This window comes from Stenotrophomonas sp. Steno-Z10-BAI, from assembly GCF_056393115.1.
On sequence record NZ_JBWJOZ010000001.1, the window covers coordinates 791,721 to 849,391 of the forward strand.

Annotated in this window: 41 protein-coding genes and 1 riboswitch (1 of these 42 only partly in view); of the genes, 22 read left to right on the plus strand and 19 right to left on the minus strand. The window is 66.8% G+C overall.

Going from position 1 to position 57,671, the window contains the following annotated elements:
* Both AC06E9_RS03670 and AC06E9_RS03675 read right to left on the minus strand, forming a co-directional pair.
* A protein-coding gene (locus tag AC06E9_RS03670; protein ID WP_121039569.1) for a hypothetical protein crosses the window boundary here: on the minus strand, positions 1–200 show its start. 277 nt of this gene lie to the left of the window's left edge; 200 of the gene's 477 nt are visible here — the first part of the coding sequence; it begins with the start codon at positions 198–200; its stop codon lies off the left edge, out of view.
* 35 nt (positions 201–235) lie between these two features.
* Entirely contained in the window at positions 236–730 is a 495-nt protein-coding gene (locus AC06E9_RS03675) for a hypothetical protein (protein ID WP_147433868.1), read from the minus strand.
* A gap of 259 nt (positions 731–989) precedes the next feature.
* Here AC06E9_RS03675 and ppa point away from each other — a divergent pair, with 259 nt between their 5' ends.
* Positions 990–1,526 (plus strand): inorganic diphosphatase, encoded by a 537-nt coding sequence (ppa, locus tag AC06E9_RS03680; protein WP_019183821.1) that lies wholly within the window; start codon positions 990–992, stop codon positions 1,524–1,526.
* Positions 1,527–1,680: 154 nt separating this feature from the next.
* Positions 1,681–2,799, plus strand: a complete 1,119-nt coding sequence (locus AC06E9_RS03685) for an HDOD domain-containing protein (RefSeq protein WP_152152597.1) — start codon at positions 1,681–1,683, stop codon at positions 2,797–2,799.
* A gap of 56 nt (positions 2,800–2,855) precedes the next feature.
* Here the strand turns inward: AC06E9_RS03685 and AC06E9_RS03690 are convergent, their stop codons facing one another.
* The 6 genes from AC06E9_RS03690 to thiC form a co-directional block, all read right to left on the minus strand.
* Positions 2,856–3,062, minus strand: coding sequence for a hypothetical protein (locus AC06E9_RS03690; protein WP_121039578.1), 207 nt, complete (start codon positions 3,060–3,062; stop codon positions 2,856–2,858).
* Between the two features lie 170 nt (positions 3,063–3,232).
* Positions 3,233–6,091 carry a TonB-dependent receptor plug domain-containing protein gene (locus AC06E9_RS03695; RefSeq protein WP_183073698.1) on the minus strand — a complete coding sequence of 953 codons (2,859 nt, stop codon included), beginning with the start codon at positions 6,089–6,091 and terminating at the stop codon, positions 3,233–3,235.
* A gap of 69 nt (positions 6,092–6,160) precedes the next feature.
* On the minus strand, positions 6,161–7,042 hold the full coding sequence (locus AC06E9_RS03700; protein WP_121039584.1) for a helix-turn-helix transcriptional regulator: 882 nt from the start codon (positions 7,040–7,042) through the stop codon (positions 6,161–6,163).
* A 113-nt stretch (positions 7,043–7,155) separates the two neighbouring features.
* A complete protein-coding gene (locus AC06E9_RS03705; RefSeq protein ID WP_152152611.1) occupies positions 7,156–9,495 on the minus strand; it encodes a winged helix-turn-helix domain-containing protein in 2,340 nt (779 codons plus the stop codon).
* 251 nt (positions 9,496–9,746) lie between these two features.
* On the minus strand, positions 9,747–10,424 hold the full coding sequence (locus tag AC06E9_RS03710) for an ion channel (RefSeq protein WP_121039590.1): 678 nt from the start codon (positions 10,422–10,424) through the stop codon (positions 9,747–9,749).
* 97 nt (positions 10,425–10,521) lie between these two features.
* On the minus strand, positions 10,522–12,399 hold the full coding sequence (thiC, locus tag AC06E9_RS03715) for a phosphomethylpyrimidine synthase ThiC (protein ID WP_152152599.1): 1,878 nt from the start codon (positions 12,397–12,399) through the stop codon (positions 10,522–10,524).
* 141 nt (positions 12,400–12,540) lie between these two features.
* Positions 12,541–12,642, minus strand: a riboswitch (TPP riboswitch).
* A gap of 290 nt (positions 12,643–12,932) precedes the next feature.
* Between thiC and AC06E9_RS03720 the strand changes: the two genes are divergently transcribed.
* Complete coding sequence (locus AC06E9_RS03720; RefSeq protein WP_102788207.1) at positions 12,933–14,501, plus strand: BCCT family transporter; 1,569 nt, start codon at positions 12,933–12,935, stop codon at positions 14,499–14,501.
* A 617-nt stretch (positions 14,502–15,118) separates the two neighbouring features.
* On the opposite strand, the gene ggt is transcribed toward AC06E9_RS03720, so the two are convergent.
* Positions 15,119–16,837, minus strand: coding sequence for a gamma-glutamyltransferase (gene ggt / locus AC06E9_RS03725; protein ID WP_478055492.1), 1,719 nt, complete (start codon positions 16,835–16,837; stop codon positions 15,119–15,121).
* 656 nt (positions 16,838–17,493) lie between these two features.
* Between ggt and ilvC the strand changes: the two genes are divergently transcribed.
* From ilvC to gdhA, 9 genes are all read left to right on the plus strand, one after another.
* Entirely contained in the window at positions 17,494–18,468 is a 975-nt protein-coding gene (ilvC, locus tag AC06E9_RS03730; protein ID WP_070473592.1) for a ketol-acid reductoisomerase, read from the plus strand.
* Positions 18,469–18,507: 39 nt separating this feature from the next.
* Positions 18,508–20,241 (plus strand): acetolactate synthase 2 catalytic subunit, encoded by a 1,734-nt coding sequence (ilvG, locus tag AC06E9_RS03735; protein ID WP_478055493.1) that lies wholly within the window; start codon positions 18,508–18,510, stop codon positions 20,239–20,241.
* Positions 20,225–20,485, plus strand: coding sequence for an ACT domain-containing protein (locus AC06E9_RS03740; protein ID WP_070473596.1), 261 nt, complete (start codon positions 20,225–20,227; stop codon positions 20,483–20,485). Before ilvG ends, AC06E9_RS03740 begins: the two co-directional genes overlap by 17 nt.
* A 114-nt stretch (positions 20,486–20,599) precedes the next feature.
* Positions 20,600–21,697, plus strand: coding sequence for a threonine dehydratase (locus AC06E9_RS03745; RefSeq protein WP_478055584.1), 1,098 nt, complete (start codon positions 20,600–20,602; stop codon positions 21,695–21,697).
* Positions 21,698–21,699: 2 nt separating this feature from the next.
* Positions 21,700–23,247, plus strand: a complete 1,548-nt coding sequence (locus AC06E9_RS03750) for a 2-isopropylmalate synthase (protein ID WP_478055585.1) — start codon at positions 21,700–21,702, stop codon at positions 23,245–23,247.
* A 41-nt stretch (positions 23,248–23,288) separates the two neighbouring features.
* Positions 23,289–24,710: a 3-isopropylmalate dehydratase large subunit gene (leuC, locus tag AC06E9_RS03755; RefSeq protein ID WP_478055494.1), complete on the plus strand. Its 1,422-nt coding sequence runs from the start codon at positions 23,289–23,291 to the stop codon at positions 24,708–24,710.
* On the plus strand, positions 24,710–25,288 hold the full coding sequence (gene leuD, locus AC06E9_RS03760; RefSeq protein WP_152154259.1) for a 3-isopropylmalate dehydratase small subunit: 579 nt from the start codon (positions 24,710–24,712) through the stop codon (positions 25,286–25,288). Before leuC ends, leuD begins: the two co-directional genes overlap by 1 nt.
* The gene (gene leuB, locus AC06E9_RS03765) at positions 25,278–26,339 is read left to right on the plus strand and encodes a 3-isopropylmalate dehydrogenase (RefSeq protein ID WP_478055495.1); all 1,062 of its coding nucleotides are present in this window, start codon (positions 25,278–25,280) and stop codon (positions 26,337–26,339) included. The genes leuD and leuB overlap by 11 nt, the downstream gene beginning before the upstream one ends.
* Before the next feature lie 110 nt (positions 26,340–26,449).
* Positions 26,450–27,793, plus strand: coding sequence for an NADP-specific glutamate dehydrogenase (gdhA, locus tag AC06E9_RS03770; protein ID WP_282260466.1), 1,344 nt, complete (start codon positions 26,450–26,452; stop codon positions 27,791–27,793).
* Positions 27,794–27,861: 68 nt separating this feature from the next.
* On the opposite strand, the gene AC06E9_RS03775 is transcribed toward gdhA, so the two are convergent.
* From AC06E9_RS03775 to AC06E9_RS03785, 3 genes are all read right to left on the minus strand, one after another.
* Positions 27,862–28,902, minus strand: coding sequence for a hypothetical protein (locus AC06E9_RS03775; protein WP_478055496.1), 1,041 nt, complete (start codon positions 28,900–28,902; stop codon positions 27,862–27,864).
* Between the two features lie 116 nt (positions 28,903–29,018).
* Positions 29,019–32,189: an efflux RND transporter permease subunit gene (locus AC06E9_RS03780; RefSeq protein WP_123730252.1), complete on the minus strand. Its 3,171-nt coding sequence runs from the start codon at positions 32,187–32,189 to the stop codon at positions 29,019–29,021.
* A 4-nt stretch (positions 32,190–32,193) separates the two neighbouring features.
* Positions 32,194–33,330, minus strand: a complete 1,137-nt coding sequence (locus AC06E9_RS03785) for an efflux RND transporter periplasmic adaptor subunit (RefSeq protein WP_121039622.1) — start codon at positions 33,328–33,330, stop codon at positions 32,194–32,196.
* Positions 33,331–33,452: 122 nt separating this feature from the next.
* Here AC06E9_RS03785 and AC06E9_RS03790 point away from each other — a divergent pair, with 122 nt between their 5' ends.
* From AC06E9_RS03790 to mgtE, 5 genes are all read left to right on the plus strand, one after another.
* Positions 33,453–34,118, plus strand: a complete 666-nt coding sequence (locus AC06E9_RS03790) for a TetR/AcrR family transcriptional regulator (RefSeq protein ID WP_313219637.1) — start codon at positions 33,453–33,455, stop codon at positions 34,116–34,118.
* 131 nt (positions 34,119–34,249) lie between these two features.
* Positions 34,250–34,897: a protein-L-isoaspartate O-methyltransferase family protein gene (locus tag AC06E9_RS03795; RefSeq protein WP_152154248.1), complete on the plus strand. Its 648-nt coding sequence runs from the start codon at positions 34,250–34,252 to the stop codon at positions 34,895–34,897.
* Between the two features lie 16 nt (positions 34,898–34,913).
* Positions 34,914–36,278 (plus strand): TolC family outer membrane protein, encoded by a 1,365-nt coding sequence (locus tag AC06E9_RS03800; protein WP_121039628.1) that lies wholly within the window; start codon positions 34,914–34,916, stop codon positions 36,276–36,278.
* 458 nt (positions 36,279–36,736) lie between these two features.
* Positions 36,737–37,405: a hypothetical protein gene (locus tag AC06E9_RS03805; protein WP_121039631.1), complete on the plus strand. Its 669-nt coding sequence runs from the start codon at positions 36,737–36,739 to the stop codon at positions 37,403–37,405.
* Between the two features lie 169 nt (positions 37,406–37,574).
* Complete coding sequence (mgtE, locus tag AC06E9_RS03810; RefSeq protein ID WP_121039634.1) at positions 37,575–38,957, plus strand: magnesium transporter; 1,383 nt, start codon at positions 37,575–37,577, stop codon at positions 38,955–38,957.
* A 48-nt stretch (positions 38,958–39,005) separates the two neighbouring features.
* Here the strand turns inward: mgtE and waaA are convergent, their stop codons facing one another.
* Positions 39,006–40,304 carry a lipid IV(A) 3-deoxy-D-manno-octulosonic acid transferase gene (gene waaA / locus AC06E9_RS03815; protein WP_121041223.1) on the minus strand — a complete coding sequence of 433 codons (1,299 nt, stop codon included), beginning with the start codon at positions 40,302–40,304 and terminating at the stop codon, positions 39,006–39,008.
* Positions 40,305–40,399: 95 nt separating this feature from the next.
* Here waaA and AC06E9_RS03820 point away from each other — a divergent pair, with 95 nt between their 5' ends.
* On the plus strand, positions 40,400–41,320 hold the full coding sequence (locus tag AC06E9_RS03820; RefSeq protein WP_121039637.1) for an LpxL/LpxP family Kdo(2)-lipid IV(A) lauroyl/palmitoleoyl acyltransferase: 921 nt from the start codon (positions 40,400–40,402) through the stop codon (positions 41,318–41,320).
* 72 nt (positions 41,321–41,392) lie between these two features.
* On the opposite strand, the gene AC06E9_RS03825 is transcribed toward AC06E9_RS03820, so the two are convergent.
* From AC06E9_RS03825 to AC06E9_RS03835, 3 genes are read right to left on the minus strand one after another with little or no spacing between them, the layout of a single operon-like run.
* Positions 41,393–42,718, minus strand: a complete 1,326-nt coding sequence (locus AC06E9_RS03825) for an O-antigen ligase family protein (RefSeq protein WP_478055586.1) — start codon at positions 42,716–42,718, stop codon at positions 41,393–41,395.
* Positions 42,699–43,811 carry a glycosyltransferase gene (locus AC06E9_RS03830; protein ID WP_478055497.1) on the minus strand — a complete coding sequence of 371 codons (1,113 nt, stop codon included), beginning with the start codon at positions 43,809–43,811 and terminating at the stop codon, positions 42,699–42,701. The genes AC06E9_RS03825 and AC06E9_RS03830 overlap by 20 nt, the downstream gene beginning before the upstream one ends.
* A gap of 15 nt (positions 43,812–43,826) precedes the next feature.
* On the minus strand, positions 43,827–44,024 hold the full coding sequence (locus AC06E9_RS03835) for a zinc-finger domain-containing protein (protein ID WP_019183790.1): 198 nt from the start codon (positions 44,022–44,024) through the stop codon (positions 43,827–43,829).
* 384 nt (positions 44,025–44,408) lie between these two features.
* On the opposite strand from AC06E9_RS03835, the gene AC06E9_RS03840 reads away from it, so the two are divergent.
* Together AC06E9_RS03840 and AC06E9_RS03845 are read left to right on the plus strand one after the other, a co-directional pair.
* Positions 44,409–47,765: a GH92 family glycosyl hydrolase gene (locus AC06E9_RS03840; protein WP_478055498.1), complete on the plus strand. Its 3,357-nt coding sequence runs from the start codon at positions 44,409–44,411 to the stop codon at positions 47,763–47,765.
* The gene (locus tag AC06E9_RS03845; RefSeq protein WP_121039646.1) at positions 47,762–48,460 is read left to right on the plus strand and encodes a basic secretory protein-like protein; all 699 of its coding nucleotides are present in this window, start codon (positions 47,762–47,764) and stop codon (positions 48,458–48,460) included. The genes AC06E9_RS03840 and AC06E9_RS03845 overlap by 4 nt, the downstream gene beginning before the upstream one ends.
* Positions 48,461–48,900: 440 nt before the next feature.
* On the opposite strand, the gene AC06E9_RS03850 is transcribed toward AC06E9_RS03845, so the two are convergent.
* Positions 48,901–51,192, minus strand: a complete 2,292-nt coding sequence (locus AC06E9_RS03850) for an NADP-dependent malic enzyme (RefSeq protein ID WP_121039652.1) — start codon at positions 51,190–51,192, stop codon at positions 48,901–48,903.
* A gap of 199 nt (positions 51,193–51,391) precedes the next feature.
* Entirely contained in the window at positions 51,392–52,741 is a 1,350-nt protein-coding gene (locus tag AC06E9_RS03855; RefSeq protein ID WP_121039654.1) for a dicarboxylate/amino acid:cation symporter, read from the minus strand.
* A 261-nt stretch (positions 52,742–53,002) separates the two neighbouring features.
* Between AC06E9_RS03855 and AC06E9_RS03860 the strand changes: the two genes are divergently transcribed.
* Both AC06E9_RS03860 and AC06E9_RS03865 read left to right on the plus strand, forming a co-directional pair.
* Positions 53,003–54,169, plus strand: a complete 1,167-nt coding sequence (locus AC06E9_RS03860; RefSeq protein ID WP_152154237.1) for an OprO/OprP family phosphate-selective porin — start codon at positions 53,003–53,005, stop codon at positions 54,167–54,169.
* A 56-nt stretch (positions 54,170–54,225) separates the two neighbouring features.
* On the plus strand, positions 54,226–56,877 hold the full coding sequence (locus tag AC06E9_RS03865) for a hybrid sensor histidine kinase/response regulator (protein ID WP_478055499.1): 2,652 nt from the start codon (positions 54,226–54,228) through the stop codon (positions 56,875–56,877).
* Positions 56,878–56,887: 10 nt separating this feature from the next.
* Here the strand turns inward: AC06E9_RS03865 and AC06E9_RS03870 are convergent, their stop codons facing one another.
* Complete coding sequence (locus AC06E9_RS03870) at positions 56,888–57,538, minus strand: LuxR C-terminal-related transcriptional regulator (protein WP_461770253.1); 651 nt, start codon at positions 57,536–57,538, stop codon at positions 56,888–56,890.
* Between the last annotated feature and the right edge of the window lie 133 nt (positions 57,539–57,671).

The following is a 57,671-nucleotide window of genomic DNA, read 5'->3' on the forward strand; positions in this document are numbered from 1 at the left end:
TACTCGCCCTCGCAGAACGTGTCGCCGCAGACGTCGTTGAAGCCCCCGACCAAGCGGGCTTCCACCGCACGGAAGCGCTCCCAGCCCACGGCCTGGGTCGGGTAGGTCCGCGCGTCGACGAAGGTCTCCGCGGTACGGCCGTCCATCGGGAGGCTGCAGACCGCCAGTACCAGCAGAGCGCTCGGGAAGATCGGTTTCATGGGTGTCTCCTGTACGGCGTTGGGGAAGCGCATGCTCAGTTGAGGCACTCGAACAGCGCGTCGTGCATGGATCGGTGTGTGCCCGGGAGCGGCCGGGTCAACGCGTCAGGTCGCCCGAGTGCGGCATGCAGTGCTTCCACGGAGGTATCGGGCGCCAGCGGCGCCACGCACGCCCAAGTCCGGCTGTCCGGCACTACCTCTCCGGTGGTCGGCTCCACTTCCAGGTTGCCCGCCGCGATGACCAGCACGCAGGACGCGACGCGTCCACTGGGCGCGTTTACCGAGCAGCGGAACTGCAGGACGACGTGGTTGCTGAACTCACCCTCGCAGTACGTATCGCCACACAGGTCATGGAACTCCCGGGTCAGATGATCCTGGAGATCGTAGAAGCGGTCCCAGTTGGCTTCGGTGTAGGGGAAGTCGACCAGATCCACGTACGGACCACTGCGGGCGCGGGCCTCCCCGGCCACCGCCGCGAGGGACAGGACGAGCGCCATCGACAGGCAGGCCATCCGATTTGTCAGGGTCATCACCATCCTCCAAGCGGGTTCGTGGCCATGATCGACCGCTCGGCCAGGCGCAACCATCGGCCCTCTGCCCGGGGCAGGGTCGGGATTGACGGCACTGCCCTGTGGCGGTCTGCCCACCCTCCCCCGCGCGCAGGGTGACCTTCCTGGCCCACGCCCGCTGCGGATCGACCGATCGGCGGCACGGCCGCTGCACGCTGGCCGCCAATGGGCCTAAAATGGCGGACTTTGCGCCCTACCCCCTCTCAGCTGGAGCACGACCATGGGTCTGGAACTCGTTTCGCCGGGCAAGAACCCGCCGGAAGAAATCAACGTCATCATCGAAATCCCGAAGGATTCCGAGCCGGTGAAGTACGAAGTGGACAAGGAAACCGGCGCGATCTTCGTCGACCGCATCCTCTCCACCCCGATGCGCTACCCGTGCAACTACGGCTATGTGCCGAGCACCCTGTGCGGCGATGGCGATCCGGCCGACGTGCTGGTGGTGCTGCCGCTGCCGCTGGTCCCGGGCTCGGTGGTGCGTTGCCGTCCGGTCGGCGTGCTCAAGATGAGCGATGAAGCCGGCAGCGACGAGAAGATCCTGGCCGTGCCGATCTCCAAGGTGTTCAGTGGCTATGCCCATGTCGAGGACATCGAGCAGGTGTCCAGCCACTGGCTGGAGCGCATCGGCCACTTCTTCGAGCACTACAAGGATCTGGAAAAGGGCAAGTGGGTCAAGCTGGATGGCTGGGGCGGCGCCGCCGAAGCCAAGAAGATCCTGGTCGAAGCGCACCAGCGCTACCTCGGCAACATCGCCTGAGACTGACCTGCGTCGCTCCGGCACACCGCTGCCGGAGCGATGCGCATCACGTTTTTTCAATGCGGCACATCACTATTCGTGCCGGATTGGGTACATTGCGTCTCTTCACACCGTCCACGGTGCGTTTCACCGTGGTCAGCCAGGGGACCGTGTCGTGCGCATTCTGCTTGTTGGGGACGAAGCCAGCCTGTCGGCTGAGCTGTTGGAATTCATTGCCGATCTTGGGGAAGAGTGGCAACCGCTGACCGCGACCGATGGCCAGAGCGCCATGGGCATCGTTGCCGGCTCGCCGGTGGATGCGGTGATCGTGTGCCCGCAGTTGCCCGATCTCAACGCCACCACGCTGCTCGGCCAGATCCGTACGCTGCGCCCTGAGACCATCCGTATCGCGCTGGTGGATGCCGAGCATGGCAACCGCCCGCCGCCGGCGCGCCTGATCGGCGTGGCCCACCGCTTCCTGCCGATGCCGCTGGCCCCGGAGGTCCTGCTCGAAGCCCTGACCAGCCTGGAAGAGCTGCGCGAACTGCTCGACAGCGCGCGCCTGCGCAGCGCCATCGGCCGGATCGAGAAGCTGCCCTCCCCGCCGCATCTGTACCTGACCCTGACCCAGGCGCTGGAACACGACGACGATACCAACACCGCCGACGTGGCCAAGCTGGTCGCGGCCGACCCGGCCATCGCGGCCAAGGTGCTGCAGCTCTCCAACTCGGCCTTCTTCAACAATGGCCGGATCATCTCCGACCTGCGCACCGCCGTGACCCGCCTGGGGCTGTCCACCCTGCGTGATCTGGTCCTGGCCAGCGAAGTGTTCTCCGCGCAGCCGCTGTCCGGTGCCGAGCGCAACTCGCTGCAGCAGCGCGCGCTGCTGGCCTCCCGCCTGGCCGCCAAGCTGTTGCCGGAGTCCAGCGCCGAACTGGGCGCCACCGCGGCCCTGCTGGCCGACATCGGGCTGCTGCTGCCGGGCGTACGCAACGAACGCAGCGCCGAAGACCCGGCAGAGAATCGCCCGGGTCACGCCGAGGCAGGCGCCTACCTGCTGGGGCTGTGGGGCCTGCCGATGCCGATCATCGAGGCGGTGGCCTTCCACCTGCAGCCGCAGCGCTCGAACACCCGCAGTTTCTGGGTGACCGGTGCGGTGCACGTAGCACTGGCGCTGATCAATGGCGATCCGGTGGACGAGGAGTATCTGCAGCGGGCCGGCGTGCTCAACAAGCTGCCGCAGTGGCGCGATCACGCCAACGCACTGATGGGGCTGGTCGCCAGCGACGCCTGAGTGTGAGGTGGAACGTTCTCAAAGGATGGCGCGCCCTGTGGCGCGCCATCGTCGTTTCAGCGCTGCGGACAGGCGTCCAGCACGCAATCACGCCAGAGGCGCTCACACATGGCAGCCGAGCGGCCCTCGGCCAGGCATTCGGCACGGACGCCTTCGCAGTAGCGCCCTCCTGCGCAGATGATCAGGCTGGGCGATGCACTGGCGCCAAGCGCGAGGGACGCAAGGAACACGGCCGAAAATTTCTGAGCGAGCGTCATTTTCATATCGATCTCTCAATCGTCCAAGATTGGACCGATTGACGGTATCAACTGAATTTCCACTCGAAACGTGAGGCGGATCACCCTTCACTGAAACTCAGAGTTTCCTTACCCACAACGCAAAGAGGGCGGACCTTGCGGTCCGCCCTCCTTTTTTACGCCATTGCTTCGATGGATCAGAAGCGCTGGGTGTACTTCAGGTAGTAGAACCGACCGATGTCGAAGCCGCCGTAGTAGGAGAAGCTCGAGTTCGGCTGGCTGTACATCACCGGGCCTTCGTGGTTGAACACGTTGTTCGCGCCTGCCGAGATGGTGGCATCCCACGGGGTGGTGTAACGCACCTGCAGGTCATGGAACGTGTTCGAACCGGTGTTGCGCACCGGGATCGCCAGCGTATAGGCCGACGAGTAGCTCGGGTTGTTGCACTCCGGGCCGCCTTCGCGATCGTAGGCGCACTCTTCCTTCAGGCCGGAGTAGTAACGCATGCCCCAGTTGACGCCGAAGTTGCCCAGGCTCCAATCGATGTTCAGGTTGGAACGCACGCGGAAGTTGCCGCCCCAGTCGCCCGTGCCCCAGCCAGTGTGCTGCTCGACAGCGGTTTCAGCTTCGTTGTCGCGCTTGTACTCGAGGTAGTCCACATACGTGGTCTTCCAGTCGATGACGACATTGCCGAAGGACAGTTCCGGCAGACGGTAACGGATACCCAGATCGTAACCTGCGGTTTCCTGGTAGCCGCCGTTGATCAGCGTACGGGTCACGTCGACGACCTGACCGGAGTCGGTGTCACGGGTGACTCGGTCACAGGCGTTGGCGTTGTTCAGCACGTAGCACTGGTTGAGGATCGAGGTGACCGACTCTGCCGCGATGACGTTGTCGATGCGGATCTTCCACCAGTCCAGGCTGACATCCAGGCCCTGCACGAAGTTCGGGCTGTAGACCAGGCCGACCGTCCAGGTCTTGGAGGTTTCCGGCAGCAGACCATCATTGGAGCCGGACAGGTACGGGTAGTTCGACTGTGCGCCCGGGCCGGTGGCATCGATGCCACCGGACGCTTCCTGACGGAAGTTGGCCGGCACGGCACCGCCGCAGCGGGCGGCGACGTCGGGGTTGCGCACGGCTGCACCGAAGGAGGTGTCGCACGGGTCGGTGTACTTGTCGAAGCTCTGCGAGGTGCCACCGTACAGGTTGGCCACGGTCGGCGCACGGAAGCCAGTGGCATAGGTGCCACGGACCAGCAGGTCGTCGATCGGCTTCCACTTCAGGCCGAACTTGGAGTTGAACGTGTCACCGAAGGTGTTGTAGTCCGAGTAACGGCCGGCCATATCGACCGACAGTTCCTTGGCGAACGGCAGATCGGCGAGGATCGGCACATTCAGTTCCAGGTAGAACTCGTCCAGCTTGTAGCCACCGGCGGTCGGCGCACCGGCCAGGTCGGTGCTCAGGCCCGACTGCAGCAGCGCATCCGGGTTGTACTCGGCTTCTTCTTCGCGGTGCTCGTAGCCGGTCGCGAAGGACAGGTCGCCGGCCGGCAGGGTCACGATGGCGCCGCTCAGGTTGGCGCTGTAGACCTTGCTGGTGGTCAGCGAGGTGTCGTGGGTCGGCAGGAACAGGTACTTCTGCAGGTCCGGGTTGGACAGCGAACCGTCGGCGGTGGAGCCGTACGGCAGCAGCGGGTTCCACGGGGTGCAGCCGGCGATCGGAGCCGCTGCGGTACCGCACTGGGCAACACCGTTCGCATCCAGGTACGACGGACCCACGGCATTCTTCACGTTCGGAATGAACAGATTGCCGGTGCCGGTCTTGACGCCCTTGTTGCGGTTGTAGACGTAGCCCACATCCCAGTCGAAGTACTTGTCGGCGAACTCGAACGAGCCTTCCAGACCGCCGCTGAAGCGGAAGGTGTTGAGCTCGGACTTGGTCTGACGCGGCACTTCCCACGTACGACGCATGAAATCAACGTCGGTATCGAGCGGATTGAAGACGCTGTTGGCGTCCATCTGGGTGTCGTAGGCAGCCGAACGGTACGGATAGCCGGCGATCTGCTGCAGCGCTTCGCGTTCGGTGTACAGGACGCTGGCGGTACCGCGGATGTTGTCGGTGAAATCGAACTGGCCGTTGGAGAAGACCGAACGACGCTTGATGCCGGTCGACAGGAACATCTGCTGCGACGGGTTGGACAGATCGGCGTTGCCCAGCTCGTGGTAGTCGCCGAAGTTGTTCGAGGCGCCGCCCGGGTTCAGGACGTAGTTGCCATCATCGGTAACCAGCACGCCCTTCTCGGTGATCGCGCTCCAGCCGTTGGTGTCCTCATCGGTCGGCACCGGATGGCGGTAACCGTTGGCCGAGGCGCTGTAGCGACGGTTCTTGGCCAGAACCGGCTTTTCTTCGCTGTACTCGGCGCCGAGGGTGATCGAGCCGCGATCGCCGGTCTGGCCGTAGACGAAGTTGTAGGTGGTCTTGTCGCCGTCGCCCTGGCCGTACTGGCCCTTGTAGACGCTGGCTTCCAGGCCGTCGAAGTTCTTGCGGGTGATGATGTTCACCACGCCGGCGATCGCGTCGGAACCGTAGATCGCCGAAGCGCCATCGGTCAGGACTTCGATGCGCTCCACGACCGAGGTCGGGATCGAGGCGAGGTCGGTGTAACCGCCGGAGCTGACGCCCATGCGCTTGCCGTCGAGCAGCACCAGGGTGCGCTCCGGGCCGAGGTTGCGCAGGTCGACGTACTGGCCGCCAACTTCTTCACCCGAGGACAGCGCATCGGCGCGGCTGATGGCCGGCGAGCCGGTGGCCGACAGGTTCTGGACGATGTCGGCGACGCTGGTGAAGCCCTGCTTCTCGATGTCGGCGCGCTGCAGCGCGATCACCGGCTGGGCGGTCTCGGTGCTGGCCTGACGGATACGTGAGCCGGTGACCTGGATGCGGTCCAGGTCGGTCGTGCCGCTTGCTTCCTGCGCCGAAGCAAAGGCCGGCGTCAGGGCAAGCGCAATGCCGGCGGGCAGAAGGCCCAGCCGCACTGCGGGAGTACGAAAATTCATTTATCTCTCCGAGGTACGTTAGTAGCGTGTTAAAAACGCCTCGGAAAGTTACGATTGCGTTGCAGTGAATTATTTGCGTGAGACAACCGAAGACTTTGCCGACTCTGGCGAGAGATTCGCACCGGCCTCACGATAGCGTGACGCGGACAGTCCGAAGCGGGCTCGAAACGCCCGTGCAAAGCTGCAGCAGTTGTCAAATCCACTCGCTGCCGCCACCTCGCCGACCATCATGTCCGTATCGCGCAGCAGATCGGCGGCGCGCTCCAGGCGCAGGCGGGCGGAAAGCGATTGCGGGCTTTCCGCGTAGAGGCTCTGGAACGTCTTGGACAGGTACCAGCTGGAGAAATTGGTCAGTTCGGCCAGTTCACCAATGCGCACGACACGGTGGCTGTTGCCCTCGAGGTACAGACGGGCGCGCTGCATGCGTCCGAAGACCTGGCGTTTGCGGCTGCGTGAGCGCCCCGGGCAGCGCTGCACGCCAGTCGCCATGCCCTGCTGCAGGGCGGCCAGATGCAGCAGCACCGGGCGCAGGGCCTGGGTAGGATGGCCGGTGGCCAGGACGTCACGCCACAGGCGCAGGGCGACGCGGGCGTCGCTGCGGCTCATGCTGCCGCGACCCGCGTAGAGACTGCAGTCGGTGAGCTCACCCAGGGCGCGCAGCGCGTCCGGCGCCAGGCTCAGCCCGATGCACAGACCGTCGCGGCCGGCCTGGACCATGGGGCGCGATTCCTTCTCGAAGGCGATCCACTCACGCTGGCGCAAGCGGAACCGCCCTTCCTTGGACTCGACCCACGCGCTGCCACGCAACTGGATCCACACAGTGAAGGTCGTCCCAGGACTTTGCAGACTGCCCAACCGGGCCACACCCAGACAGGTTGGCAAGGGACCGTCGTCGACGACCTTGTCCAGGGAGAGCGCTTGACCGCGATCGGCCAGGGAGAGCTGACGCATGACTTCACCGAGAGTTTGCCTTTGCTGGCCTGCAGTCTTGCCAAATCAGGCCGCTGCCTCAGGAAGTCCTGGCGAGATTGATACGAATTCGAGACGAGAACGCCACGAAGAAGTTACGAAGGGTTTTTTGTTTTCAAAATCATGGACTTGACGAACCCCGGAAACAACGACGGTACGCGCTCGGGGAGCGACATCACCCCGATGTCGGTGCCATCGGCCACCGCCAGGGCCACATACAGGGCCTCCCCGCCGGGTCCTGCGCTGAATCCATTGCTGGCGCTGAGGCGGCCTGCATCCAGGCAATGCTCCTGATCGGCGATCGGCTGGGCAATCCGGGTGAACACCGTGGCGCAATCGGATCGATTGGAGAGATAGTCGATCGCCCCCTGCGCGGACACGGTCCAGGTGCGATAGCGCCAGCGCGTGGGGCGGTCTTCGCTGATCTGGCGGATGCTCTGCGAACTCAGCGAAGCGTCGGCCTGCCACAGCCCCCCCGCCGAGAGCCGGGTAAACAACACGCGCTCGCCTGCGACGTCATAACGCGCCTGGGAAACGCCCTCGATGCTGCCGATGAGTCGCCAAGGGGTCAGGCTGCGATCGAACAACGACAGACGCATCCGCTCATCACGGTCGCGCTCCACCACCAGGACCTGCAGCGGATCCCTGCCATACAGCGCCTGCAATGGCTGGCGCACCGGGACGGGCAGACGCACGGTCTGCTCATCGCGCGGGGAGACCTCATAGATCCCGGGGTTGGCATGCTCATCGCGCCCCAATACCAGCACGCGCTTGCCGTCATGCGACCAGTCCGAGGCCTGGCGCGCTTCGGGCCTGAGGCCCTCGATCGGACGCAAGGACTCCGGCCGCTGCAGATCCGCCCACCACAGTGCATAGCTGCCCGAGCGGTCCGAAGAAAACACGATCTGCTGACCGTCCGGAGACACCATGGGCTGCGAGTCACGTCCTCCCGAGGGGAACAGGCGCTGCGGCACACCCAGCGCGCCAGCTTCCACAGGCACCCGGAACAGGCCGAACTGGGGGCGCCGGTGTACGAAGGCGAGCATGTCGTTCGCCCGGGACACGGTGGGGGACTGCGCATCGTCCAGACCGACGTCGCGCAGGACACGCGTATCGGTATCGAGCTCATACAGGCGCGATTCGCTGTCGACCCGGCGGCCGAACACGATATGGCGGCTGTCGCCGCGCCAGGCCCAGCCCCGGATCTCCGCCGAGTCATCGGTCAGCTGCTCCGGGCTGCCCCCCCCAGCCGGCATGCGCCACAGATCGCCGATCTGCGGATTGCGCACGAACACGATCCAGCGCCCATCCGGCGAGTACCGCGGGGCATATTCGAAGTTGTCGCTGCCTATATCGTATTGGAGCGGCTGCCAGCGTCCGCTGGCGATGTCCAGGGTGCGGATGCCGCGCTGCGCATACCGGCCGGACAGCGAGCCGAAGACCAGGCCGCGACCATCCGGGGTCCAGTCGAAGCTGAGCAGCTCAGTGCCGTCGCAACGGGTCACGTGACGCACCGCCCCACCCGTCGCACTGGCGATCAGCACCTCGCAGCTTTCGGCCGGACCGAACCGGGCGAACGCGATCTCACGGCCATTGGGCGACCAGCTCGGGAAGCGGTCGGACATGCCTGGGGGCGGCTCGACCAGCAGGCGTGCCGGCGTGTTACCGGAGGTCTGCACCTTGATGACGCTGCCCGGTCGGCTGGGCACATCGGCTTCATAGGCGATCTGCGACCCATCCGGAGACAGCGTGGGATAGGTTTCAAATCCTGCCGTGGCGGTAATCAGGCGATACGGGCGTTGAGGACTACCAATCACCCGCGTGCCATCCTCCACCGCGGCCTCGACCGCTGAGGCCGGCGGATCGCGTTGCATCAGCAGGGCTGCCATCACCAGCAGCGCCACCAGCATCACCAGCCCGACGACCATCACCGCGTAGCGGCGAATGCGCCGCCGACGGCGTTTGATCGGGTCTTGCGGAGGCCGCGCATGCGGCAGTGCCGCCGGTACGTGCGCGGCGGCGAGCACGCCCGTGGAGGCCGGCTGCAGCTCGGGCTCGAGCAGCAACACAGGTGCGGCATCCTCGACCACGCTGACCGGCATCAGCAGGCGGTAACCGGTCTTGGCAATGGTCTCGATATAGGGTTCGGCCGCATCGTCATCAGTGGCGAAGGCCTTGCGCAGCTGGGTGACCGCCTGGGTCAGCACGTCGTTGGTCGGCAGCGTGTCCGGCCAGACCTCCGCGAACAGTTCATCGCGGGTGACCACCGCCCCTGGAGAACGCAGCAGCGCCTTGAGAACACCCAATGCTTTGGGTGTCAGTCGACGTGGACGACGCATGCCTTCGCTCATCACTTCCCGCGAGGAGAGAGTGACGATGAAATCGCCGATCTGAATCACATCGGCGGAAGGGCGCTCACTGTCGTTGCTGATCATCCAGGACACGAGGAAAATACAAAAAACCACTGGAATTCACACGGTCGCCGCAATAGATACCGCCAGACGAACCGCCAGATTCCGCACACGCCATCGGCGCAAACCGCAAAACCACCGAGGCGCGCGAATACTAGCCTATGCCGGTTAACCGCGCCTGTGCGTGCGGCCGACAACAGGCTCTCTCTCGCCGATGAATTCACATAAATTGCGTCAACATTCGCGCCTTCTGGCGCGAATTTTTTATGTTTTATTCAGTTTCGTGCACGGGTCAGCATGGTCAGTCCCACCAGCCGCGAGACCACCAAAGCCACGTACATCACGCCTGCGAACTGCTCCAGCATCACCAGCGCGCGCGCCTGTGAATGGATGGGCACCACATCGCTCAAGCCGACCCCGGACAGCAAGCTGAAGCTCAGATAAAGCAACTCCATCCAGGTCCGCAGTTCGCTCTCGCTGGTCGCCACGAAACTGCCCGGGTACCACTGCTGGCACACCGCGAACGCGAAGGCGAATGCCCACGCCAACAGCGTGAAGGTGGCCCCCGCCGCGAACAGCTCGTCGCGGGTCACCTTGTGGTCCTGCAGCATGTAGGCGATCAGGCTGCCAGCCGTATAGAAGTACAGCAGGCATTCGAGCAGCTGCGCAGTGGTGACCAGCGCCGGGCGGTCCAACAGAGCACCGGAGATGGAGAACACCACCGAGGGGATCGCCAGCACCAGCGCCACCCACATGCCGAGCGGGCTGCGCCGTACCACCCACAAGGCCAGGCCGAGCACGGCGATGCCGAACGCACCAAACAGCGCGCGACTGGCGCCGGCCTCGTCCATTGCCGGATACAGCAGCACGCCGAGCAGTTGCACGGCCAACAGCCAGGCAGAGGGATGCCGGCGCGCGATGGCCAGCCATTTGGTGCTGCGTGCTATCGCCATCGTCGTCCCCGCCCCTGCCTGGTCGCGCCGAGCTTAGCTGGAATCACGCCGCCGGCGGATGATGGCCGTGGCGGCGCGCCCCGCCACGGCCGGCGCCTCATTCCTGGCGATACACCTGCGCCCCGAGATCCCGGAACTGCGCGGACTTCTCGGCCATGCCGGCCTCCAACGCCTGCTGCGCATCCAGGCCCTGCCCCGCCGCATAGTCACGCACATCCTGGGTGATCTTCATCGAACAGAAGTGCGGGCCGCACATCGAGCAGAAGTGGGCGAGCTTGTGCGCATCCTTGGGCAGCGTCTCGTCATGGAATTCCTTGGCCTTCTCCGGATCCAGCCCAAGGTGGAACTGGTCCTCCCAGCGGAATTCAAAACGCGCCTTGCTCAACGCGTTGTCGCGGACCTGCGCGCCGGGGTGGCCCTTGGCCAGGTCCGAGGCGTGGGCGGCAATGCGGTAGGCCATGATGCCGTCGCGCACGTCCTGGCGGTTGGGCAGGCCCAGGTGTTCCTTCGGGGTGACATAGCAGAGCATCGCGGTGCCGTACCAGCCGATCATGGCCGCACCGATCGCACTGGTGATGTGGTCGTAGCCCGGCGCGATATCGGTGGTCAGCGGGCCCAGCGTATAGAACGGTGCTTCACCACACTCGCGCAGCTGCTTGTCCATGTTTTCCTTGATCAGCTGCATCGGCACGTGGCCGGGGCCTTCGATCATGGTCTGCACATCATGCTTCCACGCGATCTTCGTCAGCTCGCCCAGTGTCTCCAGTTCACCGAACTGCGCGGCATCGTTGGCATCGGCGATACAGCCCGGGCGCAGGCCGTCGCCCAGCGAGAAGGTCACGTCGTAGGCCTTCATGATCTCGCAGATGTCCTCGAAGTGCGTGTAGAGGAAGTTCTCCTTGTGATGGGCCAGGCACCACTTGGCCATGATCGAGCCACCGCGCGAGACGATGCCGGTCACGCGCTTGGCGGTCAGCGGCACGTAGCGCAGCAGCACGCCGGCGTGGATGGTGAAATAGTCCACGCCCTGCTCGGCCTGCTCGATCAGCGTGTCGCGGAAGATCGCCCAGTTCAGCTCCTCGGCGCGGCCATCGACCTTCTCCAGGGCCTGGTAGATCGGCACGGTGCCGATCGCCACCGGCGAGTTGCGCACGATCCACTCACGCGTTTCATGGATGTGCTTGCCGGTGGACAGGTCCATCACGGTGTCGCCGCCCCAACGGATCGCCCAGACCAGCTTTTCCACTTCCTCGGCAATGCCCGAGGACACCGCACTGTTGCCGATGTTGGCGTTGATCTTGGTCAGGAAGTTGCGGCCGATGATCATCGGTTCGCTTTCCGGGTGGTTGATGTTGTTGGGTAGCACCGCACGGCCGCGGGCGATCTCATCGCGGACGAACTCGGGGGTGATGACCCTGGGGATCGAAGCACCAAAGGACTCGCCGGGATGCTGCTTCAGCAGTGCGGCGTCGCGGATCGCATCGAGGCGCTGGTTCTCGCGGATCGCCACGAACTCCATTTCCGGCGTGATGATGCCGCGGCGTGCGTAGTGCATCTGGGTGACATTGGCGCCTGCCTGTGCACGGCGTGGCTGCAACCGCGCGGGGAAGCGCACCGCATCCAGGCGGGCATCGGTTTCACGCGAGCGGCCGAACACCGAGCTCAGGCCCTCCAGCACCTCGGTATCGCCACGCTCGGCCACCCAGGCGGCGCGCAGTGCGGGCAGGCCGGCGGAGAGGTCGATGGCGACCCCCGGATCGGTATACGGGCCGGAGGTGTCGTACACGGTGACCGGCGCGTTCTCTTCGCCACCGAACAAGGTGGGCGTGCGGGTCAGCGTGATCTCGCGCATCGGCACCTGCAGGTCGCTGCGCGAGCCCTGCACGTGGATCTTGTGCGAGCCGGGAATCGGCCGCGTGACCGATTCGGAGAGTTGCTGGGCCTGTTGCTGCAGGGCGGAGAGCTGTGCGTTCATCAAGGCATCGTCCTAGGTTCAATCCCCGCACAGGGACTGTGCGGTTCTATGCGAGGGATTCGCATGGGAGGGACGAAACGGCGGCGCTCGACGGACGGATCGCGGGCGGTCTCCGGGCACGGTGGCCCTACGGCGCAATGCATCTGCAGATGCGAAGCTTCCCTACGCCGGTATCAACCGGATCAGGTTCGAAGGGACTGTCTCAACCTTGGCCACTGGGCCGCGGTACCCCCGCTTCGGGGCGAATTAGAGCACAAAGCAGCGCGCAGGGGCGCACCGCCAAGCCGCACACCAACGTGATCGGCCTGTGCATGTGAACAGAGCACCGACACGCCATGCACTACCATGCTGCAGCGCGGTATGCGGTGCGGTCAGGGGGTAGCCTCCCGATCGCGTGCACACCGCGCTCTGCTCGACGCCATTGACGTCCGTACTGACCGGCCTCGACCGGCTTGATCCGCCCCAGTCGTTGCCGTTGCGCCGCTGGAGATTGCAAGCCTCGGCTCGCCCCTACTGATCGGAGACACGCCAGCATGGTGTTCCGCATTTCCATCGCACTGGTCGCACTGCTGGTGCTGATCGCCGGCCTCGCGCCGGGCCCCTTCAACGAGGTCGTCCAGAGCGGCCTGTCCACCATCATCCGCAGTACCGGCTGGCTGTATCTGCTGGTGGTGTTCATCACGCTGTCGTTCCTGATGTACCTGGCCTTCGGCCGCTTCGGTTCGCTGCGCATCGGCGGCGAGGATGCCGAGCCTGATTTTTCCAACGCCAGCTGGATGTCGATGTTGTTCGCCGCCGGCATGGGCATCGGCCTGGTGTTCTGGGGCGCGGCCGAGCCGATCTCGCACTTCGTGAAGCCACCGGAAGGGCTGGCCCCGCAGAGCATGGAGGCGGCGCGCGCGTCGATGCGCTATGCGTTCTTCCATTGGGGCCTGCACCCGTGGGCGATCTATGCGCTGATCGGCCTGGCGATGGCCTGGTTCCAGTTCAACCGCAACGGCCGCGGGCTGATCAGCGATCTGCTGCAGCCGATCATCGGCGCGCATCACCGCGGCTGGATGGGCACGGTGGTCAACGTCGCCGCGGTGGTCGCCACGGCGATCGGTGTGGCCACGACGCTGGGCTTCGGCACGATCCAGATCGCGGCCGGCCTTGAGCGCGTGTTCGGTATCCAGGCCTCGGTACCCGTGCAGTTGACCATCATCGCGGTGGCGTTCGTGCTGTACATGGCCTCCACCACCAGTGGCGTGCACCGCGGCATCAAGTGGCTCTCGAACTTCAACCTCGGCCTGGCGGCATTGTTGCTGGCGCTGATCCTGGTGCTCGGGCCGACCGGCTTCATCTTCGATACGTTCACCACCACGATCGGTTCCTACCTCAATTCACTGGTGACGATGAGCCTGCGGATGTCGCCGTTCTCGGGCAGCACATGGGTGGCGGACTGGACGATCTTCTACTGGGCGTGGTGGATCGCGTGGGCGCCGTTCGTGGGCTCGTTCATCGCGCGCGTCTCGCGTGGGCGCAGCATCCGCGAGTTCGTGCTGGGCGTGGTGATCGCGCCGAGCGTGCTGGGCTTCCTGTGGTTCTCGGTGTTCGGCGGCACGGCGCTGTGGTCGCAGATTTTCGGCCACGTGGATCTGGCGCAGGCGCTGGGCAATGGCTACGAGACGGTGCTGTTCACGATGTTCGACAGCCTGCCGATGCCGACGGTGCTGTCGGTGATCGCGCTGGTGTTGTTGATGATCTTCTTCGTGACCTCGGCCGATTCGGCGGTGCTGGTGCTGGCGACGATGTCGACGGAGGAGGCGGGCGATCCGCCATTGGCGCGCCGGATGGTGTGGGGCGTGGCGATCGCGTTGATCGCGGGCGTACTCTTGTTGGCGGGCGGTCTCAATGCGCTGCAGGGGATGATCACGATCGCGGCATTGCCGTTTGCGTTGTTGATGCTGGCGGTGATGTGGTCGTTGTATCGGGTACTGGATATGGAGCATGCGCTGCAGCGGCGCCGTGCGCAGCGCGCGCGGCGGTTGATGGATGAGTGGATCGAGCGGGAGATCGCGGCGCAGGAAGAGACGCGCGATGAGGCGGCTCGGGCGCCTTGAGTTGGTCGCCTGGAGCGGCACGCTTCCCGGGCTATCGGTGGGCGGGCCGGGACGGGTGGGTTGGCGGGACACGCCGTGAATCCGTCCATGGAGGCTCATGTCGCGCCATCCATGGCGCTCATGGTCCCGACAACCCACCCGCCCCGTCCCGCTCACAGTTTCAAGGTGGTTCTGGTAAAGCCGCCGAGCAGTGCTAGGCAAGGCGCGCCCGACTCACAGTGTCAGAGTTCCAACGCGAGCAGCGTAGCCAAGCTCGACACAGTCGACGTTCCGCGCAGTGCGCTTGGGGTAATTCGGGCAACGCAGCCGAGCAACGCTCGGCACAGCAGCGTGCACCTGACGCATCGGATCATCGTTGAGAAAAAAGGAGCCACGCATGGCGTGGCTCTACCGCTTTCGCATGCGCACCGACCCACTGTGGGTGGGTCGGCCTGGGTGGGTTGGCGGGACCATGAGCCGCATGGATGCGGCGACATGAGCCTCCATGGACGGATTCACGGCGTGTCCCGCAGACCCACCCAGGCCGGCCCACTACCCGTACCCCCGAACGCGTCCTGCTTTACGCTCTGCTCAGCGCTTCTGCAGACCAGCGATCGGCACTACGGAGCACGAGAGAATCAGTACCCCGCCGCCTGCCCATCCTTGCGGCTTTCCGACGCCCCGTAATACACACCGGTCTCCGGATCACGCAGGATCGCCTGATACCCGCCGTACGGACCATCCGCGAACACCACGCGGTGGCCCTTGCGCATCAACGCGCGCACCGTGTCATACGGGAAGCCGGTTTCCAGATTCACCTCGCCGCCATCGCTCATCGCCGTCGCCTGCCCGGTCGGCTCGGTCGAGCCCTCGTGCTGGATGCGCGGCGCATCGCCGGCTTCCTGCAGATTCATCCCGAAGTCGACCATGTTCATCACGATCTGCGCATGGCCCTGCGGCTGCATCGCGCCCCCCATCACGCCGAAGCTCATCCACGGCTTGCCGTCCTTGGTGACGAAGCCCGGAATGATGGTCTGGAACGGGCGCTTGCCCGGCGCATAGCCGTTCGGGTGATCCTTGCGCAGCACGAACATCTCGCCACGATCCTGCAGGATGAACCCCAGGCCCGGAGGCGCCATGCCGCTGCCCATGCCGCGGTAGTTGGACTGGATCAGCGAGACCATCATGCCGTCGGCATCCGCCACGGTCATGTAAATCGTGTCGCCTTCCTGCAGCTGCTTGGGCGTACCCGGCTGCACTTCACTCAGGGCCTTGTCCATCGAGATCAGCTTGCGGCGCTCAGCGGCGTAGCCCTTGGAAATCAACCGGTCGACCGGGGCCGGGTGGAATGCCGGATCGGTGTAGAAGCGCGCGCGGTCGGCGAAGGCGAGCTTCTTGGCTTCCACGAACAGGTGCACGTGCTCGGGTGAGCCGAAGGCGATCTTGGAGAAGTCGTAGCCTTCCAGTACGTTGAGGATCTGCAGCGCGGCGATGCCCTGGCTGTTCGGCGGCAGCTCCCATACGTCATAGCCACGGTAGTTGCTGCTGACCGGCTCGACCCACTCGCCATGATGGCTGGCCATGTCGTCATAGCTCAGGTAGCCACCGTTGGCCTTGAAGTAGGTGCCGATGGTGCGGGCGATGTCGCCCTTGTAGAAGGCATCGCGGCCGCCCTGGGCGATCTGCTCCAGGGTGTGGGCCAGGTTCGGGTTCTTCCACATCTCGCCCTTGCGCGGGGCATGGCCATCGATCGTGAACTGCTCGGTGAAACCGGGGTACTTGGACAGCCGGGGCACCGAGCGGTCCCAGTAGTAGGCGATGACCTCGGCGACCGGGTGGCCCTCGCGGGCGTAACGGATCGCGGGCGCGAGGTTGTCGGCCATCGGCTTGCGGCCGAAGCGGTCGTGCAGGGCGAACCAGCCATCCACCGCGCCGGGCACCGAGACCGGCAGCGGGCCAGTCGCCGGGATCTCCTTCAGGCCGCGGCGCTGGAACTCGGCCAGGGTCAGCGACTTCGGCGAGCGGCCTGAGCCGTTGTAGCCATACAGCTTCTGCGTCCTGGGGTCCCACACGATCGCGAACAGATCACCACCGACGCCGTTGCCGGTGGGCTCCATCAAACCGAGGGCGGCATTGGCCGCGATCGCGGCATCCACCGCCGAACCACCGGACTTCATCACGTCCAGGGCGATCTGCGTGGCGAGGGGCTGGGAAGTGGCGGCCATCGCGTGCGGGGCGATCACCTCCGAGCGGGTGGCGAAGGTGTGGCCGGTGATCCGGTCAGCGGCGATGGCGGCGGCGGGCAGCGTACACAGGACGGCGGCGGCGAGCAGACCGCGGGCAAGGCGTGAGGACACGGGGTGGTTCCTGAGAGGTGGTAGCGAGCTGATGGTGGCGGCAGATGCCGCCGGAGGACATCCCACTATGGTCATGCACCTCACACAAATCGGCCCCGAATCCGCGCAATCGCGCCCGGCAAAATGCTGAATTCCGGTTCACCGGAACGCTTTCAGCCGCAACCATCCTTGTACAGCGGGGGCTTGCGGTGGATGCAGGCGAAACCGATGGAAATTGTCTTTCCAAGGTTGACACCGCCGAAACCCGTGTGGTTTTCTCGATCTCATGTTGCAGCGCACAGCCACCCGCGAATCCATCGAGCACGCCGACCACGGCGCGGCCTCCATCCGTTCGCTTCTCGTACTCGTACTTATTACCCAACCAACAGGTGCGGGACGGACCGGCGTGTAAGCAAGACTGCCAGGTATCCATCAAAACCCGCACCCGACCAGGTGCGGGTTTTTTCGTTTCAGAACCCTTTGATTTCCATCCTCCCCGCCGAGTTGCCTTCCACCATGACCCGCCAGCCCACCTCGAGCCAGCCGATGCCCACCGCCCCCACGGCGGGTGCGTTCGCGTGTGCTCGCGGCCAGGCCGGCGCCACCCCTTCCCCTGATGGGCCGACGCGTCGCTGACCGTCGGCCCTCTTTTTTCTTGCCTCCAAAGGACCTCCCCCATGAGCACCAACGACCTGCCCCAGATCAAGATCGCTGTTGTCGGCTACGGCAGCCAGGGCCGCGCGCACGCGCTGAATCTGCGTGAATCCGGTTTCGATGTCGTCGTCGGGCTGCGCCCGGGCGGTCCCACCGAGGTCAAGGCCCAGGCCGACGGCTTCACCGTCAAAGCCCCGGCCGAGGCGGTGAAGGATGCCGATCTGGTCGCCGTGCTGACCCCGGACATGGTGCAGAAGAAGCTCTACGAAGATGTGCTCGCGCCGAACATGAAACAGGGCGCGGTGCTGCTGTTCGCGCACGGTCTGAACGTGCATTTCGACATGATCAAACCGCGCGAGGATCTGGACGTGGTGCTGGTCGCGCCGAAGGGCCCGGGCGCGCTGGTCCGTCGCGAGTATGAGATCGGCCGTGGCGTGCCGTGCATCTGGGCGGTCTACCAGGACAAGAGCGGCAAGGCCGCCGAGTTCGCCCTGGCCTACGCCGGTGGCCTGGGCGGCGCGCGCGCCAACCTGATCCAGACCACCTTCAAGGAAGAGACCGAAACCGATCTGTTCGGCGAGCAGGCCGTGCTGTGCGGTGGTGCTTCGGCACTGGTGCAGGCCGGCTTCGAAACCCTGGTCGAAGCCGGTTACCAGCCGGAAATCGCCTACTACGAAGTGCTGCACGAACTGAAGCTGATCGTCGACCTGTTCTACGAAGGTGGCATCACCCGCATGCTGGAATTCATCTCCGAAACCGCGCAGTACGGCGACTACGTCAGCGGCCCGCGCGTGATCGATGCTGGCACCAAAGCGCGCATGAAGGACGTGTTGACCGATATCCAGAACGGCACCTTCACCAAGAACTGGGTGGCCGAGTACGAAGCGGGCCTGCCGAACTACAACAAGTTCAAGCAGGCCGACCTGGAGCACCCGATCGAGAAGGTAGGCAAAGAACTGCGCGCCAAGATGGTCTGGTTGCAAAGTCAAGCCGCGTAAACGCGCGGCTCCCCCACCCGCTTTCGTAAAGGTCACCGCATGAACACCTCCGCACACAGCACCGCGCCCCGCAACGGCGCACGCTGGTTGACGCAGGCCCTGGAAGCCGAGGGCGTGCATACGCTGTTCGGCTATCCGGGCGGCACCATCATGCCGTTCTATGACGCCCTGGTGGATTCCGGGCTGAAGCACATCCTGGTTCGCCATGAGCAGGGCGCGGCCCTGGCCGCCAACGGCTTCGCCCGTGCCAGCGGCCGGGTCGGCGTCTGCGTCGCCACTTCCGGCCCGGGCGCCTCCAACCTGGTCACCGGCATCGCCGATGCGATGCTGGATTCGGTGCCGATGGTCTGCATCACCGGCCAGGTCGCCACCCCGCTGCTGGGCACCGACGCGTTCCAGGAACTGGACGTGTTCGGGCTGACTCTGCCGATCGTCAAACACAGCTGGCTGGTGCGCTCGGTCGATGACCTGCCGCAGGTGGTCGCCGATGCGTTCCGTATCGCCCGCGAGGGTCGCCCGGGACCGGTGCTGATCGATCTGCCCAAGGACGTGCAGGTGGCCGATGCGTCGCACCTGCCGGACCACGTGCCGGCCACGGTGGTGGCGCCGCCTGCCCCGAATGACGAGGCCATCGCGCAGACCATCGCCGCCATCGCCGGGGCCGAGAAGCCGGTGATCTATGCCGGGGGTGGCGTGGCGCTGGGCGATGCGGTGGAGGACTTCCGTGCCTTCGTCGAGGCGACCCGTATTCCGACCGTGCTGACCCTGCGCGGCCTGGGCGCGCTGCCGCCGCAGCATCCCCACTACCTGGGCATGCTGGGCATGCACGGCACCCGCGCGGCCAACATGGCCGTGCAGGAAAGCGATCTGCTGGTGGTAGTCGGCGCGCGTTTCGATGACCGCGCGACCGGGAAGTTGAACGAGTTCGCCCCGTTTGCCCGCGTCGTGCATATCGATGCCGATGCGTACGAGATCTCCAAGCTGCGCACCGCCGACATCGCGGTGCCGGGCAATGTCGGTACGGCGCTGCGCGCACTGACCGCCGCGGCCACCGCCCCGGCCACGCAGGAGGCCTGGGCCAAGCGCTGCCAGGGCCATCGTGAACGCTTTGCCCCGCGCTACGACGCACCGGGCAAGCACATCTACGCCCCGGCACTGCTGAAGCGCCTGAGCGAGCTGGCGCCGAGCGATGCGATCATCGCCTGCGATGTCGGCCAGCATCAGATGTGGGTCGCCCAGCATTGCCGCTTCACCCACCCGCGCAACCACCTGACCAGCGGCGCGTTGGGCACCATGGGCTTCGGCCTGCCCGCGGCGATGGGTGCGCAGTTCGCCTGCCCGGATCGCACCGTGGTGCTGGTCTCCGGCGATGGCAGTTTCATGATGAATGTCCAAGAGCTGGTCACCATCGCCCGCTGCCGCCTGCCGGTGAAGATCGTGCTGCTGGACAACAGCTCGCTGGGCATGGTCCGCCAGTGGCAGGAGCTGTTCTTCGCCGAGCGCTACAGCGAGATCGATCTGTCCGACAACCCGGATTTCGCCGCGCTGGCGCAGGTGTTCGGCATTCCGGCCACGCGCATCGAAGCGCGTGACGATGTCGAAGGTGGCCTGGCCGCGATGCTGGCCCAGCCCGGCCCGGCCCTGCTGCATGTGGCCATCGATGCGCGTGCCAACGTGTGGCCGCTGGTGCCGCCCAACAATGCCAACAGCACGATGCTGGAAAGCAACCCCGCTCATCAGTCCCAGGAGTTCCCCAATGCAATACCGGCTTGACCTGGTGCTGACCCCGGCCGAAGGCGCGCTGCTGCGCGTGATCGGCATGGCCGAACGCCGCGGCTTCGCACCGCGCGCGATCGCCGGTGCGCCCAATGCCGCCGACGATGGTCGCTGGCACCTGCAGTTGGTGGTCGATTCCACCCGCCCGCCGGAAACCCTGCGCCGCCAGATCGAGAAGATCTACGACTGTGTGTCGGTGCGCATCAGCGCACTGGAGCCCGGTACGGGAGTATCCGCATGAACGCCCGCACCGTTGCATCGGTGCCGGTACGGAGGTGTCTTCTCGGTCGTACGTCGCACCGTGCGCCGTGGCAGCGCGCGTCGCTCCGGAACGATCACCATGGCCGGGTGCGTGATGCCGGCTAGCCGTACCGCGCAGGAACCGGACGTAGGCGACGTAAGCGTCGCCGATGTGCTGGCCGCGCAGGCGCGGCTGCGCCGCTTCCTGCCGCCCACGCCGCTGCATTACGCCGAGCGTTTCGGCGTGTGGCTGAAGCTGGAGAACCTGCAGCGCACCGGCTCCTACAAGGTGCGCGGTGCATTGAACGCCCTGCTGGCCGGGCGTGAGCGCGGCGACGACCGCCCGGTCATCTGTGCCTCGGCCGGCAACCACGCCCAGGGCGTGGCGTGGGCCGCCTACCGCTTGAACATTCCGGCGATCACGGTGATGCCGCACGGTGCACCGGCCACCAAGATCGCCGGGGTCGCCCACTGGGGCGCCACCGTACGCCAGCACGGCGAGAGCTACGACGAGGCCTACGCCTTCGCCCGTGCCTTGGCCGACCAGCACGGCTACCGCTTCCTGTCCGCCTTCGACGACCCGGACGTGATCGCCGGCCAAGGCACCTTGGGCATTGAGCTGGCCCCGCACGCACCGGACGTGGTGATCGTGCCGATCGGCGGCGGTGGCCTGGCCTCCGGCGTCGCGCTGGCGCTGAAATCGCAGGGCGTGCGCATCGTCGGTGCACAGGTGGAGGGCGTCGATTCGATGGCCCGCGCCATCCGCGGCGACGTGCGTGAGATCGCCCCCGTCGCCACCCTGGCCGACGGCGTCAAGGTGAAGATTCCCGGTTTCCTGACCCGCAAGCTGTGCAGCGCACTGCTGGACGATGTGGTGATCGTGCGTGAAGCCGAGCTGCGCGAGACGCTGGTGCGGCTGGCGCTGGAAGAGCACGTCATCGCCGAAGGTGCCGGCGCGCTGGCACTGGCCGCCGGTCGCCGCGTCGCCGGCAAGCGCAAGTGCGCGGTGGTCTCCGGCGGCAACATCGATGCGCTGGTATTGGCCCAGCTGCTGGCCGACATCCGTCCCCGCCCTCCGCGCAAACCGCGCCGCCGCGCCAGCGAGCGAACACGCCCGCCCCTACCAACCGTGCTCGCGACATCCCCGATTTCCGCTTCGATTCCTACCTCTGCCATCCCATCCGACCTTGCCGTCGAGGAGACCTCCTGGTGACCATGCCCACCTCCCCCCGAATCAGAATTTTCGACACCACCCTGCGCGACGGCGAGCAATCGCCCGGCTGCAGCATGAGCCCGCAGCAGAAGCTGGTGATGGCCCGCGCACTGGACGAACTGGGCGTGGATGTCATGGAAACCGGCTTCCCGGCCAGTTCCCAGTCCGACCGCGAAGCGATGGCGATGATCGCCCGCGAAGTGCGACGCCCGACCCTGGCCGTGCTGTCGCGCTGCCTGGCCGCCGATATCGAAACCTCGGCCAAGGCGCTGGAGGCCGCGGCGAACCCGCGCCTGCATGTGTTCCTGTCGACCAGCCCGCTGCACCGCGAGCACAAGCTGCGCATGAGCCGCGAGCAGGTACTGGAGTCGGTACACAAGCACGTCAGCCTGGCCCGCAGCTACGTGGGCGATGTGGAGTTCTCCGCTGAAGATGCCACGCGTACCGAGGAAGACTTCCTGATCGAGGTCGCCCGCGTGGCCGTGGCCGCCGGCGCGACCACCATCAACCTGCCCGACACCGTGGGCTTCACCACGCCGGAAGAGATCCGCGGCATGTTCCAGCGCGTGATCGCCGGCGTGCCGGACAGCGACCGCATCATCTTCAGCGCGCACTGCCACAACGATCTGGGCCTGGCCGTGGCCAACTCGCTGGCTGCCATCGAAGGCGGCGCGCGCCAGGTCGAGTGCACCGTCAACGGTATCGGCGAGCGCGCGGGCAACTGCTCGCTGGAAGAAATCGCGATGGTGCTGAAGGTCCGCAATGCCTTCTATGAAGAAGACACGCGCATCAACACCCCGCGCATCGTGGCCACCTCGCAGCTGCTGCAGCGCCTGGTCGGCATGCCGGTCCAGCGCAACAAGGCGATCGTCGGCGCCAACGCCTTCGCTCACGAGTCGGGCATCCACCAGCACGGCATGCTGCGCCACCGCGGCACCTACGAAATCATGCGCCCGGAAGACGTGGGCTGGGAGTCCTCGCAGATGGTGCTGGGCCGCCACAGTGGCCGCGCTGCGGTCGAACAACGCCTGCGTGCGCTGGGCTTCTTCCTGTACGAGGAGGAACTGAAACACGTCTTCGAGCAGTTCAAGGCGGTGTGCGAACAGCAGCGCGTGGTCACCGATGCCGACCTGCAGACCCTGATGCAGGGCAGCGCCACCCAGAACGGCTACCGGCTGGCCTCGATGACGATCAGCGACGTCGGCAGCCGCGCGAATGCGCTGGTCGAGCTGTCCGATCCGGAGGGCAACCGTGTCGCCGAGACGGCGCAGGGCGATGGTCCGGTCGATGCACTGTTCGGCGCATTGTCGGCCGCCACCGGCGTGCAGTTGATGCTGGACAGCTACCACGTGCACAGTGTGGGCATCGGCGCCGATGCGCGCGGCGAAGCCAACCTGAGCGTACGCCACGAGGGTGTGGAGTACGAAGGCACCGGCACCAGCCGCGACATCATCGAAGCCTCCGCACTGGCGTGGCTGGAGGTGGCCAACCGTCTGCTGCGCCAGCGCAATGCGACGGCCGAGCAGCCCGCGACCACCGCCGCGGTCTGAGCCCCCCCACTACGTACCCCGAACCGCAGCAAGGCCAGTCCATGACCCCAGCTCCCCGCACCCTGTACGACAAACTGTGGGATGCCCACGTCGTCGTTCCCGAGACCGACAGCGCGCCCGCCGTGCTGTACATCGACCTGCACCTGATCCACGAAGTGACCTCGCCGCAGGCCTTCACCGAACTGCGCGAGCGCGGCCTCTCCCCGCGCCGGCCGGACCGGACCAAGGCCACGATGGATCACTCCACCCCCACCCTGCCGGCCGGCGCCGACGGCAAGCTGCCCTATGCCAGCGCCGCCTCCGAAGCCCAGGTAGCGATGCTGGCCGACAACTGCGCCGCGCATGGCATCGAGCTGTTCGACCTGCAGTCGGCCAGCCGCGGCATCGTGCACGTGATCGCCCCCGAACAGGGTTTCACCCAGCCGGGCATGACCATCGTCTGTGGCGACAGCCACACCTCCACGCATGGTGCATTTGGCGCGCTGGCCTTCGGTATCGGCACCAGCGAGGTCGGCCATGTGCTGGCGACGCAGTGCCTGCTGCAGCGCAAAGCCAGGACGATGGCGATCACCGTCGATGGCGCGCTGGCCCAGGGTGTCGGCGCCAAGGACGTGGTGCTGCACATCATCGGTGTGATCGGCGTCAACGGCGGCACCGGCCATGTGCTGGAGTTCCGTGGCAGCGCGATAGAAGCGATGGACATGGAGCAGCGCATGACCTTGTGCAACATGTCCATCGAAGCCGGGGCACGTGCCGGCATGGTCGCCCCCGACCAGATAACCTTCGACTGGGTGGCCGCCACCCCGCGTGGCCCCAAGGGCGCCGACTTCGATGCTGCCGTGGCCACGTGGTCGCAGCTGCGCAGCGATGTCGGTGCGCGCTTCGATGTCGAGGTCCACATCGATGCCGCCGACATCCGCCCCACCCTGACCTGGGGCACCCACCCCGGCACCGCCATCGCGGTGGACCAGCCGATTCCGGCGGCCAACGACGCGGCCGCGCAGAAGGGCCTGGACTACATGCATTTCCACGCCGGGCAGACCCTGGCCGGCACGCCGGTGGATGTGGTGTTCGTCGGCTCCTGCACCAACGGCCGCCTGAGCGACATGCGTGAAGTGGCGCAGGTGCTGCAGGGCCGCCGCGTCGCCCCGAGCGTTCGCATGCTGGTGGTGCCGGGCTCGGAAATCGTCAAGCGCCAGGCCGAAGCCGAAGGCATCGATGTGGTGGTGCGCGCGGCCGGCGCCGAATGGCGCGAGCCGGGCTGTTCGATGTGCATCGCCATGAACGGCGATCTGGTCGCGCCGGGGCAACTGGCGGTCAGTACCAGCAATCGGAATTTCGAAGGCCGCCAAGGCCCCGGCTCGCGCACCCTGCTGGCCTCGCCGATGACGGCCGCCTGGGCCGCGGTGAACGGTCGCGTGGCTGACCCGCGCGAACTGTATGCCACGCTGGAGGTGGCCTGATGAGCGGCTTCCGTACCCTGACCTCGACCAGCGTGGTGCTGCGCGAGACCAACATCGACACCGACCAGATCATTCCGGCGCGCTTTCTGTCCACCACCGAGCGCGTCGGCCTGGGCAAGCACGCCTTCAATGATTGGCGCTGGCAGCGCGAGGGCGTGCCGAACCCGGCGTTCGCCTTCAACCAGCCGCACAACGCCGGCCGCAGCATCCTGCTGGCCGGCCGCAACTTCGGCTGCGGCTCCTCGCGTGAGCATGCGCCGTGGGCCCTGACCGACCTGGGCCTGCGCGCCATCGTCAGCAGCGAGATCGCCGATATCTTCCGCGGCAATTCGCTGAAGAACGGTCTGCTGCCGATCGTGCTGGACGAAGCCGATGTGCAGACGCTGATGCAGCGCCCGGATGACGCATTGACCATCGATGTGGCCGCGCGCGAACTGCGCACCCCCGATGGGCGCGTGTATGCCTTCCCGCTGGACGGCTTCTCACAGACCTGCCTGCTGGAAGGCGTGGACCAATTGGGGTATCTGTTGGGCCGTACCCCTGACATTGAACGTTACGAGAGTGAACATGCACGCTGAGATTGTCGTATTGCCGGGTGACGGCATCGGTCCGGAAGTCGCCGCTGCCGCCGTGGCGGTGCTGGAGGCCGTCGCCACCCGTTTCGGACACAGCTTCGGGTTCCAGGAACACGACATCGGTGGCATCGCCATCGATCGCCACGGCGAGCCACTGCCGGCCGCCACGCTGGACGCCTGCCGCAAGGCAGACGCCATCCTGCTCGGTGCGGTCGGCGGGCCGAAGTGGTCCGACCCGAATGCCAAGGTCCGCCCGGAGCAGGGCCTGCTGGCGATCCGCAAGGCGCTGGGGCTGTACGCCAACCTGCGCCCGGTGCGCACGCATGCGGCTGCGCTCGGTGCCTCGCCGATCAAGGCCGAGCTGCTGGAGGGCGTGGACTTCGTGGTCGTGCGTGAGCTGACCGGCGGCATCTACTTCGGTGAGAAGACCCGCACTGCCGATACCGCCAGCGACCTGTGCAGCTACAGCGTGGGCGAGATCGAGCGCGTCATGCGCAGCGCATTCCGGCTGGCACAGACCCGCCGCTGCAAGGTCACCTCGGTGGACAAGGCCAACGTGCTGGAGACCTCACGCCTGTGGCGCGACGTCGCTGCGCGGATCGGCCGCGAGGAATTCCCGGACATCGCCTTGGAGCACCAGCTGGTCGATTCGATGGCCATGCACCTGCTGGCCAAGCCGCGCGAGTACGACGTGATCGTGACTGAAAACATGTTCGGCGACATCCTCACCGACGAAGCCTCGATGCTGGCCGGTTCGCTCGGCCTGCTGCCGTCGGCCTCGCTGGGCGAGCCGGGTGCGGTGGGCATCTACGAGCCGATCCACGGCTCGGCGCCGGACATCGCCGGCAAGGGCATCGCCAATCCGTACGCCACGATCTTCAGCGCCGCGATGCTGCTGCGGCATTCACTGGGGCTGGACGAAGAGGCTGCTACGGTCGAGGCAGCGGTGTATGCCGTGCTGGATGACGGCGTGTTCACCGCCGACCTTGCAGCCAAGGGTTTCGCGGTGAGTACCGCCGCAGCGACCGACGCGGTCCTTGCCAAGCTGCAATGATCGCAAAGGACGCGGCCTGAGGGCCGCGTTCCTGTTTTTACATCCCGCACGGCCTCCCTGTCCCGTCGGTCACGCCGCTGCCAGCGGCCGGCCCCCAACAAGGAAAGCCCTTGAATCATCGTTCCTCAGACGACTTTCTCAACCACGTGGCCCAGCGTGATCCGCATCAGCCGGAATTCCTGCAGGCCGTGAAAGAAGTGATCCAGAGCCTGTGGCCGTTCCTGCAGCGTCACCCCCGCTACCTGGAACACGGCCTGCTGGAGCGTCTGGTGGAGCCGGAGCGGGTGATCCAGTTCCGCGTGGCCTGGGCCGATGACGCCGGCAAGACCCATGTGAACCGCGGCTGGCGCGTACAGCACAGCTCGGCGATCGGCCCGTTCAAGGGCGGCATGCGCTTTCATCCGTCGGTCAACCAATCGATCCTGAAGTTCCTGGCCTTCGAGCAGACCCTGAAGAACGCGCTGACCACCCTGCCGATGGGCGGTGGCAAGGGCGGCTCGGATTTCAATCCCAAGGGCCGCAGCGACACCGAGGTGATGCGCTTCTGCCAGGCGCTGATGCTTGAACTCCATCGCCACCTGGGCGCAGACACCGACGTACCGGCTGGCGATATCGGCGTGGGCGCGCGCGAGGTCGGCTACATGGCCGGCATGATGAAGAAGCTCACCAACAATGCCGCCTGCGTGTTCACCGGCAAAGGCCTGTCCTACGGTGGCAGCCTGATGCGTCCGGAAGCGACCGGCTTCGGTACGGTCTACTTCGTCGAGCAGATGCTGCACCACGCGCGGCGCGATACGGATGGCGCGAAGGTGTTGATTTCCGGTGCTGGCAACGTGGCCCAGCATGCCGCGATCAAAGCCATCGAACTCGGCGCGAAAGTACTCACGCTCTCCGATTCGGGCGGTACCCTGTACGCGCGCGAGGGCTTCGATGAGGCCGCGCTGCAGGAGGTGGTGGACCTGCGCAACGAGCGCCGTGGTTGCCTGTCCGAGCTGGCCGACGACACACGCTTCGAATACCTGGACGGCAAGCGCCCCTGGCACATCCCTGCCGAGATCGCCCTGCCCTGTGCCACCCAGAACGAGCTGGACGAAGACGACGCCCGCGCCCTGGTCGACAACGGGGTGCTGTGCGTGGCCGAAGGCGCCAACATGCCATCGACACTCGAGGCCATGGAGGTCTTCCTCAAGGCGGGCACCCTGTATGCGCCGGGCAAGGCCAGCAACGCCGGCGGCGTGGCCACCTCGGGGCTGGAAATGAGCCAGAACGCGCAGCGCCTGTCGTGGCATCACGCCGATGTCGATGAGCGTCTGCACGGGATCATGAAGGACATCCACGCCAACTGCGTGCGCCACGGCAAGCGCGCCGATGGCAGCGTGAACTACGTGGATGGCGCCAATATCGCCGGCTTCGTCAAGGTGGCCGATGCGATGCTGGCGCAGGGCGTTTACTGAGGGTAGATGGGTGAAGCGGTGCAGCGGTGTTCATCCGCTGCGCCCTGCAGCATTTCCCGCCGCAGCGGTCAGTGCGCCGAGCGGACCTCGCTCGTCATGCACCCAGCCAGCACGGCGCCGCCATCGGTGGATATCACGCTGAATGCCTGCACGCGCGTGTATCCGGACGACGCCTCCCGGGATGCTTCGCGCATCCAATGCCCTTCCGCCTGACGATCCGCTGCGCCCAGGCCAGTGGCATCGAGCACCGCCTTCAGCGGCGCATCGCCCATGTCGGCTGCGAGATAGCCGCCATACGCGAGGACGAGCGACGTCGCAGCCAAGCCCTTCAACGCCACCGGCTGCTCCAGGGTGATGACCATGACCGGCATCTCCTGGCCATCGGCAAGGTACTCATGCTCGGCCACCGCGCGGACATTGTCCGGCCATGCCAGCGGCGACAGTTCCGACACACGCTCCCACAGGTTGGCGATGCGCTGCATGGCAGCGTCGTCAGCCCGACATTCGAGCGCGGCGCCAACATCACTTGCCGTGGCCGTCTCGCGCAATCGCGGTGGAACACGCGCCTCGCGCATCGGACCGGGGTAGTCACATCCCACCCGATAGCCCTCACCATCGCTGCTCACCACGATGGCGCCCGGCGATGACGCATCGCCGGATGCCTCTGGTGGCGACCAGACCTGGAACGGCTCACGCAACGTATTCGACCGGTGCCGAAGTCCGTTCTCGCCAACGATGCGCGCACGCTGCCCTGCATCGATGGGAATGGAGAAGCCCATGTCATCCGCCACCACGCGGTGCGTTGTGATGCCGTGTGCCGTCAACGTCACCGGCATGTCGATGAGGGTCGTCGCGTGCTCCTCGTCACCGCTGCGCGTGAAGCTCCAGCCCTTCCGATGGGCCGGTCGTTCCTGCGGCGTGCCATACCGTGCGCCACGCAACGCGGTCGTCACCGCCTGCATCGTTGCCGGTGAGGCACGGCACTCCAGCAGCTCGACGAGATCGCGCTGAAAACTCGCAGCGGGGTTCGCCTGCGCTGGCAACGCGGAAACCATCAGCAGAACGATCGCCGCCGCAGTGGCGAACCGAGAAGAGGAACGTGAAGACATCATGCGCGACCGACGAAATCCGGTGTGCATTGTGCGCTTGCAGGCACCGCAAAGACGACAGGCATTCGCGTCGCACTGAAAGCATGAAGCCGGCCGTCGGCCGGCTTCATCGTCCCTCAGCCTTCGCTGGTCTTGGCCTCGTCCGGCTTCACCCGGAACCACGCCGCATACAGCGCAGGCAGGAACACCAGGGTCAGCACGGTACCGACGATCAGGCCGCCCATGATCGAGATCGCCATCGAGCCGTAGAACGCACTGCGCGACAGCGGGATCATCGCCAGCACTGCCGCCAACGCGGTCAGCACGATCGGACGGAAGCGGCGGACGGTGGCGTCGATGATCGCGTGCCAGCGGTCATGCCCGGCGTCGATATCCTGCTGGATCTGATCGATCAGGATCACCGAATTGCGCATGATCATACCGGCCAGCGCGATCGTTCCCAGCAGCGCCACGAAGCCGAACGGCGCGCGGAACAGCAGCAGGAACAGGGTCGCGCCGATGATGCCCAGCGGTGCGGTGACCAGCACCATCGCCGCACGCGAGAAGCTGCGCAGCTGCAGCATCAGCAAGGTCGCCACCACGATCAGGAACAGCGGCATGCCGGCCTTGATCGAATCCTGGCCACGGGTGGAATCCTCCACCGTACCGCCGGTTTCCAGCAGGTAGCCGGACGGCAGCTCGGCACGGATGCCCTCCAGCGTCGGCAGGATCTGCTGCACCACGTCCAGCGGCTGCTTCGCGTCGGCAATATCGGCGCGCACGGTCACCGTCGGCAGGCGGTTGCGGTGCCAGATGATGCCGTCCTCGAACACGTACTCCAGGCGCGCCACCTGTGACAGCGTCACCGAGGTCCCGCTGGCGGTCGGAATGGCCAGGCTGCCCAGCATGTCCAGCCGCACACGTTCGTTGTCCGGGCCACGCAGCAGCATCTCGATCAGGCGGTTGCCCTCCCGATAGGTGCTCACGCTCATGCCCGACAACGAGGTGCCCAGCAGCTGGCTCACCTGCGCGCTGCTCACACCCAGTGCGCGTGCACGGTCCTGGTCGATCACCAGCCGCACCACTTTGCTCGGCTCGCTCCAATCCAGGTTGACGTTCATCACGTGCGGGTTTGCGCGCACCTTGGCTTCCACCTGCCGTGCGATGGCCTGCACCTGCTCGATGTGCTCGCCGGAGATGCGCATCTGCACCGGGTAGCCGACCGGCGGGCCGTTCTCCAGACGGGTCACGCGCATCTGCACGTCCGGGAACTGCGGAATCACGTCCTTGAGCAGCCAGTCGCGGGTCGCCTCACGTGCGGTGGCGTTCTCGGTCAGCACCACGAACTGCGAGAAGTTGGTGGCCGGCAGCTGCTGGTCCAACGGCAGGTAGAAGCGCGGCGAGCCGGTGCCCACGTAGGCCACGTAATTGCTGATGCCTTCGCGGTCCTTGAGCAGCTTTTCCAGCTTGGTCGCCTGCGCCTGGGTGGCCTGCAACGAGGCACCCTCGGCCAGTTCGATGTCCACCATCAGTTCCGGGCGGGTCGAATCCGGGAAGAACTGCTGGGGCACGAAGCGGAAGATCAGCAGCGAGAACACGAACAGCGCGGCCGTGGCGGCGATCACCCACCAGCGATGGCGCAGGCAGACATCCAGGAAACGGCGGAAGCGCACGTAGAACGGACGCTGATACGGATCATGGTCGTGCGCATGCACCTTCGGCGCGATCCAGCGCGCGAACGCGGGATGGCGGTCGGCCCACTGCAGGCGGCGGGCATGCCAGCGCCCTGCCAGGCTGTCCGGCTTGGGCGGCTGCGGGTTGAACAGGTCCGGCAACATCTTGTCGCCCAGGTACGGGATGAACAGCACCGCGGCGATCCACGACACCACCAGCGCGATGGTCACCACCTGGAACAGCGAGCGGGTGTATTCGCCGGTGCTGGAAGCGGCCGTGGCGATCGGCAGGAAGCCGGCCGCGGTGATCAGCGTGCCGGTCAGCATCGGGAACGCGGTCGACTCCCACGCGAAGCTGGCCGCGCGCAGGCGGTCGTAGCCCTGCTCCATCTTGGTGGCCATCATCTCCACCGCGATGATCGCATCGTCCACCAGCAGGCCCAGCGCCAGCACCAGCGCGCCGAGGGAAATCTTGTGCAGGCCGATGCCGAAGTAATGCATGACGAAGAAGGTCATCGCCAGCACCAGCGGAATGGTCACGCCCACCACCAGGCCGGTGCGCAGGCCGAGCGAGAAGAAGCTCACCAGCAGCACGATCACCACCGCTTCGGTCAGCACCTGCACGAACTCGCCGACGGACTCTTCCACCGCATGCGGCTGGTCGGAGACCTTGCGCAGCTGCATGCCGGCCGGCAGCGTTTTCTGCAGGCGCTCGAATTCGGCATCCAGGGTACTGCCCAGCTTGAGGATGTCGCCGCCGTCTTTCATCGCCACGGCGATGCCGATCGCGTCTTCGCCCATGAAGCGCATCTTCGGCGACGCCGGATCGGCAAAACCACGTTTGATCTCGGCAATGTCGCCCAGGTGCACGGTGCGGTCGCCGGCCTGGATCGGGAAGCTGCGGATGTCCTCCACGCTCTTGAACTGGCCGGTGACGCGCAGCTGCACCCGGTCGGTCGGGGTTTCAAAGAAGCTGGTGGCGGCAATGGCATTCTGGTCGGCCAATGCCTGCTGCACCTGCTGCAGCGACACGCCCAGCGTGGCCAGCTTGGTGTTGGACAGCTCGATCCAGACCTTCTCGTCCTGCAGGCCTTCCAGCTCGATCTTGCCCACATCCGGCACGCGCTGCAGTTCCAGCTGGATGCGGTCGGCGTAGTCGCGCATCACTGCGTAGTCGAAGCCCTGCCCGGTCAACGCGTAGATGTTGCCGAAGGTATCGCCGAACTCGTCGTTGAAGAACGGGCCGACGATTTCGCGCGGCAGGGTCGGCTTGATGTCGCCCACACGCTTGCGCACCTGGTACCACAGGTCGGGAATCGCCTTGGAGCGCAGGCTGTCGCGCGCCACGAAGATCACCTGCGATTCGCCCGGGCGCGAGTAGGAGCGGATGAACTCATACTGCCCGGTGTTCAGCAGTGCCTTCTCGATCGGCTCGGTGACCTGGCGTGAGACCTGTTCGGCGGTCGCGCCGGGCCAGTTCGTGCGCACCACCATCACCTTGAAGGTGAACGGTGGATCCTCGGACTGGCCCAGGTGCTTGTACGACCACGCGCCGATGATCGCGAAGGCCAGCATCGCAAACAGCACCAGTGGCCGGTTGCCCAGCGCCCATTCGGAGAGGTTGAAGCGGCGCACGGGATCAGTTCCCCTTGCCGGTGGCAGGCGCGGCAGGCTTGGCCGCCGGTGCCAGCACCGGGCGGTTCTGGCGGTCCACCGCGGTCACCGGCTGGCCCTCGCGCAGCAGATGGCCGCCGGCGGCAACCACCCAGTCGTTCGCGTTCACCCCGCTCAGCACCGGAACGGATTCAACGCCATACGCACCGACCGCCACCGGCGTGGCTTTCAACGTGCGCTTGGCCGGATCGACCACCCACACGCTGCTGCGCCCATCGGCACCGCGCTGCACCGCCGCCAGCGGCAACTGCAGGGTGCCCTGGCGCCCGGCCGCGGCGAACACGCGCGCGCTCTGGCCCAGCTCGACCTCGGTCAGCGCTTCCGGTGCCAGGCTGACGCGGGTGGCATAGGTACGCCCCTGCGCATCGGCAGCCGGGGCGATCTCACGGATCGTGCCGGCCAACAGCTGGCCCGGGCGGTTCCACAGTTCCACCTGTACCGGCTGGCCCACCTGGTAATCGCGGATGGTGCTTTCCGGCAGGGCGATCACGACTTCGCGGCCGCCATCCGCAGCCAGGGTGAACACGGTCTGCCCGGCACTGACCACCTGCCCGGCTTCGGCCTGGCGGCTGGCGATCACGCCGTCGGCCGGCGCGCGCAACTGGGCGTACTCGGCCTGGTTGCGGGCCACGGCCAGATTGGCGCGGGCGGCATTGGCCTGGCCCTGTGCGGCCTTGAACGCGGCGGTCTGGCTGTCGAGTGCGGACTGGCTGACCAGTTGCTGCTCGGCCAGCGTGGCGTAGCGCTTCTGGTCATCACGGGCGCGGATCAGATCGGCTTCGGCAGCGGCCAGCTGGGCCTGCGAGGCGCTGGCCTGGGAGGCGTAGTCGGCAGCATCCAGCTCGGCCAGCAGTTGGCCCTTGCGCACGCGCTGGCCGGCATCGACATGCCGCTTGATCAGGTTGCCCCCGACGCGGAACGACAGCGGGCTTTCCTCGCGGGCGCGGATCTCACCGGGATAGGCAGCCACTTCCTGGCCGGTCACGGTGCCCGGGTGGACCACCAGCACCGGAATCGGCGCAACCGGCTCGGCGTCCTGCTTGCCACATGCTGCCAGCGCGATCGCCAGCAACCCACCACCCATCCATCGCATGTTTTTCATGAGGTCCTGGACCTGAAAAGTAACCCGGAAAAAGCCGCTGGAAACGCTCTGTTCCAGCCGCCTCAATATTGAACCAGCCGGTATAGTATAAATATCGAACCGATTGGTCTAGTATTGATTGGATGACTGATCCGACCTCCTCCACATCGCCTTCCAAGCCGGCCGCCAAGGCCGCCGGGCCGGGGCGCCCGAAGGATCTGGGCAAGCGCGCGGCCATTCTGGAAGCCGCCAAATCGCTGTTCGTCGACCAGGGCTACAACGGGGTGAGCATGGACAGCATCGCCGCCCAGGCAGGCGTCTCGAAGCTGACCGTTTACAGCCATTTCGGCGACAAAGAAACCCTGTTCACCGAAGCTGTGCAATCCAAGTGCGTCGAGATGCTGCCGGACGAGCTGTTCGTCACCGACATCGAAGGCCCGCTGCGTGACCAGCTGATGGGCATCGGCCACGCCTTTTTCAGCCTGATCACCTCCGATGCGGCGGTCGCCGTGCAGCGGGTGATGATGTCCCCGGATACCGATGACCGGATCCGCGAGATGTTCTGGCTGGCCGGCCCGCAGCGGACTACCGACGCGCTGGCCGACTTCCTGCGTGCCCGCACTGCCCGCGGCGAGCTGGAGATCACCGATTTCCCGACCGCCGCGATCCAGTTTCTGACCTTGATCAAGGGCGAGCTGCATACGCATATGATGTGCGGGTTGCGGCCGGCCCCGGCCGAGTGCGATGCCGACGCCCACGTGTGCGCCAGCGTCGACTTTTTCCTGCGGGCGTATGCCCGGCGGCACTAAACTGAATGGACCGGAGGTCGCGGTGACTTCCGGCACTGCGACCCCGGCGCGACGGCAGCGATGCTTCCAGCGCGCCGCCGGCTCCCGGCACCGGTAAAATGGCCGGCCCACTGCGCTGGATATAGAACCTCATGACGATCGATTACTCCCACGCCCGCGAACTGATGGTTGAACAGCAGATCCGCCCCTGGGATGTGCTGGAAATCCGCGTGCTCGATGTACTGGCACGCTTGCCGCGGGAGGCGTTCGTCGCTGAATCGCACCGGGCTCTGGCTTACGCTGATATCGAGCTGCCGCTGGGCAACGGCCAGAAGATGATGAAGCCGGTCATCGAAGGCCGCACGCTGCAGGCGCTGGATCTGCAGCCGGGCGATGAAGTGCTGGAAATCGGCACCGGCAGCGGCTACCTGAGCGCCTGCATGGGCGAACTGGCCCGCGAAGTGCTGAGCCTGGAAATCGATGCCGACCTGGCCACCACCGCGCGCGCGCGTCTGGACGCTGCCGGCCTGGGCAACAACGTCCGTATCGAAACCGCCGACGCCCTGAGCTGGGACACCGAGCGCCGCTTCGATGCGATCTGCGTCACCGGCGCGGTGGATGTCATTCCGTCACGTTTCGCCCAGTGGCTGCGTCCCGGCGGTCGACTGTTCGTGATCCGTGGCCGGTCGCCGGTCATGGAAGCGGTGCTGGTCAAGGCGGACGGCACCACTGAGTCGCTGTTCGAAACCGATATCGATTACCTGCGCGGTGCCGCCCCGGCACCCCAGTTCCAACTCTGAGTCCAAGGAAGCCGCAATGATCCGCCGATCCCTCGCCTTTGCGCTGGCCGCCGCCCTGCTGCCGATGACCGCCTCTGCCGCCGACCTGCTGCAGGTCTACGAAATGGCGCGCAACGGCGATCCGCAGCTGTCGGCTGCCGAGTCGACCCGTCTGTACGACAAGGAAGGCGCTGTGCAGGCGCGTGCCGCCCTACTGCCGCAGCTCAACGGCGAGGCCTCGCTCAACCGCAGCCGCACCAACCCGAACCATGATCTGACCTCCAGCTCGTTCACCACCAAGAGCCGGAACTACACGATCAACGGCAGCCAGACCGTCTTCAACTTCACCCAGTTCGCCAATCTGCGGTCGCAGCGCGAGCTGAGCCGTGCAGCGGATTTCACCCTGGATTCGGCCAACGACGACCTGATCGTGCGCACCTCGGCGGCGTACTTCAACGTGCTGGTGGGCATTGAATCGCTGTCGGCCGCGCAGACCAACGAAGCCGCTGCCAAGAAGCAGTTCGACTTCGCCGACAAGCGCCTGGAAGTGGGCCTGGCCCCGATCACCGACGTGCACGAAGCCCGCGCCCAGTACGACCAGGCGCGCGCCAACACGATCATCGCGCAGAACACGCTGGCCGACGCCTACCAGGCGCTGACCGAACTGACCGGCCAGCCGGTCACCGACCTGCGCGCCCTGCCGGCCGATTTCCGTCCGGAGCTGCCGGCCAAGTACGCCACCATCGATACGCTGGTGAACGAGGCTGTTGCGCAGAACCCGGCGCTGAAGGCGCAGGAACTGAAGGTCAACGCTGCTGAATCCGGCGTCTCGGCCGCCCGCGGCGCGCACTACCCGACCCTGTCGCTGGGTGCCACCGCCGGCAAGTCGGCCAGCTGGGGTGATGTCGTCGGCGACGGCGGCAGCAGCTTCAGCCCGGACCGCCGCACCAACAGCGTCGGCCTGACCCTGAACGTGCCGATCTTCTCCGGCGGCGCCACCCAGTCCGGCGTGCGCCAGGCCCTGGCCCAGCGTGACATCGCCCAGGACGGCTACGAGCAGCAGAAGCGCGCCCTGGACCGCAACACGCGCAATGCCTACCAGACCCTGGTGGCCGGCATCAGCGAAGTGGAAGCGCGTCGCCTGGCCGTCGTGTCGGCACAGAGCGCCTATGACGCCTCGCAGGTCGGTCTGGAAGTCGGTACGCGTACCGTGCTGGACGTGATCCAGAACCAGCGCATCCTGTTCTCCGCGCAGCTGGACTACGCCAACGCCCGCTACACCTTCCTGCAGAACCGCCTGCAGCTGGGCCAGGCGGTCGGCACGCTGGACATCGCCGAACTGCAGGACATCAACCGCCTGCTCACCCAGAAGGCGGCCACGCCGAGCACCACCGTCAACTGATCGACGGCGCAGCGCGTGACAGAAAACCACCCGCATGCGGGTGGTTTTTTTATGCGCGCAGGTTGTTGATTCCGACACATCGTGGGCGTCACACACGCGATCACTGCCGCGGCGATTTCATCGCGTAATGCCTACCCGCGCACAGTCTCCACCGTGAACCGGTCCACAGTCCGGCACGTCGCATGGAAAATGGCTTGACCCCTCGGCATGGGCCGACTAAGGTCCGCCCCGCACCACCTTCCCTTTCCCTCCAGAGGCCCCCTCCTTGGACAGTCATAGTCGATCTCGTTGCTGCTCCTGAGCCGACGGACCCACTGACCCCAAGGTCGGTTCCGTCCGCACAGGACGGGGCCCACCGGCGCAGCTGACACGCTCGCCCGCCTCGCATCATCCGTATCGCCGTTCCACCGACCCCAAGAAGGGTGCCGCTGGCGTTTCCGTTTGCCTGGAGATTGCCCATGCACGTTTCCCGTGTGTTCGCCCTGCCGCTCGTGGCCGTGGCGATGCTTCCGTTCGACACCCGCGCCGCCGCCAGCCTGATGGTGGATGACGCCTCGATCACCGATGCCGGTCGCTGCCAGCTGGAAAGCTGGGGCCGGCATACCGATGCCGGCAACGAATGGACGGCCGTGCCGGCCTGCACCATCGCCGGGACCGAGTGGTCGCTCGGCGTCAGCCATCAACGTGCCACTGCCGCCACGCAGTGGGCCGTGGGCGCCAAGCGCGTGCTGCGTGATCTCGATCAGCGACGCTGGGGGGTGGCGGTCAGTGCGGGCGTAGGCAGCGACTGGCACCGCCCGCGCGCCAACGATTGGAACCTCAATGCCCCCCTGACCGTGGCGCTCGGTGCCTCTGATCGCACGCTGCTGCACCTCAACCTGGGCTGGGCACGCACGGCCGGGGCACGTGGCCGCACCGATGGCGTCGGCCTGGAAATCGTGGCCGCACCGCACTGGTCACTCCTGGCCGAAACCGCCCGCGATGCAACGCGCCAGCGCAGCAGTCAGTTCGGCGTGCGCCACGAACTCTGGCGCGGCGCCAGCGTGGATCTGCTGGCCGGCCGCATGCATCACCAGCGCGATGGTCGATGGCTGACGCTCGGCTTCAATCTCGCGGCCGCACCGTAGTGCCGTGCGTGCCGGCTGACGGCAACGATTGACCTCACCCGCCGCCTGCACGCTGCACGCGGCCCACGCCCTGTACCTGCCGCGCCGGACGCAATCCGGTGCGCTGGATGCCTGTACCTCATCACCGCGCGTTGCTCCGCCACGCGCCGCTTTCTGCTGGAGAACCACCATGAACCGCGAAGACCTCCTGTTCTCGATCCGCACCCTCTCGCTCTCCCTCGACGCGGCCGGCTTTGTCAGCATCGCCGCCACCACGCATCCGTCCGACCTCGTCGATGCGCTCGACGCGCTGAGCGTGGACAAGACACTCCCGTTGCTGATGATGCTCGACCCGCAGGCACGCGCCGAGCTGTTCGCGCACTTCACCGAGATACGCCAGGATCAGCTGCTGGCGGCGATGCCGCGCGAGGCGGTGGTGCAGCTGTTCGAACACATGCCCTCGGATGACCGCGCCGATCTGTACAACCGGCTCGGCGATGACGCCAAGCAGAAACTGCTGCCGGCACTGACCAAGGTCGAGCGCGACGACATCCTCAAGATGGCGTCCTATCCGGAGGGCACGGTCGGCTCGGCGACGACGTCCGATTATGTCTGGGTGTCTCCGGAGATGACCGTGGCCCAGGCGCTGGCACATATCCGCGCCACTGCGCTGCACAGCGAGACGGTGAACATCCTGTTCGTGCTCGACCACACGCTGCGGCTGCGCGGCACGGTGGCCCTGCGTGATCTGGTGTTGGCCAACGAGAACCGCACGGTCGCCTCGATCATGCATGAGCAGCCGGTCGCCGCGAAGGCGCACTGGCCCAGGCTGCAGGCCGCCGAACTGATCCGTCGCTACGACCTGCTCGCGCTGCCGGTGACCAATGGCGGGGATCGCATGATCGGCATCGTCACCGTGGACGATGCGATGGATATCGAGAAGGAGCAGGATGCCTCGCAGCTGGCACGCTTTGGCGGCACGGTCAGCGGAAACGGGAACGATCTTGATGTGCGCAGCACGCCGCTGAAGCAGATGTTCCGGGTGCGTGTGTTCTGGCTGGCGATCCTGACCTGCTTCGGCATCGTCACCAGTACGTTTGTCGCCGCGCAGGAGGAGCTGCTGTCGCAGGTGATCGTGCTGGCCGCCTTCATCGCCCCGATCGTGGACATGGGCGGCAACACCGGCAGCCAGTCGGCCACGCTGGTGATCCGCAGCATGGCGCTGGGCGAGCTGAAACTGAGCTGGCGCGATGTGGGGTTCGTGATCCAGCGCGAACTGCCGGTGGCCGCGGCGCTGGGCATCAGCATCGCCGTGCTGGAGGCGATCCTGGCTTACTTCAGCAAGGGTGTGGGCATGGACGTGCTGCTGGTGGTGGGCTCGAGCATGCTGGTGTGCACCGCGCTCGGCGGCATCATCGGCGCGTTGCTGCCGTTCGCCGCACGCCGCATCGGGGCGGATCCGGCCACCCTGTCGGCCCCGATGATCACCTCGGTCATGGATCTGATCGGCGTGTTCATCTACTTCGGGTTTGCGTACGCCTTCCTGGGCGATCTGCTGGTCGCTGCGGGCTGATGGATCGGCAGGCCTGGACGCCGCGCGTGGCGGCCAGGCGGGCCGCGATCACGCCACCGGCGGCGGCAACTGCGGGGCGATCAGGGCCACGGTGCGCTTCAACGCGCCACGGCCGTTGCTCACCAGCGCACACCCCGCGCGGGCCATGTCTTCGCGTGCCTGCGGATCGCGCAACAGGGTCAGCAGTGCATCGCCGACCCCGCTGGCATCCTCGGCGATCACCACCGCACCGGCTTCGCGCATGCGCCGGGAAATCTCGGCGAAGTTGTGCAGGTGCGGGCCGGTGACAGCGGCCGTGCCCATCGCCGCCGGCTCCAGCAGGTTGTGCCCGCCGATGGCCTGCAGGCTGCCCCCGACGAAGGCCACCTGCGCGCAGCCGTAGAACGACATCAGCTCGCCAAGCGTGTCGATGACGAAGACATCCGTATCGGCCAGCGGCCACTGCTGCTGGCGGCGTGTGGCGACCTTCCAGCCCTGCTCGCGGGCCAGTGCTTCCACCCGCGGGAACCGCTCGGGATGCCGCGGCGCCCACAACAGCAGCACCCCCGGCATCGCCTCGCGCAGGCGACGATGCAGATCGAGGGTGGCCTGCTCTTCGCCCTCGTGCGTGCTGGCGGCGATCCAGACCGGGCGCGTGGCGGGCACCAGAGCATGGAAGCGCGCGATGAAGTCCTGCACGTTCGGGGTGGCGATATCGAATTTCAGGTTTCCCAGCGGCTGCACCTGGTCCGGGCGCGCCCCGAGCTGGATGAAGCGCTCGGCATCATCGTCCGACTGTGCGGCCACGCAGGTCACGGTGCGCAGTGCGCGGCCGATCAGCGGCCGCAGCAGCCGATAGCCGCGCAGTGAGCGCGCCGACAGCCGGGCATTGAGAATGTAGACCGGGATCCGGCGGTCGCGGCAGCCGAACAGCAGGTTCGGCCACAGCTCGGTTTCCAGGATCAGCGCCAGGCTGGGCTTGAAGTGGCCCAGGAAGCGGCCGACGCTGCCCGGCACGTCGTAGGGCAGGTACACGTGGTCGACCGCATCCCCCCACAGCGCGCGGACCCGTTCGGAGCCGGTCGGGGTAATGGTGGTGATCACCCAGCGGATGTCCGGGCGCAGCGCGCGCAGGGCATTCACCAGTGGCGCGGCAGCATTCACCTCGCCCACCGAGACCGCGTGCAGCCAGACCCGCGGCTGGCCGCTGGAGTGCGGATAGGAGGCATAGCGCTCATCCCAGCGCTGGAAGTACTCGCGCACCCGGAAGCCCCGCCAGACCAGGTGGTACACGGTGATCGGCAACAGCAGGTACAGCACGGCCGAGTACAGGCCGCGCAGGATCCATTCGACAGGGCTTTTACGCATGCGCAAAGGATACGGGAGCGGCGCGGGGAAGACACGCCGCGCCGCCGTGATGGCCGCGCCGGGACGCATCCGGGCGCATCCATTAGAATCGAGGCATGTCCGATAACGCTTCCACCGCCACCCGGCCGTCCCTGCGCAATCCGCGCCACTGGCCGACCTTCGCCTTCATGTTGGTCGCCTTCGCGATCGCCCGCCTGCCGTGGATGCTGCAGCGCGCGCTCGGGCGCGGCGTCGGCACGGTCGCCTACCGGCTGGCCAGCAGCCGCCGGCGCGCCGCCGAGGTCAACCTGAAGCTGTGCTTCCCGGAGAAGGACGACGCCTGGCGCCAACGCCTGCTGCGCGACAGCTTCGACGCGTTGGGCGTCGGTATTTTCGAATTCGCGCGGGCCTGGTGGGGCAGCATCGACAGCATCCGCCCGCAGGTGCAGATCGAAGGGCTGGAACACCTGCACCGCATGCAGGCCCAAGGCCGCGGTGTGCTGCTGGTCTCCGGCCACTTCATGACGCTGGAGATGTGCGGCCGCCTGCTGTGCGACCACGTGGAGCTGTCCGGCATGTACCGCAAGCACCGCAACCCGGTCTACGAGTGGGCGGTGAAGTTCGGCCGCCTGCGCTACGCCAAGGCGATGTACGCCAACGAAGACATCCGTGCCACGGTGCGACACCTGAAGAAGGGTGGCTTCCTCTGGTATGCGCCCGACCAGGACATGCGCGGCAAGGACACGGTGTTCGTGCCGTTCTTCGGCCATACCGCCTCGACCATCACCGCCACGCACCAGCTGGCGCGGATGACCGGCTGTGCGGTGATCCCGTATTTCCACCGTCGCGAAGGCGGCAAGTATTTTTTGAAGATCGGCGCACCGCTGGAGAATTTCCCCAGCGAGGATGTCGAGGCCGATACCGCCCGCGTCAATCAGGCCATCGAGGCCATGGTGCGCGAGGCGCCGGACCAGTACCTGTGGATCCACCGCCGGTTCAAGCGCCAGCCCGGTGGCCGGAGCGATTACTACCAGTGATGGATGACGCGGATGCCTCCGGGCATCTCAGCAGGCGGCGTGGATCTACCTGCTTGACGGGCCTCTGCGACGCTACTGGGCCTCATCCTTCGCCAACAGACTGCCCGCATACAGCGCGGCCAGCAGCAGCGTGAGGCCGCCCCAGAAGGTCGAATAGAACGCCAGGTGGGTGTTGAGCGGGAACACCGTCACCGCCAGCGCGAGCATCGCCGGGCGCGCGCGCTCACGCGCCTCGGGAGGTGCAAAACGCCACGCGCGCCACGCCTGGGCCACGGCCGCCAACCACAGCAGCAGGCCGAGGATGCCCGTTTCGGCGAGGATCTCGAGCACGATCTGGTGCGCGTGCAGGGCCGGGCCGGCGCCCCACACTTCCCGGGCAGCCGGGTCCGGATTGCACGCGGGGTAAGCGTCGCGGAAACCACGCGCACCGACGCCGTTGATCGGATGCTCCTCGATCATGCAGGTTGCTGCGGCCCATATCTGGGCCCGGCCGGACAATGCCTGATTGACGCCGTCGTTCTCGCCTTCCCACGCCATTGCGGTACGCGCGATGCGGTCCCCTACCTGCGGCACGGTCACCGCCAGTGCCACCGCCGCCACCGCGCCGACCGCAACGCAGGCCAGCAGCCCGCGCACACCGATCAGCCGCCAACCGGAGAACACCAGCACCAGTGCATAGGTCAGCCACGCCGCGCGCGAACCGGCCAGGACCAGCACGACACCCACCGCGGCGGCCACCAGTGACCAGCCGAGAATGCCGGCACGCCGTGCGGCGGCGAACAGCAGGAACGGTGACAGGCTGGCCAGCACCTGGCCGAACTTGAGGTTGCACGGGCCGAGCACGCCGCTGAGGCGATCCACCGCCGCCATCTCCTGCGGTGAGCACAGCCCGTGACCGCTGACCGCCCACTTGAGCTGGTCCATCGACCAGAACAGCGGGCTGCTGCCGATGATCGCCTGCGCCAATGCATCCACGGTCCACAGGCCGGTGATCAGCGCCAGCCCGCCCAGCGTCAACGCGCGCCGCTGCGGGGTGGCCACGGCAATGGCCACCAGCCACATGAACGGCAGATAGCGCAGGCCGGCAGCCGCCTTGCGCCACGCGGTGCCGGGGTCGATCGCATCGAAGGCGGAAAACGCCTGCGGCAGCCAGTAGCCCAGGAACAGGATGCTGGTCAGTGCCCACGCAGGGCTGCTGAGCAGACGCTGCTTACCCTGCAGGCGCAGTTGCACCATGCGCACCGCTGCGTACAGCGCACCCAGCACCAGCACGCCCTCGGCGATCCCGGGCAGCGGCCACAAGGCGACGAACGCAATCACCCACCACGGCGCCCAGCGGCCCGCGCGGGAGCCCGGCGAACCGGGAAGGACGGTGGGCTCAACCGATGAGGGAGGTATAGAGCTGGAGCGTGTCACGCTGCATGGCCTGCAAGGTAAACGGGATCCGCGTCGGCAGTGAGGGCGGCTGCAGCAACAACTGCTGCGCGCGCGCCAGCAGTGCATCGGCGTCGCCCAAGGGTACCGCGCCGGAGGGTTGCAGCTGAGTCAACAACTCGCCGACGCCGCCATGGTTCCAGCCCAGCACGGGGCGGCCCACCGACAGCGCTTCGACCACGGTGCGGCCAAACGCTTCGGCTTTGTCCGACACCTGCAGTACCAGGTCGCTGGCCGCATAGGCCTGCGCGATGCGTGAGGTCGGCGCGGTCATCAGCACCGCATCGAACACGCCGAGACTGCGCGCCTGGGCGTCCAGCTCGGCGACATAGGATTCGCGGCCGGGCTCGCGCGTGCCTGGCATCCACAGCGTGGCCGGCACGCCGGCAGCGTGCAGCCCGGCCAGCAGCGTCAGCGCGTGGCGATGCCCTTTCAGGCGGGTGCCACGGCCAGGCAGCAACAACAGCGGCGCATCGCCGGCCAGCGCGGGATGCTGCTCGGCCACGGCCAGGCGCGCACGCCGATCCTGCCGGCCCACGCGCGGGAACTGCGCGACATCGACACCACGGGGTATCACCTGCAGGCGCTCGGCCGGCACGCTTGGGTAGTGCGTGCGCACGAACTCACGCACGCTGTTGGACACGCAGATCACGCGCTCGCCGCTGGTCATCACCGCGCTGTAGCGACCCGGCGAGTTGAGCCCGTGCACGGTGGTGACCCAGTGCGGACGGGTCGCCGCCGGCAGGTTGCGCACGGCGTACAGGCCCAGCCAGGCCGGCAGACGTGAACGCGCGTGCACGATATCCGCGCCCACTTCGTTGAAGAGATTGCGCAGGGTCAGCACATGGCGCAGCGTCAGCAGCGACTTGCGGCCGATATCCAGCGTCAGGTGTTCGGCGCCACTGGCAAGCAACGGTTCGACCAGGCGCCCACCGGCGGACACGACGATGGCCCGGTGGCCGGCGGCCACCAGGGCGGAGGCAATCTCAAGGGTGGAGCGTTCGACCCCGCCGGAGTGCAGCGCCGGCAGCAACTGCACCACGGTCAGTCGGCGCACAGTGTGGTCCGCGGATCAGTCGGCGAGCACGAACACGGCGCCGCAGTACGGGCACGCAGCCTCGCAGTTGGGCTCGTCTTCGATCGGCAGGTACACGCGCGGGTGCGAGTTCCACAGCGCCATTTCCGGCGTCGGGCAGCTCAGCGGCAGGTCGCTGCGGTGCACGGTGTAACGCTTCTCGGCATTGGCGGGCGCGGTGGCGGTATGGCTCATGGCGTGGACACACAAAGGGGGTTGCGAGACCGCCGATTCTAGCATCTGGCGACCGCCGAAGGCCGCTGGAGCGGAGGGCACCAGGTTGAAGCGCTGGCCATCCGGGGGGAGAACCACCGGACCTTTTAAATCGATCCAAATCCATTGTCAATATTTCGAAATGAAACGAATTTGCCGTATTTAGATCGAACTAATTGCACTTGTCACAGCCAGTTGTCGTGATGCAGGATCAGCGGGTACCGATCATCGACCCGATCGCCTGCCCGACCCCACCGGACATGCATCGCCTCTTTCCTGCCGTCCACGATGGCTGGGGCGACGCCGTCCGCCGTGGCCATCGATGCGGGTCCTGCCTGCCGCCTGCCCTCCCCGGGAGACCCTTGCATGACCCTGTCCGACCTGCGCCCCGTCCGCCGCGCCCTTCCCCTCGCCCTGGCACTGGCCTGCGTATCGATCGCCCTGCCGGCCGCCGCGCAGGGCCTGCAGACCTCCTTCGAGCCGGGCCAACCGGCCCCGGCCGCGGCGGCCGGCGACGGCGCCCTGCAGGTACGGATCGGCAGTGGCCCAGCCGCCCCCTATGCCGCCAAGCCCGGCGTCGGCTACAGCGGCCTGCACGCGCTGCACTACGCCAGCGCCGGCGGCCAGGCGCGCCGCCAGCTGTTCACGACCGACCTGGCCATCGAAGCCGATACCACCCTGTCCTGGCTGGTGCTGCCCGAGATCGTCGGCAAGGACACCGTGGCCTCGACTTACGTCTCGCTCGATCTGGTGCTCGACGACGGCACCCGGGTCTCGGCGAGCGCTGCGCGCGATCATCACGGGGTGGCACTGGGTGCGCGTGCACAGGGCGACTCGAAGACGCTGTACCCGCAGCAGTGGGCACGCAAAGCCGTTCGTCTGGGCGATACCCCGGCCCTGCGCGGGCGTCGCGTGGTCGCGCTGGAGGTGGAGGTGGCCAGCGCCGATGGCGCACCGGTGGCCGGCTGGATCGACGATGTCCGCCTGGACACGCAACCGCGCAGTACGCCGCAACGTCCCTCGGATTGGGTGCTGACCACCCGCGGCACGCAGGCCAATGGCACCTTCTCGCGCGGCAACAATTTCCCGGCCACCGCCGTGCCGCACGGCTTCAATTTCTGGACGCCGGTGACCGATGCCGGCTCGCTGACCTGGCTGTACCGCTGGAACGAACAGAACGACGCAGCCAACCGCCCTGCCCTGCAGGCGCTGGCGCTGAGCCACCAGCCCAGCCCGTGGATGGGCGACCGCCAGACCTTCCAGGTGATGCCATCGGCGACCCGTGGCGTGCCCGAAGCCGACCGCAGCAAGCGTGCGCTGAGCTTCTCGCGCGAGAACGAGCAGGCCCGCCCGTACCGCTATGACGTGCGCTTCGACAACGGCATCGCCGCCTCGATCGCACCGACCGACCACGCCGCCGTCTTCCGCTTCGCGTTCCCCGAAGGCGGTGATGCCAATCTGCTGTTCGACAACGTCGACGCACGCGGCGGGCTGACGCTGGATGCGGCCACCCAGACACTCTCCGGCTATACCGATACGCGCAGTGGCCTGTCCACCGGCGCCACGCGCATGTATGTGGTGGCCAGCTTCGACCGCCCGTGGCGCAGCAGCGGCACGGTGAAGACCGGCCGCCCGACCGGCTACATCAAGTTCGATGCGGGTGCCGAGCGCCGCGTCACCATGCGCATCGCCACCTCGTTGATCTCGGTCGAGCAGGCCCGTCATAACCTGGCCCTGGAAGTGGCCGCTGCCGACGATGTGGATCGCGTGGCCGCGCGTGCGCAGGAAGCGTGGGACCAGCGCCTGGCCCGCTTCGATGTGGACGATGCCAGCGACGACCAGAAGACCACCTTGTACTCCAACCTGTACCGCCTCTACCTCTACCCCAATTCCGGCCATGAAAACGCCGGCACCGCAGCGGCGCCGGACTGGCGCTATGCCAGCCAGGCCAGCGCCTCGGATGAGAACACCGACGGCAGTGCCACGCGCAGCTTCGCGCCGGTGCGCGATGGCAAGGTGTACGTCAACAACGGCTTCTGGGATACCTTCCGCACCACCTGGCCGGCCTATGCGCTGTTCACCAAGGACGACGCCGGCGCGCTGGTGCAGGGTTTCATCGAGCAGTACCGCGCCGGTGGCTGGGTCGCGCGCTGGTCCTCGCCCGGCTATGCCGATCTGATGGTGGGCACCAGTTCGGACGTGGCCTTCGCCGATGCGTGGCTGAAGGGCATCGGTGGCTTCGACCCGCAGGAGGCCTACGCTGCCGCACTGAAGAACGCGACCGTGGTGCCGCCGGACCGCCATGTCGGGCGCAAGGGCATGGACCGTTCCACGTTCCGTGGCTATGCCACTGCCGACGTGCATGAGGGCATGTCGTGGACGATGGAAGGCGCACTCAACGATTTCGGCGTGGCCAACATGGCCGAGGTCCTGGCCAAGCAGGCCGATACGCCGGCTGCGCGCGAACGCTATGCGACCGAGGCCGACTACTTCCGTCACCGCGCCGGCACCTACGCCACGTTGTTCGATCCCGCCGCAGGCTTCTTCCAGGGTCGCAAGCCGGATGGCAGCTGGCGTCTGGACGCCAAGGACTACGACCCGCGCGTGTGGGGCCATGACTACACCGAATCCAACGGCTGGACCTTCGCCTTCACCGCCGCGCACGACGGTGAAGGCCTGGCGGCCCTGTACGGCGGCCGCGCGCAGTTGGCGGCCAAGCTGGATACCTTCTTCGCCACGCCGGAAACCGCCGATGCGGCGTTTGCAGGCTCCTACGGCGGCACCATCCACGAGATGACCGAAGCGCGCGATGTGCGCATGGGCATGTACGCGCACAGCAACCAGCCGGCCCACCACATCCCATGGATGTACCTGTATGCCGGGCAGCCGTGGAAGACCCAGCAGCATGTGCGCGAGATCCTCTCGCGCCTGTACCTGGGCAGCGAGATCGGCCAGGGCTACCCGGGCGATGAGGACAACGGCGAGACCTCGGCGTGGTACCTGTTCGCCTCGCTGGGCATCTACCCGCTGCGCATGGGCGCACCGGAGTACGTGATCGGCTCGCCGCTGTTCCGCCATGCCCGCGTGGCGCTGCAGGGCGGCGCGGTGCTGACCGTCAACGCGCCGGAGAACTCGGCCACCAACATCTACGTGCAGTCGCTGAAGGTCAACGGCACGCCGTGGACCAAGACCTGGCTGCCACACGAGCTGCTCGCCAAGGGCGCCACGTTGGACTTCGTCATGGGCCCGGAGCCCTCGCGCTGGGGCACCGGCCCGGACGATGCGCCGCGCTCGCTCACCGCGCGCGGCCAGCAGCCGTCCCTGCTGCATGATCTTCTGGGCAGCGGCGCGACTGCCCAGCTCGGCGATGGCCGCGCGGCCGCCGCGGTGATCGATGACGATGCGGCCACGGCACTGCCGTTGGGCGTCTCGAGCACGATCACCTTCAGCAATGTCGCAGCGGGTACGCCCGCGATGTACACACTGACCAGTGGCAACGGCCCGATCCGCGGTGGCGAGTGGACGCTGGAGGCACGCACCACCGGTGGCCGCTGGGTGCAGGTCGACCAGCGACGTGGCGAAGCCTTCGCCTGGGCAATGCAGACCCGACCGTTCCGCATCGCCCAGCCGGGCCGCTACGCCGAGTACCGGCTGCGCATCGGTGCACCGGGTCGCCTGCAACTGGCGGAAGTCGAACTGCTCGCACCGGCGGCGACGCGATGAGGACTGCCCTGCCGATCCCCCGTTGCCTGCTGACCGCCGTGCTCGTCACCGCCGGGCTTGCCGATGCGCACGCGTTCGAGACCACGCAGACCCGCGAGGACGTGACCCTGCACTACCGCGACGCCAGCGATGCGCTGGCCGCGCCGGTGCGCGAGCGCATCATCGAGACCTTCTTCGGCGCGTATCTGCGCGAGCGCGCCGATTTCCATCCGGCCGCACCGACGCAGGTCGGCATCGTGATCGACCCGGCTTACGACGGCATCGCCTTTGTCGGTGAGAAGGCGCAGGCGGCGACGATCACGATCAACCCGGCCTGGTTGCACACGCACCCGGGCGACATCGATCTGGTCACCCACGAGGCGATGCACATCGTGCAGGGCTACCCGGAGTACGCCAATGCGCGCGTGCCGGGCTGGCTGGTGGAAGGCATCGCCGATTACGCCCGCGACCGCTACGGCAAGGACAACGCCGCAGCCGGCTGGGCATTGCCGACGCAGGTCAAACCGGAGGAGAACGTCGATACGGGCTACCGGGTGACCGGTGCGTTCCTGGCCTGGAGCGAGGCACAGCATCCCGGGCTGGTGAAGGCGCTGGATGGTGCCCTGCGTGAGGGCCGCTATACGCCGGCGCTGTGGGAAACACTCAGCGGCGTGGCGTTGCCGGCCTTGTGGGCGCAGTACGTGCAGACACGCTGATTACTGTCTGTGGCCGGTCGGCGTCTGCCAGGAGCCGGCCAGCGGCCGGCACTACCGGTCCCAACGGTGCCGTCTTCAGCGCGCGCCGACCAACCCGGCGTAGAGCGCGAATAGCTGCTGGAAATACCGCTTCGTGCGTCGATGGCGCATGACACCGTTCCCGTGGCTGATCGTGGAGGATCTGGTCGGGCCCAGGGTGGCGACGCCCCCACCGGAGCGCCGCCACGGCCGGGCCGCGTAGGGGTATTGGGCGCTTGGGACGTTGCAGGACGGTGACCGCCGTGCGGCGCGTGTGTGGCAGATGCACGCACCACAACGACCGCAGGCCGAAGGCAAACATGGCCTGCCGACCAACGGTCGGCAGCTACCGGTTTCGCTGCCCGAAACGAGAACGCGCCCCGAAGGGCGCGTTCTGGCAACTCAGAGGAGGAAAGAACGCCTTACGCGTTCTTCTCCGCCTCCAGCTGCTTGCGGATCTGCGCATCCACGGCCGCGATGGCGGTCATGTTGAGCACGCGGCGCGAGGTCGCGCTGGTGGTCAGGATGTGCACCGGCTTGGCCACGCCCATCAGGATCGGGCCGATCGCCACGCCGTCGGTGAACACGCGCACCAGGTTGTAGGCAATGTTGGCCGCTTCCAGGTTGGGCAGCACGAACAGGTTGGCACGGCCCTTCAGCGTGCTGTTGGGCAGCAGCTTCTGGCGCAGGGCTTCATCCCATGCGGTATCCCCCTGCATTTCGCCATCCACGTTCAAGCGCGGGTTGCGCTTGAGCAGCATCTCGCGGACCGCCCGCATCTTCAGCGCGTCCTTGGAGTCGTGGCTGCCGAAGTTGGAGTGCGACAGCAGCGCCACCTTCGGTTCGATGCCGAACAGCTTCATGCGGTAAGCCGCCTGCAGCGTCGCCTCGGTGATCTGCTCGGCGGTCGGGTCTTCCTGCACGTGGGTATCCACGAAGAAGAACACGCCCTGCTGGTTGATCACGCCGGTCATCGCCGAGGTCGAGGTCACCTTGGCTTCCAGCGGCAGCACGCTGCGCACGTAGCCGAGCTTCTTGTGGAAGCGGCCGACCACGCCGGTCAGCATCGCGTCGGCTTCGCCACGCGCCACCATCACTGCGGCGATCAGGGTCGGGCGCGAGCGCATCAGGTTCTTGGCCGCAGCCACAGTCACACCACGACGGCCGGTGAGGTTGTGGTAGTACTGCCAGTACTCGTTGAAACGCGGATCGTCGTTGATGTTGGTGATGTCGAAATCGACACCGGCCTTCATGCGCAGGCCCAGGCGTTCGACGCGGGCCTCGATCACGTCCGGGCGGCCGATCAGGATCGGCTGCGCCAGGCCTTCATCGACCACGTTCTGCACGGCGCGCAGCACCACTTCTTCCTCGCCTTCGGCGTACACCACGCGCTGCTTGTCCGAACGCGCGCGGTCGTAGACCGGCTTCATCATCAGGCTGGTGCGGTAGACGAACTGGGCCAGCTTCTCGCGGTAGGCGCCCATGTCGGCGACCGGACGGGTAGCCACGCCGGAATCCATCGCGGCCTGCGCCACGGCAGCCGACAGCTCCACCAGCAGGCGGCGGTCGAACGGACGCGGAATCAGGTAGTCACGGCCGAAGCTCGGGGTCTCATCGCCATAGGCCGAGCCCAGGTCGCTGGCCTCGCGGCGTGCCATCGCGGCGATCGCGTGCACGCAGGCGATCTTCATTTCTTCGTTGATCGCGGTCGCGCCGACATCCAGCGCACCGCGGAACAGATACGGGAAGCACAGCACGTTGTTGATCTGGTTCGGGTAGTCCGAACGACCGGTACCGATCAGCGCGTCCGGGCGGACCGAACGGGCCACTTCCGGCATGATTTCCGGGGTCGGGTTGGCCAGCGCGAAGATCACCGGATCCTTGGCCATGGTCTTGACCATGTCCGCGGTCAGGATGCCCGGGGCCGACAGGCCCAGGAAGATGTCCGCGCCATCGACGATCTCGGCCAGCGTGCGCTTGTCGGTATCACGCGCGTAGCGCGCCTTCTCCGGGTCCAGATCGGTGCGGCCGGTGTGGATCACGCCGTCGCGGTCGAAGGCCAGGATGTTCTCTTTCTTCAGGCCCAGCGAGACCAGCATGTTGACGCAGGAGATACCCGCTGCGCCCATGCCGGTGGTGGCCAGCTTCACGTCTTCGATCTTCTTGCCGGTGACGAGCATGGCGTTGAGCACGGCCGCGCCGACGATGATCGCGGTGCCGTGCTGGTCGTCATGGAACACCGGGATGTTCATCCGCTCGCGCAGCTTGCGCTCCACGATGAAGCACTCCGGCGCCTTGATGTCTTCCAGATTGATGCCGCCGAAGGTCGGTTCCAGCGAGGCGATGATGTCGACCAGCTTGTCCGGGTCGTTTTCATCGATCTCGATGTCGAACACATCGATGCCGGCGAACTTCTGGAACAGCACGCCCTTGCCTTCCATCACCGGCTTGCCGGCCAGCGGGCCGATGTTGCCCAGGCCCAGCACGGCGGTACCGTTGGAAATGACGGCGACAAGATTGCCGCGGGCGGTCAGTTCACTGGCCTGCTGCGGGTCGGCCATGATCGCCTCGCAGGCGTGCGCCACGCCCGGGGAGTACGCCAACGACAGATCGCGCTGGGTCAACATCGGCTTGGTCGCGGTGACCTTGATCTTGCCGGGCGGCGAGAGCCGGTGATAGTCGAGGGCTGCCTGTTTGAAATCTTCGTTGGACATCGCTTTCTGCAGATGAATGGGCGAGAGGAACAGGGGATCATACCCCCGTTGGCGTGGACGGACCTGTCGCTACGCTGTCGCGGTCATGCTGCAACCGCACATATTCCAGCACCGCGCACCGGGCCTTCAAAATAAAACATGGCCCTGACGCCCCGGCAGGAACGGCACGACCATGCACCACACAATCAGGTCATCGGGCTCAATGCGCCGGGGCCGGCAGCGTGTCCGGCAGGTCGGCCACGACCAGCGGCGGCAGCTCGGCCTCACGGCCATCGAGCACCATTGCCAGGCGGTCGCGATCCAGCGCGTTTTCCCAGCGCGAGACCACCACGGTGGCCACCGCATTGCCGATGAAGTTGGTCAGCGAGCGGCATTCGCTCATGAAGCGGTCCACGCCCAGGATCAGCGCCATGCCGGCCACCGGCACTTCCGGCACCACCGCCAGGGTGGCGGCCAGGGTGATGAAGCCGGCACCGGTGACGCCAGCGGCGCCCTTGGAGCTGAGCATCGCCACCAGCAGCAGGGCGATCTGGTGGCCCAGGGTCAGTTCGGTGTTGGTCGCCTGGGCGATGAACAGCGCCGCCAGGGTCATGTAGATGTTGGTGCCGTCCAGGTTGAACGAGTACCCGGTCGGGACCACCAGGCCCACCACGGACTTGCTGCAGCCGGCCTTTTCCATCTTCTCCATCAGCGAGGGCAGCGCCGATTCCGAGGAGGAGGTACCCAGCACCAGCAGCAGCTCGGCCTTGAGGTAGCGGGCCAGCTTGAACACCGAGAAGCCGCACAGGCGGCACACCACGCCCAGGATCACCGCCACGAACAGGAAGGCGGTCAGGTAGAACGAGCCGACCAGCCAGGCCAGGTTGACCAGCGAGCCGACCCCGTACTTGCCGATGGTGAAGGCGATCGCGCCGAACGCACCGATCGGGGCGGCCTTCATCAGGATGTGGACCAGGCGGAACACCGGGGCGGTCAGCGCCTCCAGGAAGGTCAGCACCGGGCGGCCCTTGGCGCCGGTCAGGGCCAGCGCGATGCCGAACAGCACCGCCACGAACAGCACCTGCAGGATGTTGCCTTCGACGAAGGCGCTGACCAGGGTGGCCGGGATGATGTCCAGCGCGAAGCCGACCAGGGTCAGCTCATGCGACTTCTGCACATAGCCGTTGACCGCGGTCTGGTCCAGATCGGCCGGGTTGATGTTCATCCCCGCGCCCGGCTGCACCACGTGCGCCACCACCATGCCCACGATCAGGGCCAGCGTGGAGAAGAACAGGAAGTAGGCCATCGATTTGGCGAAGACCCGGCCCACGGTGCGCAGGTGGGTCATGCCGGCGATACCGGTGACGATGGTCAGGAAGATCACCGGGGCGATGATCATCTTCACCAGCTTGATGAAGGCGTCGCCCAGCGGCTTGAGCGATTCGGCGAAGGCCGGCTCGTAATGGCCGAGGATGGCACCGAGAACGATCGCCACCACCACCTGGAAATACAGTTGGCGGTAGAACGGCAGCGGCTTGGCCGCCAGCGGGGCGGTGGTGGGAACGTGCATGGAAAGCTCCGGCAGTGTCACGAAGGATGCCGGCCGCGCTGGGCGGCATCTGGCGTGGCCTTTTTACGCCCGCATCTCGCCAACGCAGATAACCTATTGGTACTAGCCCCCCGGTTCAGCTGACCGGACTGCCTACACTGCCCAGGCACCGCGCCCCCACGGCGGCGGGTGGCCCGGCAGCGGATCAGGGGGAGAGACCCACAGATTTGCCGTTCGCGGCCGTTGTTGTTCTGCCCCACCCTTATCTAGCAGCTACCGCCCATGCGCCCTACGCCCCTGTTCATCGCCCTGGCCCTGACCACCGCCCCGCTCGCCGCCACCGCGGCCGACTGGGACAACTGGCCGACCAAGACCACCTTCAGTGACGGTACCGAGCTGGCAGCCACTGCCAACATTGCCTACGACCTCAACGACTTCTCCGGCGGCAGTGGCATCGACGATGCCGACGCCGTGCGCCGCAAGGAATTCGGCGCGACCCTGAAGAAGAAGGGCGTGTACGACGCCATGGTCTATTACGACTTCCAGGCCGACACCTGGCTCGATGTGTTCGTGCGCTTGGAAAGCAAGGCCTTCTTCGGCAGCGACATCGGCCGCTTCCGCTTCGGCTATATGAAGACCCCGGTCGGCCTGGATGCCGGCACCTCCTCGCGCGCCGGCAGCTTCCTGGAGACCGCCCTGCCCGTGCAGGCGTTCTACGAAGGCCGCCGCACCGGTGCCGAATGGGTGCTGGAGCGCCCGCAGTACCTGCTGCAGGCCGGCGCCTATGGCGGCAAGGACCTGCAGGGCGACAACCCCGGCACTACCCAGGCCGTGCGTGCGGTGTGGACCCCGGTCAAGGCCGCGGGCGACGTCGTGCACCTGGGCCTGGCTTATTCGCAGGAAAACCCGCGCGGTTACCGCGATGGCCGCGATGTCTCGCACCCGGCCAGTGCCCGCCTGCGCGCGCGCCCAGAAGCCGGCTTGACCGATATCCGTCTGGTCGACTCCGGCGCACTGATCACCGCCGACAAGATCGTGCGCACCGGCCTGGAAGGCATCTGGATCCGCGGCCCGTTCTCGCTGCAGGGCGAAGCGCTGCAGACCACGGTCAGCCGTGACGGCAAGCCGGATTACACCGGCAACGGCCAGTACGCGATGGCCAGCTGGATCCTGACCGGCGAATCGCGCCCGTACAACGCCGGTGCCGTGGCCAACGTCAAGCCGGCCCACGACTACGGCGCAGTGGAGCTGGTAACGCGCTACAGCCGTATCGATCTGGACGATGCCGACGTGTTCGGCGGCCGCCAGCACGATTGGACCATCGGCGCCAACTGGTACCTGACCTCGCACTTCAAGTTCCAGGCGAACTACGTCAAGGTCGACGCCAGCCGTCGCGGCGTGCGCAGCCAGCCGGAGATCTTCGAGCTGCGTGCCCAGATGCACTTCTGAGCCCGCCCGGCGGACGCGTTGATGCGCGTCCGCCCTGCCCTGCCTAGACTGACGGCATGTACCGCGTCTCCCGCTATCGTCCCTGGCTGCTGCTCATCGTCCTGATGCTCGGCGGCACGGCGCTGTGCGCGCTGCTGGCCGGGCGCTATGCCCAGCAGCGGGCACTGGACGATGAAAGCCTGCAGGTCCGCCGCCAGCTCGGGCTGTATGCCCAGACCCTGCAGCAGCGCATTGATCGTTTCGGCACCTTGCCGCAGGTGCTGGCGCTCGACCCGGACCTGCACCAGGCGGTCTCGCACCCCTTGAGCGCCGCCGAACGACAGCGGCTCAATCTCAAGCTGGCCCAGGCCAACAATGTCACCCGCGCCTCCACCCTGACCCTGATCGACCGGCACGGCATTGCCGTGGCCGCCAGCAACTGGGACCAGCCGACCAGCAACGTCGGCGAGGACTACAGCTACCGCCCCTACTACCAGCAGGCGATGGCGCGCGGCAGCGGGCACTTCTACGGCATCGGCATGACCACGGCCGTGCCGGGCTACTTCCTCTCCCAGGCGATCTACGACGCCGGCGGCAGCGTGCTCGGCGTGGTCGCGATCAAGATCGAACTGCGCGCGCTCGAACAGGAGTGGCTGCAGAGCCCGGACATCGTGCTGGCCACCGATGCCCACGATGTGGTGTTCCTGGCCAACGGCGATGCCTGGCGCTACCGGCTGCTGCGCCCGCTCGGCCCGCAGGAACGCAACGAGATGCTCGCCACCCGCCAGTACGCGGACCGCTCACTGCAACCCCTGCAGGCACGCACCGTGGAAGTACTGGCCGATGGCGGGCGCATGGTCCGCGTGGAGCAGCCTGCGCTGCCACGGCCGGTGCTGTGGCAGACCCTGGCGCTGAACGAGCCGCAGTGGAAGCTGCACCTGCTGCATGACGCCAGCGCCAGTGCCGCGGTCGGCCGGAGTGCTGCGCTGGCCGCCGGCGGCATCTGGCTGGCACTGTGTTTCCTGGGCCTGTTCGTGCAGCAGCGCCGGCGCCTGGCCGCGCACCGGCAGCGCAGCCGACGCGAGCTGGAGAGTATGCTCAAGCAGCACGCGCAGGAACTGCGCACCGCCCAGGATGGCGTGCTGCAGGCAGCGCAACAGGCCGACAGCGGTCTCAGCCGCAGCCTGGCGCACCTGCCGCAGGGCGTGGTGGTGATCGACAACGAGCAGAAGCTGGTCGCCTGGAATGCACGGTATCTGGAGCTGTTCCGCTTCCCGACCGGGTTGATCCGGGTCGGCCGGCCGATCGAGGAGATATTCCGCTACAACGCACGCCGCGGCCTGCTCGGCCCGGGGCCGATCGATGAAGCCATCGAGCGTCGCCTGAACCATCTGCGCAGCGGCCGCCCGCACATGCGCGAGAGCGAAAAGGACGACGGCACGGTGCTGGAGATCCGCGGCAACCCGCTCCCCGATGGCGGCTTCGTCACCAGCTATGCCGACATCACTGCCTACAAGAACACCGCACGCGAGCTGCGCTCGCTGGCTGATGCGCTGGAGCATCGCGTGGCCGAGCGCACCCGCGATCTGGATGAAGCGCGCCGGGAAGCCGAGCGCGCCAACCGCTACAAATCGCGCTTCGTGGCCTCGGCCGTGCACGACCTGCTGCAACCGTTGAACGCGGCGCGGATGTTCGTCTCAGTGCTGCGCGGCAAGCTGCAGGGTGACGCCCGCGAGCTCAGCGAGCACGTGGATGCCGCACTGGCCGCGCAGGACGCCATCCTCAACAGCCTGCTGGACATCTCGCGGCTGGAATCGGGCGCGCTGCAGACCCATGTGCGCCCCTTCGCACTGTCACCGCTGCTGGAAACGCTGGCCCGCGAGTTCGGGCTGGCCGCCGACAGCCGCGGCCTGCAGCTGCACTGGGTGGATACGCGTGCCGTGGTGGTGAGCGATGAAGCGCTGCTGCGCCGCATCCTGCAGAACTTCCTCTCCAACGCGCTGCGCTACACCCCGCGCGGCCGCGTGTTGCTCGGCTGCCGCCGTGATGGCGATCAGCTGCGCATCGAAGTGCACGACCAGGGACCCGGTATACCGGAGAGCCTGCAGAGCGAGATCTTCGAAGAATTCCGCCGGTTGGATGACGGTGTAGACCAGGAACGCGGGGCCGGGCTGGGTCTGGCGATCGTGGAGCGGATCGGCCGTCTGCTCGGCCATCCGATCCGGCTGCGTTCCACCCTGGGGCGCGGCAGTGTGTTCTCGATAAGCCTGCCGTTGGGGGCGGCAGCGGACGTGGTGGCCGCACCGGCGCCCGCGGTCGCCCCGGTGGTCGATAGCGGCGATGACAGTCCGTTGCGCCACTGCCGGGTCTGGAGCATCGACGATGATCCGCGCGTCTGCGCCGCCACCCGCGCGCTGTTGGAGCGCTGGGGCTGTGAGGTGGAACTGGCCGACGGGCCGCAGGCCGCGCTCGAGATCGCCTCGGCGTTCAATGTGCCCAAGCTGCTGCTGCTGGATGTGCGCATGGGCCAGTGGCACGGACCAGACCTGTACGAACAGCTGTGCGGCCTGTGGCACGCGCGCCCGCCGGTGATCCTGGTCACCGCAGAGCGCGACGATGCGCTGCGCGCGCAGGCCGCGGAAAACGGCTGGGGGTTCCTGTCCAAGCCGGTGCGCCCGCCCGCGCTGCGGGCCCTGATGACACAGCTGCTGCTACGGCATCGCAGCTGAGCACGCGCCGCTAGACCCCTGCGCCCGCATCCCCTTCCGGCTCCAGGGCCTTCACCAGCACCGCCGCCTGTGTGCGGCTGTGGCATTCCAGCTTCTTCAGAATCGCGGTGACGTGCACCTTGACCGTGTTCTCGGCCAGGCCCAGCTCGTAGGCGATCTGCTTGTTGAGCAGGCCATCGGCCAGGCACAACAGCACGCGGAACTGCTGCGGGGTGAGCTGCGCCAAGCGGGTAGCCAGCAGCGCATCGGATTCGGACCGTTCGGCCGCCATCGCCGGGAACCACACCCCGCCATCGAGCACCGCCGCCACTGCCTGGCCCAGGGTCTCGGCCGGGGCCGACTTGGGAATGAAGCCGGCTGCGCCGAATTGCTGCGCACGCCGGATCACCCGCGGGTGGTCATTGGACGACACGATCACCACCGGCACATCCGGATGCCCGCCGCGCACGTGCAACAGCGAGGAGAACCCGCGTGCGCCGGGCATGGTCAGATCCAGCAGGACCAGCTCGATCTCCGCATGCTGGTCCAGCGCGCTCTCCAGCGTTGCCGCGCTGGCCACTTCGATCACGTGGACGTGCGGCAGCGCCTGGCGCAGCGAATGCACGACCGCAGCGCGCAGCAGCGGGTGGTCGTCGGCGACCAGAACGGTGATATCACTCATGCGCCGATTGTAATGAGGTTAAACGGCCAGCGGAGGCATCCCCAGCATCCCCGAGGTGCCAACCCAACCCTGCCTACACACGTTGAGCGTCTGGAGAAAAGCCCCCTTCGTGTTGAAGGGGGCGCGCCAACGG

Bases quoted from the DNA above. Each gene is read 5' to 3' on its own strand.
- AC06E9_RS03675 (WP_147433868.1), bottom strand. From the start codon at position 730: ATGACCCTGACAAATCGGATGGCCTGCCTGTCGATGGCGCTCGTCCTG.
- ppa (WP_019183821.1), top strand. From the start codon at position 990: ATGGGTCTGGAACTCGTTTCGCCGGGCAAGAACCCGCCGGAAGAAATC.
- AC06E9_RS03690 (WP_121039578.1), bottom strand. From the start codon at position 3,062: ATGAAAATGACGCTCGCTCAGAAATTTTCGGCCGTGTTCCTTGCGTCC.
- AC06E9_RS03695 (WP_183073698.1), bottom strand. From the start codon at position 6,091: ATGAATTTTCGTACTCCCGCAGTGCGGCTGGGCCTTCTGCCCGCCGGC.
- AC06E9_RS03700 (WP_121039584.1), bottom strand. From the start codon at position 7,042: ATGCGTCAGCTCTCCCTGGCCGATCGCGGTCAAGCGCTCTCCCTGGAC.
- AC06E9_RS03705 (WP_152152611.1), bottom strand. From the start codon at position 9,495: ATGATCAGCAACGACAGTGAGCGCCCTTCCGCCGATGTGATTCAGATC.
- AC06E9_RS03710 (WP_121039590.1), bottom strand. From the start codon at position 10,424: ATGGCGATAGCACGCAGCACCAAATGGCTGGCCATCGCGCGCCGGCAT.
- thiC (WP_152152599.1), bottom strand. From the start codon at position 12,399: ATGAACGCACAGCTCTCCGCCCTGCAGCAACAGGCCCAGCAACTCTCC.
- AC06E9_RS03720 (WP_102788207.1), top strand. From the start codon at position 12,933: ATGGTGTTCCGCATTTCCATCGCACTGGTCGCACTGCTGGTGCTGATC.
- ilvC (WP_070473592.1), top strand. From the start codon at position 17,494: ATGAGCACCAACGACCTGCCCCAGATCAAGATCGCTGTTGTCGGCTAC.
- ilvG (WP_478055493.1), top strand. From the start codon at position 18,508: ATGAACACCTCCGCACACAGCACCGCGCCCCGCAACGGCGCACGCTGG.
- AC06E9_RS03740 (WP_070473596.1), top strand. From the start codon at position 20,225: ATGCAATACCGGCTTGACCTGGTGCTGACCCCGGCCGAAGGCGCGCTG.
- AC06E9_RS03745 (WP_478055584.1), top strand. From the start codon at position 20,600: ATGCCGGCTAGCCGTACCGCGCAGGAACCGGACGTAGGCGACGTAAGC.
- AC06E9_RS03750 (WP_478055585.1), top strand. From the start codon at position 21,700: ATGCCCACCTCCCCCCGAATCAGAATTTTCGACACCACCCTGCGCGAC.
- leuC (WP_478055494.1), top strand. From the start codon at position 23,289: ATGACCCCAGCTCCCCGCACCCTGTACGACAAACTGTGGGATGCCCAC.
- leuD (WP_152154259.1), top strand. From the start codon at position 24,710: ATGAGCGGCTTCCGTACCCTGACCTCGACCAGCGTGGTGCTGCGCGAG.
- leuB (WP_478055495.1), top strand. From the start codon at position 25,278: ATGCACGCTGAGATTGTCGTATTGCCGGGTGACGGCATCGGTCCGGAA.
- AC06E9_RS03775 (WP_478055496.1), bottom strand. From the start codon at position 28,902: ATGTCTTCACGTTCCTCTTCTCGGTTCGCCACTGCGGCGGCGATCGTT.
- AC06E9_RS03785 (WP_121039622.1), bottom strand. From the start codon at position 33,330: ATGAAAAACATGCGATGGATGGGTGGTGGGTTGCTGGCGATCGCGCTG.
- AC06E9_RS03790 (WP_313219637.1), top strand. From the start codon at position 33,453: ATGACTGATCCGACCTCCTCCACATCGCCTTCCAAGCCGGCCGCCAAG.
- AC06E9_RS03795 (WP_152154248.1), top strand. From the start codon at position 34,250: ATGACGATCGATTACTCCCACGCCCGCGAACTGATGGTTGAACAGCAG.
- AC06E9_RS03800 (WP_121039628.1), top strand. From the start codon at position 34,914: ATGATCCGCCGATCCCTCGCCTTTGCGCTGGCCGCCGCCCTGCTGCCG.
- AC06E9_RS03805 (WP_121039631.1), top strand. From the start codon at position 36,737: ATGCACGTTTCCCGTGTGTTCGCCCTGCCGCTCGTGGCCGTGGCGATG.
- mgtE (WP_121039634.1), top strand. From the start codon at position 37,575: ATGAACCGCGAAGACCTCCTGTTCTCGATCCGCACCCTCTCGCTCTCC.
- waaA (WP_121041223.1), bottom strand. From the start codon at position 40,304: ATGCGTAAAAGCCCTGTCGAATGGATCCTGCGCGGCCTGTACTCGGCC.
- AC06E9_RS03820 (WP_121039637.1), top strand. From the start codon at position 40,400: ATGTCCGATAACGCTTCCACCGCCACCCGGCCGTCCCTGCGCAATCCG.
- AC06E9_RS03835 (WP_019183790.1), bottom strand. From the start codon at position 44,024: ATGAGCCATACCGCCACCGCGCCCGCCAATGCCGAGAAGCGTTACACC.
- AC06E9_RS03840 (WP_478055498.1), top strand. From the start codon at position 44,409: ATGACCCTGTCCGACCTGCGCCCCGTCCGCCGCGCCCTTCCCCTCGCC.
- AC06E9_RS03845 (WP_121039646.1), top strand. From the start codon at position 47,762: ATGAGGACTGCCCTGCCGATCCCCCGTTGCCTGCTGACCGCCGTGCTC.
- AC06E9_RS03850 (WP_121039652.1), bottom strand. From the start codon at position 51,192: ATGTCCAACGAAGATTTCAAACAGGCAGCCCTCGACTATCACCGGCTC.
- AC06E9_RS03855 (WP_121039654.1), bottom strand. From the start codon at position 52,741: ATGCACGTTCCCACCACCGCCCCGCTGGCGGCCAAGCCGCTGCCGTTC.
- AC06E9_RS03860 (WP_152154237.1), top strand. From the start codon at position 53,003: ATGCGCCCTACGCCCCTGTTCATCGCCCTGGCCCTGACCACCGCCCCG.
- AC06E9_RS03865 (WP_478055499.1), top strand. From the start codon at position 54,226: ATGTACCGCGTCTCCCGCTATCGTCCCTGGCTGCTGCTCATCGTCCTG.
- AC06E9_RS03870 (WP_461770253.1), bottom strand. From the start codon at position 57,538: ATGAGTGATATCACCGTTCTGGTCGCCGACGACCACCCGCTGCTGCGC.